Consider the following 56,696-nt stretch of genomic DNA (forward strand, 5'->3'; position numbering starts at 1 on the left):
CCAGCTCGTAACCCACCTCGGTGGACACGGCAGCGCCCTGGTCGTCCGGCGCGGACAGCTTGCCGCCCCCGGTCGTCTCCACCTCACGCGAGTCCCACATCACACCCGCCGGGATCGACACGGCAGGCTCGGGCTGCAGCTCCCCGTAGAACCCGATCGACCCGTCCTTCTCCAGGCGCGGGACCAGGCCATCGAGGTCGGACAGCGTGAACACGTACTCCACCGGGCCCGCACTCTCGTCCGGCGCCTCGGCGAGGACGATCGACTCCTTCACCCGCCCAGGCAGCACCTCGTACGACAGATCCGCACCACCCAGCGCCGCCACGCCCTCGTGCGTCACCGTGTCACCGTCGACCCGAGGCGAGGACAGCTCCTCCTTCGCGGCGTCGGGCAGCCCCACCGTCACACCACGCCCCGCGGCGTCCTCCACCCGGACCACCCGGTCCCGGCCCTGGCCGAAGTACGACCGCGCGGTGTTCGCGACGCTCGCATGCGACCAGCCCGCGGACGCAGCGGCCTTGCCCGACTTCGCGGACAGGCCCTTTGCCCCCGCAGCGGCCACGGCCTTGCCCGTCGCCGCGACCCTCGTGTCGATCTCCACCAGACCATCCCGCGCGGACTCGTAGAACAACGGCTCACCGGCCACCTCGACCTGCCGCTGACCGTCGTCCAGCAGAAACGTCCTGGTGTTCGCCGTCCGCTTGCTCTTCAGCTCCCGCACCCGCTCGCCCGGCTCGGCCGGCGTGGCCGCTTCCGGTCCTACCGGGTGCTCCTCAGGCGCCAGCTCCGCATCCGCCGCGATCGGATCCGCCTCGGGCGCATCGTCGCCACCGAACAGGTCCGTGAACCAGTTGCCGCCCTCCTCAGGCTCAGCAGGCGGGGCTGCCGCCGCCGCGGCAGCGGCCCGGTCCGCCTCCGACAGCCCGTCCTTGCTCACCGCCAGGGCGGGCCCGGCGGGCACGAGATAGACACCCACCAGTGACGCCGCAGTGACGACGACGGTCGCCGCCCGCGACCACCACCGCGCACCCGACACGGGCAGCATCGTCGACATCGCGACCGGGCCGGTCGTCGTCCTGCGAGCCATCGGAATCCCCCTGAGCCAGCGCCCTGCCCCGTTCAGGCAAAGGTCAACAAATCGTCCGAAGCCAACCAGCCGTCGACCAGCGGGGGAAGAGTCAAAAATCCTGCGGGTGAACTTATGGGGTGAAAAAACAGGCAGTACCTATCGGACTTTTTGACGTTCGCCCAACCTCATGCCTAGGTTGGAAGGGCATGCCAGGCCGATCACGCACAGGGGAAGGATTTGCCGCCCATGGCGAGCAAGGGAGCGACAACGGGGAACCTGCTCGCAGTGCTGGCACTCCACGAACAGGGCTCGTACGGCGCAGCGGCCAACGCCATCGAACGCGACTCCGGCACCGTCAGGTACCACCTCATGGCCACCCGCGCGGTCTACGGAGACGATCTCCTGGTCTACGACAAGGGCAGGTGGCAGACCACGACCATCGGGCTCCGGGTCCTGGAGATCGCCCGCCGGGCACGCGCCCTCCACGCGGACTTCCGGGGAGTCGACACGACCGAACCCGTCGGCGGTGCTACCGAAGGCGCCGCTTGAGCCGGCGGATGGACCCGCCCCGTCGCGCCCGGCCCGCCACCCCCCGCTCACCCCCGCAACCGCTCCGCCAGCCCCGTCGCCCGCCGCGCCCGCCGCTCGACCGCCGCACGCACCGCCTCCGGTGTGCCGACGACCCGCACGCGCCGCCGCGCACGCGTGACCGCCGTGTAGAACAGCTCGCGCGTCAGCAGCGGTGAGGTCTCGTCCGGCAGCAGGACCGTCACCGTCTCGGCCTGGCTCCCCTGGCTCTTGTGCACCGTCATGGCGTGCAGCGTCTCGACGTCGCCGAGCCGGGAGACGGCGAACGACGCACCATCGCCCAGGTGGGCCCGCAGCCTCTCGCCCTCGGCGACCACGACGCCGGTGTCACCGTTGAACAGTCCCAGACCGCAGTCGTTGGCCGTGATCAGCACGGGCCGTCCCGGGTACCACTCCGTACCGGCCGCAGCGCCGAGGTAGGCCCCGGAGGCCTCGCCGAGCCAGCGCTCGACCTGCCGGTTCCAGTGCGCCACACCCCACGGACCCGCGCGGTGGGCACACAGCAGCCGGTGCCGCTCGGCCGCGGCGAGCGCCCCCGCCGCGTCGCCCGCCAGCGCCAGGGCGCGCACGTCGAGGGCGTGCCGCGTCAACTCGTCCTGGAGGTCGGCGAGCCCGGCTTCGTCGTCGGGGTGCACGAGCTCCACGACGCCGTCGCCCGCCGTCAGGACCGCGAGCGCCGCTTCGGGGTCGCCGCCCTGGATAGCCGCGGCGAGCCGCGTGATCGCGGCGCTCTCGGACCGGTGGTCGGTGACGAGGGCCGCGACGACGTCGCCGTCGCGCTCGCCGAGCCCGGTGACGAGGTCGGCGAGAACGGCGCCGGCCTCGACGGAGGCGAGCTGGTCGGGGTCGCCAACGAGCACGAGCCGAGCGTCGGGGCGTACGGCCTCCAGCAGCCGGGCCATGAGGGTGAGCGAGACCATGGACGTCTCGTCGACGACGACGACGTCGTGCGGCAGGCGGTTGGCCCGGTCGTGCCGGAACCGGGTGCTCGACCCGGGCCGCCACCCCAGCAGCCGGTGCAGCGTGCCTGCCTGGAGCCCGGCGAGCCGGCGCCTGTCGTCGGCGGTGAACTCCGGCCGCCCGGCCCCCGGGCGAGCCGCGAGCGCATCGGCCACCGCCTCCTGCAGGCGTGCGGCCGCCTTGCCGGTGGGTGCCGCGAGCGCGATGTGCAGTCGCCGGCCGCCGGTGTGCTCGGACTGTTCGGCCAGGAGTGCGAGCAGGCCGGCCACCGTGGTCGTCTTGCCGCGTCCGGGGCCGCCGGTGAGCACCGTGGTCGGGCGGCGTGCGGTGGACAGCGCCGCTGCGCGCTGCTCGGCGTAGGCGTCGCCGGGGAACAGCCGGGCGGCGCTGTCCTCGAGCAGGGCGTCGGAGACAGGCGGAGCCGGCGCTGCCAGCCGCGCGACGAGGTCGTCGCGCACCTGCTGCTCCTCGCGCCAGTACCGGTCGAGGTAGAGCAGGCCGAGGTCGACCCGCACGACCGACCGCTCGGCGAGCGGGCTGGCCGCGACGCGGGCGAGCCAGCCCTCGGCCGCGGGCCAGGGCAGCGGGACGTCGACGTTCCCGGCCCCGCCTTCAGCGCCGTCACCGCCGGGCCCCACAGCCCCGCCGCCGCCGAACGAGCCCAGGTCCACGCAGACCGACCCCTGCCGCACGGCGCGCACCGCGAGCGCCAGGGCGAGCCGCACGGCGTCGTCGTCCTCGCCGACGACGTCGGCCGTGCGGCGCGCGACGTGGACGTCGGCGGCCGTGAGGACCCCGGCCTGGTTGAAGGTGCGGAGCAGCCCGGACGCACCCAGCGCGAGGCGGGCGTCGTGCGGGTCGTCGCTGGTCCAGCGCTCGATCGGCGGGGTCATGCGGCGTCCTCGCCCGCGGCGCCGTCGAGCAGGTCGGACAGCGCGACGAGGAGCGGCGCCGGCGTCCGCCACGAGAACACGCCGGCGGGGCTGCCGTCGGCGTCGGGGGTGTCCGGCCCTGCCATGCCGCGCACGAACAGGTAGAGCGCCCCGCCGAGGTGGGTCTCGGGGTCGTAGCCCCGAAGCCGCCAGCGCAGGTAGCGGTGCAGCACCGCGCCGTACAGGAGGGCCTGCAGCGGGTAGTGCGAGTGCAGCATGGCCTCGGCCATCCGGGGCAGGGAGTAGTCGGCCACGGCGGGGCCGAGGAAGTTCGTCTTGTAGTCGACGACGAGGAACCGGCCGGTCGGCAGCCGCAGGACGGCGTCGATCGAGCCGGTGAGGTAGCCCCGCAGCGGCTGGTCGCCCAGGGCGGGCTGCCCGAGGCTGTCGGCGTAGGCGGCGAGCGGGTCGTCGGCGGGCAGGTGGGCGCGTAGCAGCGGGGCCAGGTCCCCCAGCCTCGCCTGGGCCCGGCCGAGGCGGCCGGGCCGGGCGGCTCGGCCGAGGTCCCCGCCGCTCAGCGGCAGCTCGAAGGTCAGCTCGCGCAGCCGGTCCGGCAGGCCGATCTCGCCGAGCGTGAGGCCGCCGGCCAGCGGTCCGAGCGGCGTGCGGTGCAGCGGCACGAGCCCGTCGGCGAGCGCCGCGGGGTCCGCCGGCACGGGCCACCAGCGCAGCTGTTCGGTGACGTGCTCCAGCAGCTCGGCGCGGAGGTCGGGGGCGTGCGGGTCGGCGTCCTCCAGCACGGCGTGCACCAGCGACCCGAAGGCGGCGCCTCTGGGCAGGTCGGCCATCGGCGACGTCGCGGCGTCGGGCGCGACGGGCTCGTCGACCTCGTCGACCGCCTCGGCCGGCTCGTCGTCCTTCCCAGCGGCCTCGGGCTCGCTGCCCACGGACGGCGCGTCGGCGGCGGGCTGGATGAGCGCGCTGTAGGACGTCCGCCGCCATGCGGTGTCGACGGCGCGATCGAACGTGCGGGCCTCGAACGGCACGTGGCGGCCCGCCGGTACGGGGGCGGACGCCGTCGCCGGCACCGCGAGCTCGGCCGCGGGGCCGCCCAGCTCCTCGAGCAGCCCCAGCACCCGCGTGACGTAGGCGTCGTCCTTGACCGGCTGCGTCCCCGGCACCTCCCGCGTGCCGGGAACGCGGCCGAGCACGAGGCGGTGCAGGCCGCTGGTCGGGGTGCTCGACGTCGGCGCCCACCACGCCACGACCTGCGACTGCGCGCGGGTCAGGGCCACGTAGAGCTTGCGCAGCTCCTCGCCGTCCTCCTCGGCGCGGTGCCTGGCGCCGTGGGCTGCCCAGTGCGCGCCGGAGCCGGCGACGTCGATCGTCCGCGCGCCGCGTTCGTCGTGGTACAGCGCGATCTCGACCGGGCGCGCGTAGTTGTCGTAGCCGAACGGCAGGTACACCACGGGGTACTGCAGCCCCTTGCTGCCGTGCACCGTGACGATCTGCACGGCCGCAGCGTCGGAGTCCAGGCGGCGGGGCCGCTCGGCGGTGCCGGTGCGCCGCCGCTCGTCCCGGAACCAGGCCACCAGGGCGGTCAGCCCGAGCGACTCGGTGACGCTCAGCTCGTGCAGCAGCTGCCCCAGGTGGCGGACGTCGGTCAGCAGGCGCTCCCCCTCTGCCTGGGCGAGCAGCCGGCCGCTCAGGCCGCGCTCCTCCGCGGCCTCCAGGAGCGCGGCGACGCCCCGATGGCGCGCAAGGAGCGCCCAGCCGTGCAGGGTGTCGGCGTCGCGAGCCGTCAGGTCCTCACCGCCGGCGTCGAGCTCGACGGCGGTGCGGCCGAGGAAGCACGTCAGGGCCGCGGCGCGCACCAGGCCGGAGCGGTGGGGTGACTCAAGCGCCTCCAGGAGGGTCAGCCACTCGTCGGCCGCGGGCGTCTCGAACACGTCGCCGCCGGACATCACGGCCGCGACGCCGCGCTCGGCGAGCGTGTCCTGCACGAGCCGGCCGTGCGCCCGCGCCGAGACGAGGACGGCGACGTCGCCGGCCACCAGGGGGCGCCCGTCCCACGTAGCACCCGAGGCGAGGAGCTCCGCGACGTCGGCCGCGAGGTCCGCCGCGACGTGCTGCCGCGCCGCGCCGACCTGGATCATGCCGCCCTTGACCTTGGGCAGCCCGTCGCGCCGCACCTGCCGCAGCCGGAACGGCGCGGGGTGCGGCGCGCCGGCCAGCCTGCTGCCCGCGCGCTCGGCCGTCACCGGGTGCACCACGATCTCGTCGTGGCCGAGCGCCGCGTCGCCCAGCAGCACGCCGAGCGTGTCGACCAGCGGGGCGTCCGAGCGCCAGTTGGTGCCGAGCGTCGCGCGCGTGGTGGCGCCCCGGGCGGCGTCGAGGTACGCGACGACGTCTCCGCCGCGGAACGCGTAGATCGCCTGCTTGGGGTCGCCGACCAGCACCATGGCCTGGGCCCGCCCCGCGCCGAAGGCCCGCTCCAGCACCTGCCACTGCACGGGGTCCGTGTCCTGGAACTCGTCGACCAGCACGACCTTCCAGCGTTCCCGCATGCGCGCGCCGACGGCGGCGCCACTGTCGGCGGACGCCGGGTCGAGAGCGTCGGCGAGCCGCCCGAGCAGGTCGTCGTAGGACAGGATGCCGAGACGTCGCTTGCGTCGCTCCAGCTCCGTGCGCACCTCGTGCGCGAAGGAGACACGGGCCGAGCCGACGACGTCGGCCGGGTCGGCGTCGGCGAGCGCGGCGCGCGGGTCCTCGACGGCGGCGACCGCGACCCTGAGCGCGCAGGCCCGGTCGAACGGCGGCGGTTCGGTGGCGTTGCCGTACCGGCGCAGGTACAGGTCGTCGACCACCTCGACAGTGAGATCGGCCAGGGACTCGACCAGCTCGGCGCCCGGCTCGGTGTCCCCCGCGACGCCCAGCGAGCGCAGCACGAGCTGACAGAACTGGTGGATCGTCGCGATGGTGGCGTGGTCGAACGCGGCCAGCGCGTCGGCCAGCCGCCGGTGCCGGGCGACCCGCTCGGCGTCGTCGACGTCGAGCAGCGCCGCGACGACGGCGTCCACCGGGCCGGTGTCACGGCCCGCCAGGGCGGCGGCGAACGTGCGCTCGGCCCCGAGCAGGGCGCCGCGGACGCGGTCGCGCAGCTCCTGGGTCGCGGCGCGGCCGAAGGTCACCACGAGCATCTGGTCGAGCGGTACCACGCCCTCCGCGACGTACCGGGTCACGAGCGCGCCGATCGCGAACGTCTTCCCGGTGCCCGCGCTCGCCTCCAGGAGCGCCGTGCCCCGCGGAAGCGGCCCGGCAGGATCGAAGACACCGTCGAAGACGTCCATCAGTCGTTGAACCTCTCGTTCTCCAGGAGCGGGCTCCACACGCGCATCGCGAGCGCGCCGAAGCGGGTCGTCTCGCCCGCCTGCTCCTCGCCCGGCCGCGGCTCCTCGCCGGTCGCGGGCAGTGGGGCGCCCGGCCCGTGGACGCGCGCGTGCTCGGGTTCGGTTCCCTCGCCGTCGAACCGCCCGTCGGACCACTTCTGCCCGGCCCGGAACCGCGCGTCGGCGGGGTCGGAGCCGGTCCTGCGCGCGTCGGCGTAGGCCAGCGACGCCTTGACCGGCAGCGGCAAGGGCTCGGTCAGCCCGCGGTCGCGCAGCGCGACCAGGTCGCGCAGCAGGTCGACCGCCGTATGGTCGAGCGGCCCCAGCCGCGAGCCCTGCCAGGTCTTCGGCGACCGCGGGTTCGCGGGCCTGCCGAGCGCGTAGGCTACCCAGGGGCGGTCGTCGTCCGACGCCGCGAGCGCCAGCAGCCGGACCCAGGACTGCAGGCGGTGCTTGCCGCCGAGCCGGCTGAACTGCACGGCGACCGCGCGGTCGCCGTGCACCCCTGGCACCGTGCCGCGCAGGCTGCGGCCGTCGCCCAGGTCGACGTCGACGTCCACGCCGCGTGCGGGGCTGGCGCGCAGTCCCGTGGCGGCCTCGGCGAGCGGGCCCACGGAGTCCGCGATCCCGCGCAGGAGGCGCCAGCCCAGGCGTCCGGGCGGCAGCTGCCCGCGGCGCCACTCCTTCTGGACTGCGTCGGCGGGCGAGGTGCCGTCCAGCACGTCCCGCAGCACCCGTTCCCCCACGGCCCAGCGGCCCAGCCCGTCGAGCTCGACGGGCAGCCCGTCGTCGAGCGGCTCCTCCTCCCAGGGCCGGCCGACGTCGAGGCGCTGGGTGAGGAAGCCGCGCGCCGGTGAACGGTAGAACGCGAGCAGGTCCTCGAGGGCGACGACACCGTCCCCCGGGGTCACGGGCTCCGGGAGCGGCGCGGTCAGGAACGGGCCCACCGGCGTCCGGCTGCCGGCCGCTGCGCGGGCTCCGGCCAGGGCGGCGTGGTCGAACGTGAAGGCCGAGCCGGGCACGAGGGCGCCGGGCTCGACGGTGCGCCGGTCGAAGGGCTGGAGCGGGTGCCGGACCGTCACGGCCCGGGACACCGGGCGCTCGTCGGGCGTGCGCGCCGTCTCGTCGAGCGCGTCGAGCAGCTCGCCGAGCGGTACGGCGGGGGGCCGTTCCTGGCCCGAGTACTCGTCGGCGCCGCTGTAGGTCACCACGAGGGTCTCGGTGGCGGCGAGGATCGCGTCGAGGAACAGCTGCCGGTCCTCGCTGCGCGGGTCGCGCTCGCCGGTCCTCGGCTCGCGCGCCAGCACGTCGTCGCCGTCGGTGCTGCCGACGCGCGGGAACACGCCGTCGTCGAGCCCGAGCAGGGCGACGACGCGGTGCGGCACCGACCGCATGGGCACGAGCGTCGCGACCGTCAGGGTGCCGGTGCGGAAGTTCGCGCGGGTCGGGCGGCCCGCCACGCGGTCGGCGAGCAGCGCCCGCACGTCCGACAGCCGCAGGGTCACGGCCGCGTCGAGCGCGTCGCCACGCACCCTGGCGAGCTCACGCCGCACCTGCGCGAGCTGCCACGCGTCGGTCGCCGACACGGCGGTGAGCGCCGCGACGCCGTCCTCGAGCACGGTCAGCCAGTGCTCGAGCGGATGCCCGCCGACGAGCGCGTCGGTGACGTCACGCAGCCGCTCCACGAGCTCGGTCAGGCGGCCGACCAGCTCGACCTGCCCGCTGCCGACGTCGTCGAGCGGCAGCGTGCGTTCGAGCCAGGCACCCGTGTCGTCCGACATCGCGACGCCCGCCAGGAGGCGGTCGACGCCCGCCTGCCAGGTGCCGGCGCCGTAGTCGGCGAGGCCGAAGTCGGCGCGGTGCTCGGCGTCGAACCCCCACCGCACGCCGGTCTCGCGGCCCCAGTGCGCGAGCTGTTCGAGGTCGTCGTCGCGGAACCCGAAGCGGCGGCGCACGGGCTCGGCGTGGGCGAGGTCCACGACGTCGGCGACCCCCGCCCGTCCGCCCGCGAGGTCCAGGAGGCGCGCCACGACGGCGAGCAGCGGGTTGGTCCGGTCCAGCGCCCGGTCGGCGAGACGCACGCGCAGGCGGTGCGCGGGGTGGCCGTGCGGCCCGACGACGTCGGCCAGCCCGAACGCCGCGGTGACCAGGGGCGCGTACGTCTCGATGTCCGGGCACATGACGAGCACGTCGCGCGGTTCGAGCGTCGGGTCGTCGGCGAGCAGGCCGACGAGCACGTCGCGCAGCACCTCGACCTGCCGGACCGGGCCGTGGCAGGCGTGCACCTGGACCGAGCGGTCGGCGGGACCCAGGACGCGGGCGCTTGCCTCCCCGACGGCGTCGGCCCGCAGGTCGTGCTGCAGCATCCCGAGGAGGGTGGACGGCGGTTCGTGGGCGTCGCCGGCGCCCTCGCCGCGGGTGACCGGCTCGTCCCGGAGGTCGATCGCGGACAGCGTGCGCTGGAGCTCGCGCGTGTCGCGGCCGAGCGTGGCCAGGAGCCGGTGCCCGACGCGTTCGTGGGACCGGTCGGCGGCGCGGTCGACGGGCCCGCCCAGATCCGTGAGCGCCGACCAGAGCGCTGCCGAGGGGTGGGGCAGCCACAGGTGCACGTCGCGGTGCGCGCCGAGCGCGCCGACCAGCTCGACCTCGCTCGCGGCCAGGCGCGTGTGGCCGAACAACGACAGGCGCCCCGGCAGGTCGAAGGCACCCGGCTCGGCGCGCAGCCGCTCGACGACGGCGGCCTGGCGGACGTGGGGCGGTGCGGCGTCGACCCGCTCGGCCAGGGCGCGCCACAGCGGCGGCTGCCACGCGAGATCGGCAGGTACCGGGCGCCCGCACCCGTCGGTGTCGCGGCCCGCGGCCCAGTCGGCGACCAGCGACGGGCGCTGGGTCGCATACCCGGAGAACAGACGCGCCAGCCGTCGGGCGACGGCCAGCCGTCTGCCCCGGCGCAGGTCACCCTCCTCCCCGGGCAGGCCGTGGCCGAGGTGCTGGGCGAGCAGCGCGGCCCACGGCTCGTCGAGGCACGCGTCGATCGACGTCAGCAGCGGCCAGGTCAGCGCCTGGGGTGCCCACGGGTCGTCGTCACGGGTGCCCGTCACCTCGGCGAACAGGGACCCGGGCGAGCGCAGGTCCACGCCGGCGCACACTCCGTCGTCGCGCCCGGGGGCCGCGCCGAGCCGGTGGCTGAGCCGCTGCGCGAGCCAGCGCTCGACGCCGCGCGCCGGGACGACGACGACCTCGGTCGCGAACGGGTCCTCCGGGGGCGTGGCCAGCAGGTCCCCCAGCCCCTGTACGAGCAGGTCCGTGCGCGACGCACGGTGGAGGACGACTGGCATGGCGCCAACGTATCGCGCACGGTTGCCGACCACGCGGTGATCGCGCGCGCTCCTCGCCAGCTCGTCGCTCCCGCCGCCCCGATCACCCCGCGACGTCGTCGGGCAGCACGCCGGTCTCGCGCAGCGCGCGCCGCAGGTCCAGCGCCGGGTAGTCCCGCAGGATCAGCAGCCGCACCGTGTACTGGGGGAAGACGCCGGCGGCCGCCGCGCCGTCGCGGAACCACAGCACGTCCCGGTCGTCGTCGCGGCCGTAGTCCGACTGGACCGTCCCGCGCTCGATCGCGGCGCCGTGCTCGACGCGGCGGACCGACCAGAGCGGCTCCTGCGCGCCGTGCACCCAGACCTCGACCCGGTCGGGCAGCACGGCGAGGACCACCTGCAGCTCGCTCGCCCACGCTCGCCGCCAGCTTCGCGGCAGCACTCCGCGTTCGTCGGCCAGCGCGGACATGCCGTGGCCGGCGTAGCCGGGTACGAACACCGCCCCGGGACTGCGCCGGGCGGCCGCACGGATCGTCCGCAGGCGGCGCCACCGGGTGCGGCTCGCCGGACCGAGCATGTAGACCAGCCCCACGCCTGCCCACCAGAGCACGAGGACGCCGACGACCCCGGCGAGGGCGACGAGGAAGTTCAGCGGTGTGCGCTCGACACCCGAACCCAGCAGGACGATCACCGCGAGCGCCCCGAAGAGGAGAGTCCCTCCGATCAGTCCTTCGTACTCGTGCCACAGCTCCCTCAGCCGCCTGCGGCCGTGCCGGTCCGCCGCCATGGTCAGGTCCTCCCGGGCCCCGTGCGTTCGCGTCCAGCCGCGAGCGTGCCACGAGCCCTCCGGGTGGGGTCCCGCTGCGTACGGTCCCGGCTGTCGAGTGCGGTCCCGCCGGCTGCCTCCGGTACGTCACCGGCAGCTACTGCTCACCTTCCCGCTGTTCGCGCAGCAGGTCACGTGCCTGGTCGCCGCCCCGTTCCTGCTCGAGCCCGTGCAGGGTCCGCCGCAGCTTCTCCTCCGGTTGGCGCGGTGGCAGGAGCGGGACGTCGGGATCCACGACGGCCTCCACGACGACGGGCCGGTCCGCGGACAGCGCCTCGGTCCACGCCTGACGAACCTGTCCCGGCTCCTCGACGCGCAGACCCTTCAGCCCGAGCAGCTCCGCGTACGCGGCGTACGGGAACGGTGGCACGGTCTGCGACGTCGGGAACCGCGGGTCGCCCTCCATCTCGCGCTGCTCCCAGCTGACCTCGGCCAGGTCACCGTTGTTCAGGACCAGGACGACGAACCGGGGGTCCGGCCAGCGCCTCCAGCGGTCGGCGACCGTGATGAGCTCGGACAGACCGTTCATCTGCATCGCGCCGTCTCCCGCCAGCACCACGACCGGGCGGTCGGGGTGGAGCAGCTTCGCGGCGATCCCGTAGGGCATCGCGGAGCCCATCGAGGCGAGGGTGCTCGACAGGTGCGCCGGCGCACCGGACGGCAGCCGGAGGAAGCGCGCGTACCAGTACGTCACCGACCCGACGTCCACGGCTACCTGCACGTCGGGCGGGAGGTGCGCGGACAGCTCGCTGACCACGAGCTGCGGGTTGAGCCGGGCCGGCCGCTGCGCGACCCGCTGCCCCGCCAGCTCGCGCCAGGCGGTGACGGAGCTCTCGACCTCGGGTCGCCAGCCGGGCTGTGCGGGCAGCAGCGGCACGAGGGCGTTGAGCGTGCTCGCCGCGTCACCCACGAGGGCCACCTCGACGGGGAACTTCGTGCCGATGTTGCGCGCCGCCACGTCGACCTGCACGGCTCTGGCCTGCCCGGGCGCGGGGTAGAACTCGGTCCATGGATCGTTGCTGCCGACGATGAGCAGGGTGTCGCACCCCGCCATGAGGTCCGCCGACGCCGTCGTGCCGAGATGCCCCATGACGCCGCAGTGGTAAGGGAGCGACTCGTCGAGCAGGGGCTTGCCCAGCAGCGACGTCGTGATGCCCGCGCCGAGGCGCTCGGCGATCTCGCGGAGCGGCCCCTCGGCACCCGCGGCCCCCTGACCGGCCAGGATCGCGACCCGCCGGCCGGCCCCGAGGAGATCCGCCGCCGACTCGAGCCGGGCCACGTCGGGAATCGTCCGGGGCTGCGCGTAGGCCGTCGAGGACACCACGAACCCGTGCTCCTGTCCTGGCTCGGGGGCCTCGGCCTGCTGGACGTCGTGCGGGACGATCACGCAGACCGGGCTCGACGTGGCCAGAGCGGTGCGGAACGCGTTGTCCAGGACGTGCGGCAGCTGTTGGGGCGACGACGCCACCTGCACGTACTGCGCACAGACGTCCTTGAAGAGCGTGTGCAGGTCGACCTCCTGCTGGTAGCCGGACCCGAGTGCGCTGCTCACCACCTGCCCGACGATCGCCACCACGGGCCGCCGGTCCAGCTTCGCGTCGTAGAGCCCGTTGAGCAGGTGGACGGCGCCGGGGCCTTGCGTCGCCAGACATACTCCCACCCCTCCCCCGTACTTGGCGTGGCCGGTCGCCATGAACGCCGCCATCTCCTCGTGGCGAGCGGTGACCAGCTCGATGCGGTCCTGCTGCCGGCGCAAGGCCGCCAGGATCGGGTCGACGCCGTCGCCCGCGTAGCCGAAGATCCGCCTGACGTCCCAATCGACCAGCCGGCTGACGATGCCGTCGGCCACCAGAGTGGAGCTCATCTGACTCTCCTGAACGCTCATCCGCCCTCGGACGGCCGGCACCTACCCCGGCGTTGGCTCCACCGGACGCGCCGTCCTCCTCATGGTGGCCGCGACGTGCGAAGGTCGCCACGCGGTGGAGCCGGCCGGCACCAGCACGACCTGGCGATCGGCTCGGGCGACCGTGGCCGGCCGGTGCGCGATGAGCAGGACGGCGCGGTCGCGGGAGCGGTTCAGCAGGTCCAGGACCGCGGTGTCGGCCTCGTGGTCCAGGGAGGCGGTCGCCTCGTCGAGGACGAGGACCCGGGGCTCGCGCAGGAGTGCCCGCGCGATCGCGACGCGGGCCCGCTGCCCGCCGGACAAGCCGGTGCCGTGCTCTCCGACGGGCGTGTCCAGCCCGAGCGGCAGGCCGACGTCCGGGGCATCGAGTCCCCCCGCGCGGGCGGCGCGCAGCACGGCTTCCGCCGGGGCGTCCGGCCAGCCGAGGACGATGTTGGTCCGGATCGTCCCGTGCAGGAGCGGGGACGACTGCGGGACGACGGCGATGAGCTCGCGCAGCCGGTCCTCCGGCAGCGCACGGAGGTCGACGCCGTCGAGGCGGATGCTGCCGCCGTCCGGGTCCCAGAGCCGCAGCACGAGCCCCGCGGCCGTCGTCTTGCCGGCGCCCGACGGGCCGGTGAGGGCGACGATCTCGCCAGGGCGCACGTGCAGGTCGAACCGGTCGAGCACCGGCCGGGAGCGTGCATAGGCGAAGTCCACGCGGTCGAAGACGAGACCTGCCTCGCCGTGGCGCGCGGCGGCCGAGCGCGTGGCAGCCGAGCGCGTGGCAGCCGGCCCGACGGCGGGCGGCTGGTCCAGCGCGCGGAGGATCCGGGCGGCGGACTCGCGCAGGGTTCCGGCACTGCGCAGCAGCTCGGCGATCTGGGCAGCCGGGCCGAGGCCGGCTACCGCGACGGTGACCGCGAGCGGGACGGCCGCGGCCTCGATCGCGGCGGCATCCTGGAGGGCCACTGCCATCGCCCCGACCGCGGCGAGGGCGAACATGGCGTCGGCGATACCCCGCTCCGCACCCAGCCGGGCCGCCTCACGCTGCTCGATCCGGGCGTGGGCGCGAGTACCGTCGGTGATGCGCCCGAGCTGGGCGTCCAGCGCGTCGGCACCTGTCAGCTCACGTATGCCCCGGATGGTGTCGAGCAGCTCCGCTTGGACCTGCGCCGCCCCGTCCGCGAGCGCTTCGGCATTGCGGCGGGCGGCCCGGGCGGTCACGAGGGGCACGACCACGCCGACGACGAGCAACGGCACCCAGACGAGCAGGAGCAACGGGCTGATCATCATCGAGACGACCGTGCTGACCGACAGGATCAGTGCCGCGCTGAGCGTCTGCGCCACGGTGTGGGCGTAGAGCCATTCGAGCGTCTCGATGTCGCCCATGACGGTGTTCACCAGCTCGCCGGTGCGGTGGTGCTGCCGCCGGGACGGCAGGGCCCGCCGCAGCGCCGCGAACACCCGGCCGCGCAGGATGCCGATGAGCCCGTACGCGAGGCCGTGCGAGACCCACGACTCGCGCCAGGCCGCCACGGCCGCCAGGACCGAGACAGCGGCGAGCGCGGCCGTGACCGCGCCACGGGAGACCGGGATGCCCGCCGCCACCTGCCCGACCGCCAGGGCCAGCCCGAGGGCGATGGTCAGCACGGCCGCCTGGGTGACGACGCTCCACAGCACGGTCTCGGCGAAGAGGCGCCGGCGGGCGGCGATGATCGGCAGGAGCCGCAGGACTGGCGTCATCGTGGGGCTCCTGCGGGTTGGGCGGGGACGACCGGGGGTCCCTCCCCGGTCGACGCGACACGTCCGTTCTCGAAGCGGATCCATCGGGTGCATCGTTCCGCCGCGCTGAGGCGGTGCGCGATGACGATGGTCGTGCGCTCGGGTGCGTCGGCGAAGACGCCCTCGACGACGCGGCGCTCGGTGTCCGCGTCCAGCGCCGACGTGACCTCGTCCAGCACGAGCACCGGGGCCCGGGCGAGCAGCGCGCGGGCGATCGCGATCCGCTGCCGCTGCCCGCCCGAGAGCTGCTGACCGTTCTCGGCGAGCACGGTGTCGTAGCCGTCGGGCAGCGCGCTGATCATCTCGTGGGCGTCGGCGGCGTGCGCCGCTGCCTCGATCTCCGCGTCCCCGGCGTCGGGACGGTAGAGCCGGAGGTTCTCGCGGACGCTCCACGCGAACAGCACCGGGTCCTGTGGCACCACGACGACGCTCTGCCGGAGCGCGCGGTGCGTATAGCCGCGCAGGTCGGTCCCGTCGATGCTGACCGTGCCCCGGTCCGGGTCGGCGCCGCGCTCGAGCAGCCGGGCGACCGTGCTCTTGCCCGCGCCGGACGGCCCGAGGATCGCTACCGTGTCCCCCGGCTCGATCCGCAGGTCGATGCCGCTCACGCCGGTCTCCGCGCCGGGGTACCGGTAGGCGACCTGAGAGAGCTCGACCGACGCCCCGCGGGGTGCGGGAGCGGTGCGCGAGCCCTCTCCGCTCACCGCGGGCTCGGCGGACAGGAGCCGGTCGAGCCCGTCCACGGCGGTCAGCCCGAGATAGCCGGCGTGCCAGTGCTGGCCGAGCTCCGCGACGGGCCGGAAGCACTCCCGGGCGAGCATCAGCACGAGCACCGCCGTCGTCGCCGTCGCGCTGCCGGTGACGACCGCGGCGAGGGCGGCGAGCACCGCGGCGACCACGCCGAGGTGTATCGCGAGTGAGCTCAGCGCGCTCTCGACGAGCGACACCCGGAGCTGGGACATGGTTCGTGCGCGCAGGTCCTCCGCACGGACGTCGAGGTCGGCACCGATCCGGCCCGCGGCACCGAAGCTGCGCAGCAGCGGTATCGACTGCAGCGCCTCGACGTAGTCACCGGACAGCCGGGTGAAGGCCTCCCAGCGGCCCCGCCCGTTGCGCAGCAGCCGCGCGTCCCACAGCCGGGGCGCGAGCACGGCGACGACGGCGGCGACGGCCAGCGCGGCGCCCGCCGGGGGCGCGAGCGCCGCCACGAGCACGACGATCGTGGCCGGGACCAGGAGCACGACGACGAGCTGCGGCAGGTAACGCGTGTAGTACGGGTCCAGCCCGTCGACCCCGCCGATGACGGTCGCCGCGGTCCGTCCGGCGCGGCGCTCGGACTCGGGAGCCGCGGCGATCTTGTCCAGCAGACGGCTCCGAAGGCGGATCCGCACCGCCACCCCGATCCGGGTGGTCAGCGGCTCGCGCGCCCAGATCACCGCCGCGCGGACCAGCGCGACGACGGCGAGCGCGGTCAGCGGCGCACCCACCTCCCCGTCGCCCCGGACCAGCGACGCGACGACCAGGCCGGCGAGGACGGCGAACGCCACGTGCAAGGCGGACAGGACCAGGCCGACGGCGGCGAGCGCGAGGATCGGCCCCGGCACGGTACCGGCGAGCTGCAGGAGCCGGCGATGGATCACCGCTCAGAGCTCCTCGGGGTAGAGCGCCTCCGCGATCTGGCGGACCGCCGCGACGTTGCCAAGCGTGCCGGGGAACACGTCGGCGGCGGAGACGGCGATCAGCCGGTCCTCCCGTACGGCGGGCATGTCGGGGAACGTGCTGGTGAGGTACTCGCGGGCCGCCGCCTCGTGCTCGGCGTCGGACACGGAGAAGACGAGCGCGTCGGGCGCCTCGGCGGCCAGGGACTCCGGGGTGATCTCGGCGGCGAAGAAGTCGGCGAAGGCGGGCTGCTCGGGCGTGTAGACGTTGTCCGAACCGGCCAGCCGCAGGATGTCGTACTCGACGCCCGCGCCGATCGCGGAGAGGGACGTCCCGTCGACATACACCTGGGCGACGCGCAGCCCGTCCACGTCGGCGACGGCGGCGGAGACCTCGTCGAGCTCGGCCTGGCTCTCGGCGATCAGGTCGGCGGCGGTGTCCTCGACGCCGAAGATCGCGCCCAGGTCCTCCAGGTCGGTGAAGAGGTCGGTGACCTCGCCCGTCATCCGGCGGTCCGCGCATCCCCCGGTGGCGACGTAGACGGCGGCGCCCGCGTCCTGGAGCTGCTCGATGCTCGCGAAGCCCTGCTCGGCGGTGAACTCGTAGGTGGTCGGCGAGTAGACGAAGTCGGGCTGCACCGCGAGGAGGTCCTCCCGGCTGGGCGGTGCTTCGCCGCCGATCACCGGGACGTCCGCCGCGAGCGAGGCGACGTCGTCGGGCAGCGCCTGCGTGGTCGCCTGGGCCTGGCCCGCCAGGCCGTCGGCCAGGCCGAGGCGCAGCAGCAGCTCCGTCTGGGACGGGTGCATGCCGACCACCGCTCCCGGAACGCCGTCGACCACGACGTCCCGGCCGCAGTTGTCCACGCTGACCGGATCCCCGCCGGCCGCCTGTCCCGATGCCGGGGCGACACCGGACCCGCAGGCGGACAGGAGCAGGGTGGCCGCGGCAAGCGTGGCGACGGAGCCGGTGGCGGGCGTACGACGGTGGCGTCGGGTCATGACGAGATCTCGCTTTCGGTGTGCACGGGTGCGGGAACCGGAGCGGCCCCCGGCGGGTGGGAGCCGGACTGCGGCTGCCGGAAGGCCAGGACGCGGCCGTGAGCGTCCTCGAGGACGCGCGCCTCCACGCCGAAGACGGCGTGGACCAGCTCAGGGGTGAAGGTCACGGACGGTGGTCCGTCGGCGGCGACGGCTCCGGCGTCGAGCACCACGACGCGGTCGCAGTACTGCGCCGCGAGGTTGAGGTCGTGCAGCGCGGCGATCACCGTGCGGCCGAGGCTGCGGACCGTGCTCATCAGCTCGAGCTGGTGGTTGATGTCGAGGTGGTTGCTCGGTTCGTCGAGCACGAGGACCGGGCTCTGCTGCGTCAGTGCCCGCGCGAGCATGACGCGCTGGCGCTGGCCGCCGGAGAGAGTGCCCACCATGCGTCCCGCCAGGTCGTCGATCCCGGCACGCCGCATGGCGTCGTCCGCGACGCGCAGGTCCTCGGCCGTGTCCCGCCCGAAGGAGGCGTGATGGGGTGCCCGGCCCAGGAGCACCACCTCGTGCACGCTGAGGTCGAAGTCGGTGTTGGGGTCCTGCAGCATGACCGCGACCTGCCGGGCGTGCTGTCGCCCGGAGAGCGTGCGCACGTCGGTGCCGTCGACCCGCACCGCGCCGCGGCTCGGCCGGACGGTGCGGTAGAGGGTACGCAGCAGCGAGGACTTGCCGCTGCCGTTGGGGCCGACCAAGCCCACCACGGTGCCCGGCTCGACGGTCAGCGAGGCGCCGTGCACCACCTCGGTCCCGCCGAGGACCACGGAGACGTCGTCGAACTCGACCCTCATCGTCCGAACCCCGCCCGGTCGGCGCCGCCCCGGCGCATCAGCCAGAGGAAGAACGGCGCCCCGACGAACGCCGTCAGGATGCCGAGCGGGATCTCGGTCGGCATCGCCACGGTGCGCGCCAGCAGGTCCGCGGTCATCAGGAACACCGCGCCCGCCAGCACGGTGACCGGCAGCATCCGCCGGTGGTCGGCGCCCACGACGATGCGGGCGACGTGCGGGATCACGAGCCCGACGAAGCCGATGCCGCCGGCGACCGAGACGACGGTGCCGGTCAGCAGCGAGGCCACGACGAGGAGCAGCCCGCGCAGCCGGGTGGCGTCCACGCCCAGCGCGGTCGCGGACTCGTCGCCCGTCATCAGTGCGTTGAGCGAGCGCGACGTGCCGGCGGCGACGAGGCACGCGACCACGAGGGCGATCGCCGGGCCGATCAGGCTCGGCATGGTCGCCGCCGACACGCTGCCCAGCAGGAAGAACATGATGCTGACGACGTTCTGGGCGTCCGTCGAGATCGTCAGGTAGCTCGTCACCGCGCTGAACAGCGTGCCGAGGGCCACGCCGGCGAGGATCATCCGGGTCGGCGACAGCTCGCCGCCCTTCCGCGCAAGGGCCGCCACGCACGCGCACGCCGCCAGCGCCCCGACGAACGCGGCCACGTTCAGCGAGAGTCCGCCGAGCACGCCCGTGCCGAACACGATCACCAGCACGGCGCCCACGCTCGCGCCCGAGGACACCCCGAGGATGTAGGGCTCGGCCAGCGGGTTGCGCACCGTCACCTGGATCAGCGCGCCCGCGAGCGCCAGACCCGCTCCGGCCAGCCCCGCGAGCAGCGTCCGCGGCAGCCGGAACTGCCACACGGCCTGGTCCTGCAACGGCGTAAGGGTCCCGTCCGACATCCACGGCATGCCCGGCACCAGGTGCCCCGCCGTGATCTGCGCCGCCTCGGCGAGGGTCACCTCGACCGAGCCCACCGCACCGGAGACGACCACGAGGACGGCGATCCCGAGGGCCAGGATCGCGCAGGACAAGGCGGTCCGTCGCACGAGGTGGCGTCGGATCGAGAACGAGGAACCAGGAGGGCTGCTCGAGGTCGGCGCCACAGAGGCGTGCACGCGTGCGGTCACGCCGTGACAGTAGTGATAACCATTATCAATTTCAACTCGCCGACCGGTCCGGCATTGAGAACAGCTATCAGTGGTGGTTGACTGCGTCAGATGAGAACCGTTATCAGCAGTGGGTGGCGCGTGCCCCTGCGCGCGCCGAGCACCAAGGTGCGATGAACGAGCGGGCACCCCTCCGCGGACTCTCGCCCCGTTCGCTCGTCCACCGCGAGCTGGCGACGAGCGACCGGTTCCGCACCGTGAGCGAGATCCACCGCTCACTGGCGGGCCAGCGGCGTCGCCCCAGCCTCTCGACCGTGTACCGGACCCTGACCGCACTCGCGGGCTCAGGGCTCGCCGAGACGGTCCATCTCCCCGCGTCCGGCATCGCCTATCGCTTGCGACCCGGGCAGGGGCGCGGACCGTATCTCGTCTGCATGCGGTGCGGTGCGGCGACAGCTGTCCCGCTGGCCGACCTCGCACCCTGGTTCCGCACCGTCGCGGAGCAGCAGGGCTTCACCGGCGTCGAGGCGCGGGTCGAGCTCTGGGGCCGGTGCGGGAGCTGCCGCAACACGGTTAACGAGAATGGTTCTCATTCCTGATATCGTCTGCGCCGCGGCCGAGGCCGCTCCATGCACCGTTCCCGAAAGGAGCAAGCTCCGCCCTCGCGACAGCCGGCGGAGCTCAGACACCATGCCACTCAGCGCACGTACCCGCCCCCGATCGAGGAGCCTGGTCGCCCTCGGCCTCGTGCTGCCGCTCATCGCGACCACCGCGTGCTCACCCGGCACGCCGGAGGGCGGCGTCGACGTCCTCACGTCGTTCTATCCGTTGCAGTACGTCGCCGAGCAGGTCGGCGGCGAGCACGTGAACGTCACGAACCTCACGCCCGCCGCCGCCGACCCGCACAGTGTCGAGCTCTCGCCGGCCCGGGTTCGGGAGATGGGTCAGGCCGACCTCGTCGTATACCTCTCCGGTTTGCAGCCGGCGACGGACGACGCGGTGGAGGCGAACCCGCCCGAGCGCCTGCTCGACACCGCCGAGGCGGCGGGACTGGAGGCCGGGCCCAACGGTGCCGGGGCAGAGACGTCGGACTCCGGCGCGCTCGACCCCCATTTCTGGCAGGACCCCTCTCGGCTCTCGGACGTCGCACAGGACGTCGCCGCCGAGCTCTCGGACACCGATCCCGATCACGCGGCCGACTACGCCGCCAACGCCGAAGCCCTGGTCGCCGAGCTGGGTGCCCTGGACGGGGACTATCGCGAGGCTCTCGCGCAGTGCGCGGGGGCAACCCTCGTCGTGTCGCACGAGGCGTTCGGGTACCTGGCCGAGCGGTACGACCTCGTCCAGGTCGGCATCTCGGGTATCGACCCCGAGGCCGAACCGTCGCCCGCCCGGTTGCGGGCCGTGCGCTCCGTGGTCCAGGCCGACGACGTGCAGACCATCTTCTTCGAGGTGATCACGAGCCCTGAGGTCGCCCAGGCCCTCGCGGAGGACATCGGCATCGACTCCGCCAAGCTGGACCCGATCGAGGGTCAAGCCGATCCCGAGGCCGACTACATGGACGTCATGCGCGAGAACCTGGCGGCCCTCGAGGACGGGCTCGTGTGCGCCGGGTCGGGAGCCGGAGGGACAGATGGATCCCGCTGAGTTCTGGGCGACCGGCGACTACGCCGTCGTCGGCGACCTGTGGGCACAGCCCGGCCGCGATCTGGCGACCTCGTTCCCCGTCGAGGGCCGGGACGTGGTCGACCTGGCCACCGGCACCGGCGTCACCGCCATCGCCGCAGCTCTTGGCGGGGCGCGGTCGGACCGAGGCGCGCCGCCTGACCCGGCCCGGCGGCCAGATCGTCTTCACGAGCTGGTCCACCACCGGTCTGTTCGGGCAGATCCGGCAGACGCTGGCGCCCTTCTTCCCCGCGGCCCCCGAGCCGTGGCACGAGACCGCGCACGGCATCCGTGCCGTAGCGGGCCAGTACGCGCGGGTCAGTGAGGAATCGTTCGTCATGACCGTCGGATCGCCCGAGCAGTTCGTCGCCCAGCTCGAACAGCACAGCGCACCCATCGTGCTCGGTGCCGCGAGCCTCGGACCCCGGTGGCCGCAAGCGCGCGAACGGCTCGTGGTGACGGTGCGCGAGGCGGGCGAGCACCGCGACGGCGGCTTCCAGGTCCCCGTGGGCTACCTGCGCACCACGCTCAGCACGACCGCCGGTGCGGGAGCCCTGCCGAGCGCCCAGCGCGCCGGGACAGCTCGGCGAAGGCGTGACGCAGGTCGGGCGGACCGATGACCTCGATCTCCGTGTCGAACCGGGCCAGCGTGGCGGCCATCGCGGCCCAGGACCACGACCCGGTCACCAGCCGGGTCCGAGTGGGACCGAGCTCTTCGACGAGCCCGTCACCGGCGAACGGGGCCACCCGCGCGGCGGGCAGCTCAAGGATCACCTCTCCACGGCACGGCCATTCGTCCGCGCCCTCTGCCCCTTTGACCACTGACCCTTTGAAGCGGGCGGACAGGAACGTGGCGACATCGCCACCCGGCACCTCGCGAGGCGCGAAACGCGGCCCGTTCGGGACGCGGAGCGTCATCCGGTCGGCACGGTAGATCCGCCAGTCCCCACGGTCCGGTGACCACCCGACGACGTACCAGCGCCCTTGGCGGACCACGAGGTGGTGCGGCTGTACCCGCCGAGCCGGCTGCGGGCCGGCATCATCCGACGGCCCCGGCGACCGGTAGTCGAACCGCAACTCCTCGCCCGACCGGACGGCAGTGCTCAGTGCGACCAGGACGTCGGTGTCGACCTGGGGACCGATCCCGCGCCCGGCCGATTCGACCGCGGTGACCGCCAGGGCGTCGACCCGCCGCCGCAGGCGCGAGGGCAGGACCTGCCGGACGGTGGCCAGCGCCCGCGCGGCAGAGTCCTCGATGCCTGCTCCCGTCACGATCGCTATGCGCAACGCCACGGCGAGCGCGATCGCTTGTTCGTCGTCGAACAGCAAGGGCGGCAGCTCGCTGCCCGCCTCGAGCCGGTAACCGCCGTCGGGACCCCTGACCGCCTGGACCGGATAGCCGAGCTCGCGCAGGCGGTCGACGTCGCGGCGCACGGTGCGCTCGCTGACCCCGAGCCGGTGGGCGAGCTGCTCCCCCGGCCAGTCGCGGCGGGCCTGCAGCAACGACAGCAGGGAGAGCAGGCGACCGGAGGTCGCCGTCGAGGACGCGATCGGCATGTCCTCCACCCTGCCACGAGTACCGGACGTTCCCTGACCGGAACTGGTGACAGATTCGTCTCGTCGCCGGGGCTCTCCCGCGATGACTTCCACCTGTGAGGACTGGACCACCATGTCGATCAATGCTGTTGCCCACCTGAACTTCCACGGTCAGGCCCGTGCGGCCCTCGAGTTCTACCACTCCGTGTTCGGCGGACAGATCGCCGTCACCACCTACGGCGACTTCGGGATGCCGGCCGAGCTGCCCGGCGCCACCAAGGTGGTGTTCGGCCAGGTCGTCGCCGACAACGGCTTCCGGCTCATGGCCTACGACGTCCCCGGCCAGGACGTCCCCGTCGCCCAGGGCGCGCCGACCACCCGCCGGGAGAACGGCGTCACCCGCACCGAGGAGCCGTTCTTCCTCTCGGTCCGCGGCGAGAGCGGCGAGGAGGTCGGCGCGCTGTGGGAACGGCTGGCCGAGGGCGCGACCGTCATCGAGGCCTATGCCCCGGCCCAGTGGGCGCCCGCCTTCGGGATGCTGACCGACCGCTTCGGCATCACCTGGATCCTCGACGTCGCGGCGGAGTACACCCAGGCCTGACCCAGGGCCTTGCGAACTCGGGGTGCGGCCCGGCCGGGCCGCACCCCGTCCCTCCGCCCTGGTGGCCTGCTCCAGACCAGCACGGCGACGGCGTGCTGCGAGTCGGTCAGGTCCCGGCGACGGCGGGGCGCTCCCGGGGCCGCAGCACCGCGGTGGTGGGCCGGTCCGGGGCGGCGGCCTCGACCAGCAGGTCGATGGTGTCCTCCAGCGCGTCAAGCACCTCCGGAAGAGCCGCGGCGACGTCGGCCGGGTCGGCGTCGGGACGGTCGTAGGCCGACCGGATCAGGTGCTCGGCGGCGTCCAGGACGATCTCGCGCCGGTCGAGGTCCTTGACCGCGACGATCGCGGAACCGGACATCACGGTCTTGAACGCGGTGACGATCTCGGTCGTTGGCCGGTCTCGGACCAGGCTGTGCGCCTGCATGATCGAGATGATGCGGTGCAGTGCGAGCCCCGGGAAGTTTTCCGCGTCGGCTGCCGCGTCGGGCTCGCCGGGTTTCTGTGGGGCCAGGCCGGGGATCTCCAGGACGGCGGCGATCTCGCGGCGCACGACGTGTCCAACGCTCAGGTACGTGATACCGGTCCGCAGCTCGTCGGAGAGACGGGCCAGGAGTGTGGCGGTCTCGAGCTGCACCACGGCGCCGTACAGCCTGGCCTTGGTCGGCCAGTACAGGAAGACCGTCCCCTTGCCGACGCCGGCGCGGGCGGCCACGGCGTCCACCGTCGCGTGCTCCGCCCCCTCCAGCAGGAACTGCTCCCGGGCGGCGGCCAAGATCGCTTGCGCGCGGTCCTGCACCGGACGTGCCATCGTCACTCCTCCTCTCGGGCGAGCATCATCCTAGTCCGGAGTTCTTGACCTGCGTTGGATTCCCAGTCAATAATGGGCTCCACAACACCCCGGACGAGAGGGATCGACATGAGCAAGCCGCGCGCACTGGTAGTCGGGATGGGTATCGGGGGGCTGGCCACGGCCCTGCGCCTGCACGACATCGGCTGGGAGTCCGTGCTGGTGGAACGAGCGCCCGAGCGCCGCGGCGCCGGCTACTTCGTGGCGATGTTCGGCGCCGGGAAAGGACCTGCCGGCCGGCTCGGCGTGCTGGACACCATCGGCAACCGGACGGACCCGGCGTCGATCACCTACGACGTGGAGCGTGACGGCCGACGCCGGCCGGGCATGGGGTACGGCGACGTGCCCGGCGCGCCGCGGCTCGTCCTGCGCGGCGACATCGAGGGTGCCCTGTTCGACGCCGTCGAGCCGCTGGCAGAGATGCGGTTCGGCACCACTCCCGTGGCCATCGAGGAGAGCGCCGACGGCGTCGACGTCACGCTGCGCACCACCACCGGCGACGCCACGACGGGCGGGCACAGCACCGAGACCACCGAGCGATTCGGCCTCGTGGTGGGTGCCGACGGCCTGCGCTCCACCGTGCGCCGTCTGGCCTTCGGCCCGGACGCCGACTACATGCGGCCGTTCCACCACATCCTCGGCGTCTCGGTCCTCCAGGAACCGGTGCCCGGCTTCAAGCCGACCGACGGCATAGTGCTCGCCGAGCCCGGCCGGTCGGCGTGGGTGTTCCCGTTCACCGACCACAAGCCCACCGTCCTGCTCAGCTACCGCACCGACGACGAGGACGCGCAGTTCCGCCGCTCGCCGGCGGAATCGATGCGCCGAGCCTTCGGACCGGAGCTCACCGGGCCCGTGCTGGGCAACCTCCTGGACCAGTTCGAGGCCGCCGACGACAAGCTGTTCGACTCCGTGCACCAGGTCGTGATGCCCCGTTGGCACACCGACCGCGTCGTGCTGCTCGGCGACTCCGCCTGGTGCGTGACGCTGTACTCCGGCATGGGCGCCTCCAGCGCGATGGCCGGCGCCGACCTGCTCGGCACGGTGCTGCAGCGCAACCCGGGCAACCCCGCCCGCGCCCTGCGCGAGTGGGAGATGCGGCTGCGCCCGTTCATCGCGACCCACCAGGCGAGCGGCCGCCGCGACCTCGTGATGTTCATCCCGCAGACCCGCCGCGACAAGCAGACCCGGACCTTCACCCAGACGCTCCTGGGCAACCCCACCGGCAAGCGCCTCATGCAGCGGATCCTGGCCCCCCAGTTCCACGAGAAGTCGATCGACTTCGCCGCGGCCTGACCTGCCACCCGCGCATCGCCGACCTACCGACTCGCCCCCGGCGGAAGATCGCGTCCGATCAGCCGCACGATGGCCACCTCGGTCGCCTCGGCCATGTCGACGGAGCCCGGCTCCAGCAGCCACTGCAGCTGCAGACCGTCCATGGTCGCGACGATCACCCGGGAGGTGGTCCCGCTGTCGACGTCGGCCGCCACCTCCCCCGACGACCGCGCGTCGTCCAGCGCCTCGGCCACGAGGGCCAGCAGCCCCTGGTAGCGGTCGCGGAACCAGCCCTGCGCCGGGTGCTCAGCGGTCACGCTCTCGGCAGCGAGCACGGTGTAGAGCCGCACGATGCCCTCGCGTTCGGCATTGCGCCGCGTGGTCTCGACCAGGTGGCGCAGGAACGCGAGGCCGCGGGGGCGCTCGCTGCCGAGCTCCTCGATGTCCGTCGAGTCGCGCAGGTCCAGCACTCCGGTGAGCAGGCCCGCCTTGGACGAGAAGTAGTGCAGGACACCGGCCTGGGTCAGCCCGACCCGGTCCGCGATCTGCGCCAGCGACGCGCTCTGGTAGCCGCGTTCCGCGAACGTCTCCATCGCGATGCGCAGGATCTCGGCCCGACGCTCCGCGGGAGGACGCCGCACCCTGGCTCCCCCGGCTTCTCGTGTCATCCGGGCGAGTCTACGGACCCGGCGGCCCGCTTACCCGCCCCTGGGGCAGGGACATGTGGATACCCCTACCTACCGAGCACTCGGTAGGTACGGGTATGCTCGCCGCAAAATCCCACCCACCGAGGGAGTCGCAATGACGCGCACAACTCGCACCGGGTCCGTCCGGCTGTCGCTCGCCGCGCTGAGCGTCCTCGCCGTCGGCGCCGCCGGGATCGGTCCGGCCGCAGGACCTGCCGTCGCCGCGCCCACCAGCGCGCACGTCTGGGTCACGACCGCCGACGGCAGCCGCAAGCTGGCCGACGGCGGAGACGTGCCCTTCGACACCGGCCCGCAGCCCGTCGACATCCGAGTGGACCCGGGCCAGGTGGCCCAGCGCTTCACCGGTGCCGGCGCCGCCGTCACCGAGGCGTCCGCGGCACTGATCAACGACCTGCCCTCCGCCACCCGCGACAGCCTGCTGCAGTCGCTGTTCTCCCGCTCCGGAGACGGCATCGGCCTCAGCTACCTGCGTCAGCCGCTGGGCAGCACCGACTTCAACTCCGGCGGCTTCTACACCTACGAGGACACCGAGGGGCAGTTCAGCATCGCCCGTGACCAGCAGGAGATCCTGCCCGTCCTGCGGCAAGCCCTGGACGTCAACCCCGGTATCCGCTTCATGGGCAGCCCCTGGTCCCCGCCCGCCTGGATGAAGACCGGCGGCTCGCTGAACGGCGGCAGCCTGCGCGCCGACAGCTACGACGAGTACGCCGACTACCTGGTCCGGGCGATCCAGGCCTACGCGCAGCAGGGCGTCACGCTCAGCGACCTCACGGTCCAGAACGAGCCGCTCTTCGCCACGAGCTATCCCTCCATGAGCATGACCGCCGCCGAGCAGGCGGAGTTCTTCCGGGTGCTCGACGGCGCGCTGACCCGCGCCGGCCTGGGCACGCAGATCTTCGCCTACGACCACAACTGGGACCGGCCGGACTACCCGCTGGAGGTATTCGACGGCACCCAGGGCATCGCCCGCGTCGTCGGCGCCGCGTTCCACTGCTACGGCGGCTCGCCCGAAGCACAGGCCCAGGTCGTGGCGGCAGGCAAACGCGTCTACTTCACCGAGTGCTCGGGCACCGACAGCGACAACGCGGCGAACACCTTCGGCGACACCCTGGTCTGGCACGCGGAGAACCTCGTGGTGCGGAACATGCGCAACGGCGGCGAGACCGTCATCAACTGGAACCTCGCGCTCGACCAGAACGGCGGACCGCACCAGGGCCACTGCGGTACCCGCTGCAACGGCGTGGTCGAGATCGCCGGCGATGCGGTCACCCGCAACGCGGAGTTCTACGTGCTGGGCCACCTCAGCAAGTTCGTCGACCCCGGCGCCCGCCGCATCGGCTCGACCAGCGAGCAGTCCGGCGGGCTCCAGAACGTCGTCTTCCAGAACCCGGACGGCACCCGGGTCGCGTTCGTCGTGAACGCCTCGTCGGGCAGCCGCACGTTCTCGATCACGGACGAGGGCCGCTCCCTCTCCCACACCCTGCCCGGCCGGGCCGTCGCCACCTACACCTGGGATCCCCGGTCGACCACGATCCCGGCCGACCCGGACCCCTCCGCCTGGTACCAGGTGACGTCGTCAGCGAGCGGCAAGTGCCTCGACGCCGCCGGCTGGGGAACTGCCGACGGCACCGGCCTGCAGCAGTGGACCTGCGGCGACGCCGCCCAGGCCAACCAGCGCTGGCGGTTCACGCCCACCACCGATGGCTACTACCAGGTCCTCAACCAGCACGCCGGCAAGGTCTGGGACGTCGACGGCGGCCCCGGTGCCGTCGCCGACGGGACCCCCGTCCATCTCTGGTCCTACGTCGGCGGCGCCAACCAGCAATGGCGGCCCACGACAGCCGGCGGCGGCCTGACCTTCACAGCGAGGCACAGCGGGTCATGCCTGACGCTCGGCTCGGCGACCGGCACCGACGGGACCCGGTTCACCCAGCAACCCTGCACCGGCGCGGCCACGCAGTCGTTCCGACTCGTCCGGTCCGGCTGACCCGACCGACCCGTCGCGTCAGACGCTCAGGACGCTCGGGTGCCAGCGGCGTCCGGCGGTTCGGGGGCCGGCTCCGAACCGCGGCGCGCTGCTGCTTCCGTGGCATCGGCGCTTGAGTCCTGCGGCTCGACGGCGGCCGGCGTGCGCTGTGCGAACCACCGTGCGTGGCAGATCTCGGAGGGAGGAATCATGTCAGGACCACACCCTTGCCGCCGATCGTGCTCGACTCCATGTCACGGTGCGCCTGCACGATGTCGTCAAGCTGATACACGCGGCCGACCGGCACCACGGTGCGCCCGGCGGCGACCTCATCGAGGAAGTCTTGCAGTGCGGCGGGAGCGAGATCGGCGCTCTCACCGGAGTAGGCCGTGAGCCGGACGCCGTTGGGCAGCCAGTCCATCGGATAGAACTCGGGGACCGTCCACCGGTCGGCGAGCATCCCGGTGAAGCAGGCCACGCCACCGGTGCGCACCGCGCGGAGGGTGTCCCGCAGCACGTTGGTACCCACCAGCTCGACGGCGCCGTCCACTCCGCCCGGGACCAGCTCCCGGACCGCAGGGGCGATCTCACCGTCGTCGATCACCACGTGGTCCACCCCGCTGGACTCGAGCAGCTCGCGCCGGCTCTCTGAGCGAGTGGTGGAGATGACTGTCATGCCCCGGGCCCTGCCCAGGGCGGCCAGCGCGAGGCCGACGGACGATGTTCCGCCCCTGATCAGGAGCGACTGCCCGTCCCGGACTTCCAGACCCACGCGGAGGGAGCCGGCGGCGGTCTGCAGCATCTCCGGCACGGCGCCCAGGACCTCCCACGGGAGGCTGCTCCGGAACGGGATCACCTGGGCCGAAGGCACCGTGACGAGCTCGGCGTAGCCGCCGTCGAACTCGCGGCCCATCCCGCCCATCATCGTCGCGACCTGGGTACCGACGGCAAGCCGTCCGGTCGGGTCCAGGTCGACCACGCCCACCGCCTCGATGCCGGGGACACGGGGGAACGAACCGCTGTACGCCAGGCCCTGCCGGAAGTGCAGCTCCGAACGGTTCAGGCCGAACGCCGCGACCTTGATGCGCACCCAGCCGGGCGCGGGCACCGGGACAGGGACACGTCGCACCCGCAGCACCTCGGGGCCTCCCGCGTGGTCGACGACGACCGCCCGCATCGTCGCGCTCATGCCTCCGCCTCCGGAGACGTCTCCGCGGCGAGCCGCGCACGCAGGACGGCGAGACCGTCGGTCAGGGCCGCGACGTCGACCCCGGGCAGGTCGAGATGGTCGCCCAGCGCACGCGTGGCGACCTCGGCGGCGAACGCGAGCGCATCGGCACCAGCCGGTGTCAGGACCACCAGTGCGGACCGGCGATCCTGCGGGTTCGGCTCCCGCCGGACCAGACCCGCGCGCGCGATCCGGTCCACGAGCTTGCTCGCCGCCCCCACCGTGATCGACAGGTCGACCGAGACCTCGTGGACCCGGCAGCGGCCGGTGTGCCGGTCCACCACCCGGAGCGCTTCGAGCTTCGCCAGGGACACCGCGCCCGCCGCGGCGAGGCGATCGTCGACCATTGCCCAGAGTTCGGTCTCGTACCGCACCAGTACGTCGAAGAAGTTCTGCATACCTGGATCAACCGCCTTCCCAGGAACTATATTCCCAGGAATACAGATGGAGTCCGCCGGCAACGGGCCCTCATGCGATCCGCTTGAGGTCGTCGATGATGACGGCATGCTGCGGGGCGCGCCCGTCAGCGATCCGTTTGGCCTCGTCGACGACCGTGGCCGCCAGCCGCCGAAGCTCCGTCCCGAGCGAGCCTGCGATATGCGGGGTGAGAAACACGTTCGGCAGGTCGTAGAGGCGATCCCCGGGCAACGGGATCCAGGGATCGGTCACATCGAGGACCGCATAGACGTCGCCCGTGACCAGACGGTCGGTCAGCGCCTGCTGGTCGACCAGCGATCCCCTGGCCGTGTTGATCAGGGTGGCCCCCGGTTTCATCATCCGGATCAGCCTGTTGTCCATCAGGTGCTGCGTCTCCGGGAGCGCGGGTGCGTGCAGCGAGACGACGTCGCTGGTGGCGACCAGCTCGTCGAGCCCTAGCGGCGTGACGCCCAGCAGGGCGGCCTCCGACGGCGAGAGGTAGGGATCGGCGACCACCACCTCGAGGTCGAACGGGCGCAGCAGCTCGATGACGCGCCGGCCGATGGTGGACGCCCCGACGAGACCGATCCGCTTGCCGTAGTTGCCGATCGTGCGGTCGAGGTCTGCCGCCGCATCGAAGCGGTGCGTCCGCCCGAGGAGGCGGGACAGGTCGATGGCTCGTTTGTTGGCGAGCAGGATGGTGGCCAGCGTGTACTCGGCGACGGGCAGCGCGTTCGCGGCGACGGCGGAGGTGACGATGATCCCGCGATCCCACACCGCATCGCTGAGGTGGTGCTTCACCGATCCACCAGCGTGGACGATCGCCTTCAGGCGCGGGGAAGCGTCCAGCACGGCTGCGCTCACGGGCGGGCAGCCCCAGCTCGTGATGAGGATCTCCGTGCGGCCCAGCACCGCGCGTGCCTCCGGGCCGTCGAAGTCGGTGAGCGGCGCTGACCGCACCAGGGCAATCTCGGGCTCGAGCTCGCCGTGCTCGTCTGCTGGGAACAGCTGCGCCGCGACGTCCGTACTCATGGCCAGTGCTGCCTTGGCCGGCCGGCTCACTTGACCGCGCCTTCGGTCATGCCGGCACGCCAGTACCGCTGGAGAAGCACGAAGGCGATGATCAACGGGATGATCGAGAGCAGGGAACCGGTGATGACCAGCGGTGCGAACTCCGGATACCCGCGGGCGTAGCCCTGCCAGAGCGACATGCCGAGGGACACGGGAAAGAGTCGCTCCGAGGTGAGCATCACCAGAGGCAGCATGTAGTTGTTCCAGACGGCGACGAACTGGAACAAGGCAATGGTGATGAAGCCGGGCGAGATCATCGGCAGGGCGAGGGAGAAGAAGGAGCGTATCGGACCGGCCCCGTCGACCCGTGCAGCTTCGAGGGTCTCGTCCGGGATGTAGGCCTGGCTGTAGATCCGGGCAAGGTAGACGCTGAACGGGTTGCACAGGGCGGGGAGCAGGATCGCCCACATCGTGTTGGTCAGCCCCAGGGGCGAGAAGAGCATGTAGAGCGGCAGAACCGTCGCCGTGTTGGGTACGAGGACACCGACGAGCACGAATCCGAAGAGCTTGTTCCGTCCACGGAACCGGAACTTGTCGAAGGCATATCCCGCAGCGACGGAGACGAGTCCGCCGACCACCGCGCCGACGGTCGCGTAGAGGATGCTGTTGCCCATCCACACGAAGAAGACCCCGTCGCTCTGAGCGGCGATGTCCGCGATGTTCTCGAAGAGGGAGACGTCGGTGAGGCTGAAGACGTTGGAGCTGTACAGCTGCTCGGCGGACTTCGTCGAGGCGAACAACAACCACGTCACCGGCAGGATCATGTAGAGCGTGGCGAGAAGCAGGACGAGGGTGACGGCGGTCCGGCTGGTGAAGGACGATTCGGGCCGTCGGCTCCGGCGTCTCGACCGGACGGCGGCCGGCTGCGGTGCCGAGCGGAAGGGTCGCCGTTCCTCTTGCTCAGCCTGCGCAGGTGCCAGCGGGGTCATGCGCGACCTCCCTTCGTGTTGATGCGCGTGATGAAGTAGGACACGACGCCGGCGACAACCGCGATGATGATGGACGCGGCGGCCGCTTGATTGAGGTCGAGCCGGTTGAACGCCGCGTCGTACGCCCACATGTTGGGAACGTAGGTCGGTGTCACCGCTCTGGAAGCCGTGGCGAGGATGGCTGGTTCGGTGAAGAGCTGCAGCGCGCCGATGCTGGTGAAGAGCAGGGCGACGCCGATGGCAGGCGCGATGAGCGGCAGCTTGATCGACAGAGCGGTCCTGAACGGTCCCGCGCCGTCGACACGGGCGGCTTCGATCACCTCTCGCGGGAGCGCCTGGAGCGCCGTGAAGATGACGATGACGTTGAATCCCGTCCACTCCCACACGGCGATGTTCACCATGGCCGGCAGAACCAGCTCGGCGGAGAAGAAGTTCACCGATATGCCGCCGGACTCCAGGGCCCGCACCAGCGGGCTGACTCCGGGCGTGTAGAGATAGACCCAGATCAGCGCCGCGATGACGCCGGGCACGGCGTGCGGCAGGAAGAGCAGGAGCTGGAACGCGCGCTTGAAGAGCGCGGCCGCCGTGTCGAGGAGGAGCGACAGGACGAGCGCGCCGCCGATCATGGTGGGCAGGTAGAGCAGGGCGTAGATCGCCACCCGAGCAAAGCCTGCGAGGAAGCTCTCCGAGGACAGCACCGCCACGAAGTTCTCGATGCCGACGAACACGACCTCCGGCGAGCTGCCAAAGCCCAGCCCGGACTTCTTGGTCGCGAAGAGGCTGAGGCCCAGGGAGTAGATGACCGGCCCGATCATCGTGAGCAGGAACAGGGCGAAGAACGGTGCGAGGAAGAGGGCGGCGGTCCTGCCGCCTCCGCCGAGATCGCGATGCCGGGCACGGGATCGCACCCGCGCGGCTGGCTTCATGAGGGTCATCGTCGCTCGCCCTGTTCCTGGTCAGTGGTGGTGTTGATGTGCGGTGGACCGTGCTACTCGACCGACAGTCCCGATTGCTCGAGCCCGTCGACCGTGCGCTCCTGGACGGCCGCGAAGTCCTCGATGAGAGCTCCGTCCGGGCCGACGTCCGTGAGCACCTCCTGCATCGCGGAGGACGTGATGCCGAAGTTCGGCCCCCACTGCCAGTCGTTGGACGTACCGTCCGCAGCGTCGTCGAACACGGCCCAGATGTCGTTGGCGAAGAAATCGGAGGTGGTGTACGCCTCTTGCGCCACCTCCGTCAGAGCGGAAGCGGCCAGATACGCCGAGCCGGAGTCGCCGCGGGCTTCGATCGCGAGCGGGTCGGTGGTGAGGAACTCGATGAACTTCGCCGCTGCCGCGGGGTTCTCGCTCGTCTTGGGCACCGCATAGGTGGACCCGCCGTACAACGGGGCGATGTCCTCGCCCCAGCTCGGCAGCTCCGCGGCGATCCACTTGCCCTCCTGGCCCGCGTCCTTCACCCGGCTGTAGATCGCGTTCGCTGACCAGCTGGCGCCGACGACGCCTGCGGCACGCCCCTCGACCATGTCGGCGGTCCATTCGTCGGTGAAGGACGGAACCGCTTTGACCGTTCCCGCGTCGAGCATCCGCTGCCAGAGCGCCGATACCTCTTCGCTCGGTGCGTCGCCGATGCCGACCTTCCAGCTGTCCTCGCCCGCGGCGAACCACTGTGACCCGTTCTGCCAGGCCAGACCGGCGAACCAGCTCGATTCGTTGGCGTTGAAGGAGGCCAGGTAGCTACCCGTCTCGTCAAGGACCGCGTCACCCGCCGCCTCGAACTCCTCCCAGGTGGTGGGTACCTCCACGCCGGCGGCATTGAGAAGATCCTGCCGGTACCAGACCATCATGGGCGGGGCGTCGTACGGCAGCGCCCAGGTGTTGCCACCGAGCTGGACGAGGCTCTTGCTGACCTCGTTGAACTCGCTCAGGGTCTCCTCGGAGACATAGTCATCGAGCGGAGCCAGGCGGTCCGACGTGACGAACTCCGGCAGCGCGAAGTACTCGATCGTGGCGACGTCCGGTGCGTTGTCGGCGCCGATGGCGGTCGAGAGCTTCGCGTAGCCGTCCGGGCCGGACGGGATCGACTCGAAGACGACCTCGATGTCGTCCTGGCTGTCGTTGAACGCCTGGGCGACACGGTCCATGTTCGACAGGGCTGACCAGAACACGACCTCGCCGGTTGCCGCGGTCGGCTCCACCGAAGGTGCGGCGGCATTGCTGCCGCAGGCGGCCGTCGTAGCGGCTACGGCCGCCACCGTCGCGAGACCGATGGCTGATCTGGTGGGCGATCGCATGTCCTACTCCTCTTCATCTTTGAACAAGGGTTCGACTCTGGGAGCCGAGTAGTTCGAGTATTGCTGAGGATGTCCATTTCGACCGCAGAATGAACAAACTTGCACATACGGGCTCAGCCGTCCCGGCTGGACTCTCGCTCGTTGAGCACCGGAAGAAGCTCTACCCGTGCAAGGACCTCCGGTGCCGAACCGCGCGCGGACGCCAGGATCTGGTCGATGCACGTCCGCGCCGCGAGGTACCCGACCTGGAACTTCGGGGGCGCTACGGCGGTGAGCGGGACGGAGGCGAGTGAGGCGACCTCGTCGTCGTACGCGACCAGAGCGAGGTCGTCGGGTACGGCGATCCCACGGTCTCCGGCCAGCTCGAGGAGGGAGATGGCCACCTCGTCCGGAAGGACGATCAGGGCGTCCACCGCACGGTCGCGGCAGGCGTCCAAGAGCTCGTCGAGACGCTGACGCAGCGTGCCGATGGGAGTCTCGCTCGGTGGCAGCTCGAACTCGATCGGTGTGCGCTTCGAGTCGCCGGCCGCCAGCGCGTGCCGATAGCCCTCTTGGACGAGGGGTGCGGTGGGACTCTCCCGCCGGGCCAGCGCGATGCGCTGATGGCCTTGGGCCATGAGGTGCGCCACCGCGAGCGCGGCACCGTGCGCATGGTTGCTTCGGACGGCCCCGAGCGTGGCGTACGACGCCGTTGAGTCGACCGCGCGTTCTACGACGACCACCGGGACGTTCACCTCGCGCAGGGCCTCGAACGTCGCGGGGTCCGAGTGGAAGGACCGGCTGGGTGTCGCAAGGATCCCGTCGACCTTGTTCGTCACGAGCCGTGCGATCTGCTCCCGCTCGAAGTCCGGTGAGTACTCGGAGATGCCGAGGACGAGCCGGGCACCCGCCTCCGCGACTGCCGCCTTCGCGCCCCGGATGATCTCCGGGAAGTAATAGTTGGCGGACGGTACGACCATGCCGAGCGTCGCGAGGGGTGTGAGCCTCCGGGCGGTCGCTGACGCGCCATGGCGGCGCGGTTTCACCGCGCCGCCATGCACACGCTCGACCAGGCCCTGCTCCTCCAGGAGCGCGAGGTCACGCCGGATGGTCATCCCCGAGGCGCCTATCCGCCTGGAGAACTCCGCGACGTTCAACCCTCCCTTGAGGTCGATCTCGTGCAGGATCTGCGAGTGCCGCTGGGATCGGAGCATGTTCGCAATCGTGCATTATCTGAGCACCTATGTGCAATGTGCATTGATGTTTCACCGCACGGTGACCAGTACGACGTCGCTGGAGGCGGTGCCCGCGTAGTTCTCCCACTCCACGCGAAAGCTGTACACCCCGGGGGCCAGTCCCTCGACATCATGAGTGGCCCTCTGGGCACGGGGCGTGTCCGCCTTGATGGCGCCTTCCGCGATGAGGCCGTCGTCCTGGTAGAAGCGATAGCGAGTTCCGTTCGTGCCCCACCACAGGCTTCCAGTCAGGGTGAAGGAGCCGTCCCGGTCGTGGTTGTCATGGCTGAGCGCCGGTCGAGCCGGCTCTGCCTGGGTGACCGTGACCGTCAGCGGGCCGATCGAGGTGGTGCCACGGGAGTTCACCAGCTCGCCCGTGTAGGTGTAGGTGCCGTTGACACGCCCGGTGACGGGAATGGTCGCCGTCTGCGCGCGCGGAGTGTTCGGGTCGAGGCCGACGGAACCGATGAGGACCCCGTTCTCGAAGAGCCGGAGCCGGCTCGCGTTCTCGCCCCACCACATGTTCATGGTGACGTCGTAGCTGCCGTCCCGCAGTCCGGTGTCCCAGCCGTTGTCGGACGAGAGCACACCCACGGCAGGCGGAGCGGTCGCACTGTCGACGAGACGCTGCGGCAGCCCTGTCCCTGTCGACTCGTCGAGCGCGTCGAAGTCCACCACCCGGTCGTCGACGACCAGGTGCCCGTCGACGACCTCTGCGTCGAGGGCTCCGCCGTCCGAGGTAGCGAGCACCACGCGGAACTCCGCTTCCGTCCCCACCCGCGTGAGGCGCAAGGTTCCGTCGATGGCCTCCGCCGTCAGGCCCTGGCGGCCAAGGACGAAACCGGACAGCACAGCCCCGCGAGGGCTGGTGAGGGTGAAATAGGGCTCGTTCTCCGCCGCGTCGTCGAAGATCGAGATCGTCACCCCTGACTCGGGCCTGATCTGCCAGTCCCAGTTGTGCGACGTGTCGTCCGCGAACGTGTCCTTGATGGCCACGATCGCGTCGGCTTCTCCGCCGGGGGCCAGATCGACCACTTCTTCTCGCACTGCCGTGTCCACCTGGAAGTTGCCGGCCCCGTCCAGCCGCACGTAGCCGCCCCCCTGACCGGGGAACGCCCGCGCCTCGAGGGTCTTTCCGGCGCCGGTCGCGGTCTCGTACTGGTTCCGGTAGGGCTCCAGCTTTCCGTCCACCAACGGCTTGCTCCAGGCCAGCGGATCGGTCCACCGCTTGCCGCCGAGCGTCGCCCAGGTCGTGTCGTGACTCATCCACGTCAGCGAGAAGGTCTCCGCGCTCGACCAGCCTCGGTGCTGCTCGTTGCGGCCGGCCGTGCCGATCAGCGTGTCGTTCCTGTCGCGGTACTCCGACCGAAAGGCATAGAAGCCGTGTTCTTCGTCGAGCAGTGCCCTGTGGGCATCGGGCGCCGTCAGATCTGCGGCGTCGCCGCTGGCGTGCTCCGGGTAGAAGAGCACGGTCCACAAGGCGTGGACACCGTCGAGATCCTGATCATCCGAGAGGACACCCTGCACACGGTCGTACGTGTGCTTCAGCCCGGGCACGGCTCCCTCTGGCGCGATCGGGAACATCAGGGGGAACGAGCCGTCGACCTGACCGTTCGGGCCCGAGACCCCGAACTGGAGCGCGTCACAGCGGCTGCGCGTCGAGACGGCATGGAGCGCAAGGTTCCAGAACTTCGGCCGGCTGAACTCCGCGTCCAGCGTCCGCACCCCGCTGTCCTGCGTGGCGTAGATCGAGGGGAACATGTAGAGCTCGGTGTAGTGCAGGTAGTCCCAGCCCTCTTGGGTGAAGCCGGTGTCGGTATAGGCCTGCTCCAGATGGCGGTTGGTCTCGTCCAGCAGGAAGGAAATCCGGGCGTCGTGGTTGCCGAAGTCCGCGTCACCACGAGCCGCGAGGAGCAGCGCGAGCTCGGTCGAGCGCACCACCCCTACCCAGTTGCTGGTCTTCTCCGTGTCGTCGAGGGCGTCATGGTGGTAGGTCGAGAGCAAGTCGATCGAGCGCGTCATGATGTCCCGGACACGCGCGCGCTGGGCCTCGCTCCAGCCGTTGAACGCCCAGTCGTACGTGGGTGCCAGCAGGAGATTCGCACGAGCCAGCTCAAGGCCCATGTTGACCGGTCGAGCCGCCACGAACCCTTCTGCTGAGATCAGCGCGTCGTATGCCTGCTGGGCGTAGTCCTGGTCGCCGGTGATCGCGTAGACGAACGCCGCTTCGCGTGCTCGATACAGGCCGGCGCTGCCGTTGCCGGGGTACCCGGAATCAGGTCCGGCGATGCGCGCGAGCATCGCCTCCCAGGCCGCGGCAGTGGTCGCGTCCCCCCGCCGCAGCTGCTCGTTCACCCGATCGACGGTGCCCGGGTCGAGAAAGGTGCGTGGGTGACCTGCGCCGCCGACCCGCGCCGTCGCGAGCACCTCGTCAGCGGAGCGAAGGGTGATCTCCTCCCCCGGTTCTCCGGCCACGTCCAGACCCCCGTCATAACCGTCGACGGGCCGCGGCTCTCTGTCCCCGACCTGGACCGTCAGGTCGCTGCCGGCCTCGTCGGCCGCTACCGCCCAGGAGGCATGGGACACGCCCTCCTGCGCCTCGATACCCGTGAGGACCGTCGTCTCCGGTCGATCGTCGAACGTCGCCGGGGTCGTCGCGGTGGCCGTGGGGCTGGTCGCGACGACGGCGCCCGCGTCGTCGAGCGCGTGGACCTGATACGTGTACGTGACGGCGGGAGACACCGTGTCGTCGGCCGTCGTGGTCGCCATCGCCGACCTCACCAGGCTGGACGCGTCCCCCGCCGGCGGGCTCTCACCCTGGGCACGGTGCACGGCGTAACGTGCGACGTCCTCGACGGCAAATCTCCACTCGAGCTCGACGGTTCCTCGCTTCGTCGAGGAAGCGGTCAGCGAACCGGTCTTCGTGTTCTCCTCGATGCTGAGCCCCGTGAACCGGACGGTTCCCGTCGAACGGTCGAGCATCGGCTCGATGGACAGCCGGGTAGTGCCTTGCGGCAGCACGACGTCCGTCGAGTACTCGCGCCAGCCGAACGTTCCCCTGAGGTACGGGCCCTTCGCGACCGGGACCGTGACCCGCCCGCTCGCGTCATAGGCCTGGACGCGGATCATGGTGAAGCCGTCCGACAGCCCCTCCCCCTTGGCGAGCCCACGTACCGTGAGCCTGCGCGGCGTGGCATCGTCCACCGCGACACGCTGAGTGAGGGCATATCGCGCAGTGCTGCCCGAGGTCGACGTGATCGCTACCGCGGGCGAGCCTCCGGGACCATCAGCGCCTACCTCGACCGATGCGGAGCCCGCAGGGTTCCACACGTTCCAGGAAGCCGGGCGTCCCGCGGCGTCGACCAACCCGAAATCCGGGTTCAGGAGCTCCGGGGGCCCGGCAGCCAGGGCCGGACCGGCGGGCACCGTGGCCAAGGACGCCGTGGTGGCGACCGCGAGGGCAAGAACGAGAGTGTTCTTGAGAAGACGGGAAGGTGCTCTGCGCACAGCCTGCATGGGAAGCCTCAGTTCGGTCGGGTCGGTGCGCCGACACCGACGGACGCGTCATTGCGTCCCCCGGATCGTACGCACGGGCCAGCCAGGGTCGACGCGAGATGCACAGAACTGAACACCAAGCGGTGCGGGCGCGCGCACCGGTCCCACCAGGCTCTGGAAACACGCAGAGCAATGTGTTTTTATGGTTCCAGGTGGGCCGACAGTGCCAGCCAGCCAGGAGGGAGATCCGGACATGAACGCACACCGTCCCCGCACCGTCGTCGTCGGCGCCGGCATCGCAGGTCTGAGCACCGCACTGCGCCTGAACCAGGCCGGCTGGGAGGTCCTGGTGATCGAGCGGAGCCCGTCGCGCCGCTCGGGCGGGTACGCGGTGACCTTCGCGGGCGCGGGCTACGACGCCGCCGGGCGGATGGGCATCCTGCCCGAGCTGACCACGCGGCACATCATCCCCGACCGGATGGACTACGTCCGACCGGACGGCCGCACCCGGTTCTCCGTACCGGGCCCCACGGTCCGGGCGATGGTGGGCGACCGCGCGCTGAACGTCCTGCGGGGCGACATCGAGGACGTGCTGTACCAAGCGGTGACCGACCAGGCGTCCGGCCAGGGATCCAGCCCGGTGCAGATCCGGTTCGGCACCACCGTCGTCGGGGTCGAGCAGGATCCGGACGGCGTGGACGTCACCCTGGACGACGGCACGATCTACCGGGCCGACCTGCTGGTCGGCGCGGACGGCCTGCACTCCGCGACCCGGCGCCTGGTGTTCGGACCGGAGGACGACCTGCGCCTGGACCTGAACCACATGGCCGGCGTGTTCTTCCTCGACACGCTGCCCGACGGCGTCGAGCCGGGTGTGACCGCGTCGCTCACCGACACGGGCCGGACGCTGGCGGTGGTCAGCCTGGGGGCGGACCGCGCGGTGGCGTTCTTCGGCTACCGCACCGAGCGACCCATGGACGAGCTCGCCGACGGGCCGCAGGTCGCCCTGCCGCGCGCCTACGGCGACATGGGCTGGGTGGCACCGGACGTACTCGCGCAGCTGGCCGGTGCCGAGTCGGTGTACTTCGACACGATCAGCCAGATGGTGCTGGACCGATGGAGCCGGGGCCGGGTGGTCCTGCTCGGCGACGCCGCATGGTGCGTCACCCTTTTCGCCGGGTATGGCTCCTCGCTGGCCGTCGCCGGGGCCGATGCCCTGGGCGCAGCGCTGGAGCGCCACCCGGATGACCTCCCCGCCGCGCTGCACGAGTGGGAGGCCGAGATCCGCCCCGAGGCCGAGCGCAAGCAGAAGCTCGGCCGCCAGATCAAGGGCCTCTACGCGCCCGCCGACCCGTTTCGGCTCTGGCTGCGCGACCTACCGCTGCGACTCGCCTCCTACCGCCCCGTCTCCGCCCTGCTCCAGCGCCGACTCCAGCTCACCTCGTGAACGGCCTCGTCGAACACGTCCCCGTGCCATGGCCTGAAACCGGAGGAGGCCGTGGTGGAACGGTCCAGAGCCAGAGCTCCGGGCCGACGGGAGAAGCCCGCCTCGAGAATGTGATCAGGCACGCTTCAGCACCCTGAACCGTGCCTGATCACATTCTCGAGGCGGACCGGAGCCGAGCCGAGAGCCGGCGGCTAGTCGTGCACCAGCTCGCGGAGGGCGGCGTCGGAGGCCGCCTGGGCAGCACGGTCATAGGTGGAGCTGAACGCCAGGATCTCCTCGGCCCCTGTGGCCTTGACCAGCCGGTCGAGGTGGCTCCGCACCGTGGCAGGAGAACCGACGGCGCCCTGCGCGAGATGCGTCTCGACGCGGTCGCGCAGCTGACTTGTCCAGCGCTGGGCGCGGATCGCCGGGACCGGCTCGAGCGGGCCGAACTCACCCGTCTGCCGCGATCGTGCCATCGCCCACGCCTCCGGCAGAGCCAGGTCGCGCGCCGCGTCGTCCGTATCCGCCACGAGGACGTCGAGCGAGACCAGCACCGCAGGCGCCGATGCGCGCGGTGAGGGCCGGAACTCGTTCCGGTACGCCGCGAGCGCGTCCGGCAGCGCAGGGCTGCCAAGCACCGGCCCGCCGATGACCACCGGCAGCCCCAGCCTGGCGGCTACCGCGAGGCCGCGCCCGGTAGCGAGCACGTAGATCGGGATCGTGCGCGCTGCGACGGGCCTGGCGGTGATCTCTGCGGCACCGTCGAGATGGTCGCGTAGCTCCTCGATGTCCTCGGGGAAAGTGTCCGGGGCGTCCGATCCATGTCGCAGCGCCCTGCGTACGGGTGCCGTGAAGCCGAGAGTGCGCCCGAGCCCGAGATCCACCCGGTCCGGATAGAGGGCATCGAGCATCAGGAACTGCTCGGCGACGACCAGTGGTTGGTGATGAGGCAGCATCACACCACCGGACCCGATCCTGATGGTGGCGGTGTGGGCGCCGAGCGCACCGAGCAGGACCGGCGGCGACGCCGACGCGATCCCCGGCACGGCGTGATGCTCGGCGACCCAGAAGCGCTGGTAGCCGAGTCGCTCGGCCGACACCGCACGCTCGATCGTGTGGGCCAGCGCGGCGCTCTCGGGGTACCCCACCCGAGTGCGGGAACGGTCCAGCAGGGAGAGCTTCACACGATGCTGCAACCGCGCGGGCTCCCGGTCGCTTCCCGACTCATCGCACCCCTCGTGCCGTCAGCGCGTCGCCGAGCGCGTCCGCATGCTTGAGCGCGACGACCAGGAACGGGATCGCGAAGAGCCGCAGGCTCCGCCCTCCGCCCCGGGCACGCTGCGCCTCGCGGACCTCGCGCTCGAGCCGCGCGAGCACGGGCAGGGTGCTCAGGGTCACCGCGACCGTGAGCGCCGCACGCTGCGGGTCGACGCGCAGCCACGCCAGCGGCCGCATCGCCCGCTCCAGCACGTCGAGCAGCTCGCTGACCGGTGTGGTCAGCGTGAGCAGCCCGCTGATCACCACTGCGGCGCACACCCGGGCGGTGTTCGCCACCGCGTTCTCCGGGCCGGTGAACACGAGCTGCCCGGCGAGGGTCACCAGCAGGATCCAGCGAACGGCGACGACCTGCCGGAAGAGGTCGCGCATCCCGGCCCCCGGGACCGCATAGCAGCCCACGCAGGCGCCGACGGCGACCGCAGCGCACCACCAGCTGGCCGGGAGCAGGCTCACCCCGAGGACGATCACCAGGAGCACCAGCGACTTCGGCCCAGCCGGCAGACGATGCCAGGGGCCGTCGCCGGGCCGGTAGAGGGTCAGCATCCGAGCCCGACCTCGTACTGGGCGACGATCTCGTCCGGCGCGCCGACGGCGGCGATCGCGCCGTCCTGCACCAGGACCGCCTTCTCGCAGCGTCGCGCAAGGGCAAGATCGTGCGTCACCAGGAGCAGCCGGTGCCGCCCCTCCTCGAAGAGGTGGTCGGCGACCCGACGGGCGTTGCGCGCGTCCAGGTAGGCGGTCGGCTCGTCGGCGATCACCAGGTCGGGACGACGGACGAAGGCACCGCACAGGGCGAGCAGCTGCTTCTGCCCGCCGGACAGGTCGTGCGACGCGCGACCGGCCAGCTCGGTGAGGCCGAACCGGCGCATGGCCTCGTCGACCCGCCGGGTCTTCTCGTCGCGCGGCAGCTTGTCGGACCGCAACGAGAACGCCACGTCCTCCGCCACGGTCGGCATGACGATCTGGGTGTCCGGGTTGCTGAACACGACGGCGACCCGACGTCGCAACCTGGTCGCGTCACGGGCCGGGTCCAGACCGAGCACGCGGATCGTGCCGCCCGTGGCGTGGGTGAGCCCCCCGACCAGCCGCGCGAGCGTGGACTTGCCTGACCCGTTGTCACCGATGACGGCGATCGTGCGTTCGTCCAACGAGCACGAGACCCGGCGCAGCACCTCCGTGTCCCCGAGGCGCACGTCGACGTCGTCCAGCTCGAGGTAGCTCACCGCAGCACCTCGACGACGGCCGCGACACCCATCCCGCCGCCGACCGAGGCCCCGGCGACCCCCAGGGTTCCAGCGGGCGCCCCCGCGCGGACGAGGCGGCTGAACAGCCGCACGATGCCGACCGCGCCGCTGGCTCCCCAGGGATGGCCGAGCGCGAGCGCCCCGCCGTCGGCGCAGACCCGCGGATCGTCGTCCTCGAGACCGATCCGGCCGAGTACCGCCAGCGACTGTGCCGCGAACGCCTCGACGATCTCGATCGCGGCGACCTCGCCGATCTCGACCCCGGCGGAGGCGAGCGCCGCGAGCACCGCCGGGGCCGCGCCGATTCCTGGCAGGGCCGGGTCGCAGCCGACGACGGCGTGCCCGCGGACCACGAGGCCGGCAGCCCGGCCGCTCAGCCGGTGCGGGACGACGGCGACCGCGGCGGCGCCGTCGCTGATCCGGGTCGATGTCCCTGCGGTGACGGTGCCGCCCCGGAACAGCGGGCGCAGACGCGCCAGCAGGGGTTCGGCGACGCCGATGGAGTCGTCGGCAACGGCGCCCCGGAGCGGAACGAGCTCGGCGTCGAACCGTCCGGCGGCGCGGGCCGCTCCTGCCCGCCGGTGGCTGCGTGCCGCGTGCGCGTCCTGCCGTTCTCGGGTGATCGCGTCGGTCCGGGCCAGGTCCTCGGCCGCCTGGAGCATGTCCGGGTCGGGCCAGCCCGCCGGCGTGAACGGCGCCCGGTCGTACGGCACGCCGTCGGCGGACCTGGTCGGGGCCGTCGACGCGCTCTCGACGCCGCCCGCGATGCGCGGGCGGTCGTCTCCCGCGCGGACCGCCGATACCGCGTCGAGGACCGCGGCCAGTCCGCTGCCGCACTGCCGGTCCACGGTGACGCCCGGCACGGTGACGCCGAGCCCCGCGGCGAGCGCGGAGACGCGGGCGGGGTTGCCCCCGGGCCCCATGCAGTTCCCGAGCACGACGTCGGCGACGGCGAGCGTCGACCCGGTGGCGGACTCCGCGTCGGCGAGGGCGGCCCGGATGACCGGTCCGGCGAGCTCTTCGGTCCTGAGCTCGGCGAAGACGCGGCTGCGGGTGCCGATCGGGGTACGGCGCGCGGCGACGATGACCGGCTCGTCAGGCAAGTCGGGTCACCTCCCCGGCGACGACCCGGCGCCGGATCTCTGCTCGGGCCGGCTTTCCGGACGCGGTTCGGGGCAGCCGCCCCGCGAACCACACGCGGGGCCGGTGGGCGGGAGCGAACCGTGTCGCGGCCAGCGAGCGAAGGCGGTGCGCGCTGGGCGCCGATGCGTCCGCGTCCACCTCGACCATCGCGGCGACGAGCGCGCCGATCCCGCCGGTGGGGATGCCGAAGACCACTGCGTCGGCGACTCCGGGAAACATCCGGAGGCCCGTCTCGACCTCACCGGGGATCACGGTGGCCGAGGCGGTGAGGATGGCGTCGTCCCCGCGACCCCGCAGGGTCAGCACCCCGTCGTCGACGGTCGCTACGTCACCGACCGACCTCCAGGCCGCATCGGTGCGCAACGGGCCCGGCCGGCCGAGGTAACCGAGGGCGGTGAACGGCGAGCGGACCCACAGCTCGCCGTCCCGCACGTCGATCTCCACCCCGGGGAACGCCCGCAGACCACGCCCCTCGTCGAGCGCGACGAACGAGAGCTCCGCCGCCCCGTAGTACGAGACGACGCGGACGCCGCGGGACTCCGCGTCCGCGCGCAGCCGCGCGTCGAGGTGGGATCCACCGACGAGCGCGGTCCGCAGGCGCGGGAGTGCTCCGGAGTCGAGCATGGTCCGCAGCGCGTGCGGCGTGCCGTGGAACATGGTCGCCTCGGCGGCTCCCCGCCCGTCGGGGAAGACCGGTCGTGGTCCGCCGGCGAGCGCGTGGGCGAGGGAGAACAGCGTCAGCGAGGACGCCGGCGGGGCCGGCAGCATGATCAGCTGCTCCGGCGTCGTCGTCCGGTCCGTCGCTGCCCGGCCGGTCGCTGTCCAGCCCGTCGCTGTCCGGTCCGTGAGCAGCTCGGAGACCGTGGCGAAGGACCGCTCCCACGAAGCAGCGGTGCGCAGGACGACGCGCGGCGCGCCGCTCGTCCCCGAGGTCAGCGCGGCCCAGGCAGCGCCGTCCGGGACCGTGGCGACGTCGGCGAGCTCACGCACCGCGGACCACTGCGCCGCGGGCCACCGGTCGTCGCCGACGAGCGGGACGTCCCCGTGGGCGCGCACGGCTCGGATGCGGTCGACGAGCTCGTCGGGCGAACCACGCAGCACCACGATCCGTGCGGTCACCGCGTCACGTCCGATCCCGAGGCGTCCTGCGCCCTCGGCGAGAGCCACGTACGCCGGAACGCGCGCGGGTACGCACGCAGGAGAGTCGTGACGGTCAGGGTCGCGAGCGTCGCTTTCACCAGGTCCCCTGGGAGGAACACGAGGCTGGTGAGGACGGTCTGCTCCAGGGACAGGCGCGTGATCACGCTCTGCACGGGGATGCCGAACGCATACACGACGACGATGCCGCCGACGACCGTCGCGAGCGCCGTCCGCCAGATGGCCGGTTTCCGGGCGGCGGAGTGCACGATCAGGCCCGTCACGAACGCCCCGGCGACCCAGCCGACCAGGTAGCCGGCGGACGGTCCGACGAACACGCTGACGCCGCCACGCCCTCCGGCGAGCAGCGGCAGACCGACCGCGACGAGGGCGAGCAGCACGATCACGACGAGCGCACCCAGGCGCGGCCCGAGGATCGCGCCGGCGAGCATGACACCGAACGTCTGCGCGGTGATCGGAACGGCGCCGAGGACGCTGAAGCTTCCCGGTAGACCGAGCGCCGCAACTATCGCGACAAAGACAGCCACGCGCGCCATGTCCGTGGCGTCGAGCGCCCGACGCCGCGCACCGTGTTCGATGGGCACCTGTTTGACCTCCTACCTGAACACCGTTCACCTGAACAGTGTTCGGGTCACTATAGTGGCAGCATGCCAGCCCCGGGAACCTCGCTTCGACGCAGTCGCGACGACGTTTCCGACATGGCCCTGCACCTCCTGGACGAGCAGGGCCTGCCCTATCTGACGATGCGGCACCTGGCGACCGCCCTCGGCGTCCAGCCGAGCGCCCTGTACTGGCACTTCCCGAACAAGCAGACGCTTCTCGCCTCGGTCAGCGAGCGAATCCTCGCGCCGATGGTCGAGGTGCCGCTCGACGGCATGCCCATGCACGAAGCCGTGCGCACGGTGGGCGCGCGCATGCGCGAGTGCCTGCTCGCCCACCGGGATGCGTCCGAGCTGGTGTCGAGCTCGCTCGCCCTCGGACTCGTGAGCCCACCCGTGCGGGCGAAGCTCCTGGACGTCGCTCGCCTGCACGGTGTTCCCGCCCCGCTGGCCGAGGTGGCCGCGGAGGCGGTCATGCACTTCGTCGTCGGCTTCACCTTCCACGAGCAGCAACGTCTGGCCGCTGGTCAGCTCGGGCTGCTGGAGGAGCCGGCCACCTCGAGCGTCAGAGATGCGCGTGCGGACTCCCCCGGCGGCGACGACTTCGCCGAGGCGCTGACGATGATCGCGCACGGCCTCGACGTCTCGATCGCCCAGCACAGGGCGCGGCAGCGCTGAGCTGGAGAATGAGAAGGTCCGCTTCCAGAATGCAGCTGGGCACGGTTCCGGCGGGCGAACCGTGCCCAGCTGCATTCTGGAAGCGGACCCTGTCCGGCAGCGGCAGCGGCAGGGACAGCGGCTACGGCGGAACGGCTGGACCCCCGCCTGCTGCTCAGTCGGGGACACTGGACGACAGCAATGTCTGCCGAGATGAGGAGTCTTAGGTGCCCCAGGGAACTGTCCGATGGTTCGACGCCGACCGAGGGTTCGGCTTCATCGACCTCGGGAACGAGGCCGAGGACCTGTTCGTGCATGCGTCCGAGATCGTCGGCGACGACGGACCGAAGCTGCTCCGCGAGGGGCAGGCCGTCGAGTTCGAGGTGGTCGAGGGTGACCGTGGCCCGCAGGCGCGCCGCGTCCGTGTCACGGGCGACCGGGCCGCCGACGCGCCCGTGGGCGTGCTCGGCACCGTCACCTGGTACGAGCCGGCCAAGGGATACGGCTTCGTCACGCCCGACGGCGGTCGCGGCGAAGTCTTCGTGCATAGCTCGGCCATCGTCGGGGGCGGTGTGATCTCGGAGGGGCAGCGGGTGGCGTTCCTCGTCGTCGACGGCGAGAAGGGGCCGCAGGCGGACCACCTGCTCCCGCTCGGGGCGGAGGCCGGCCGGCATGCCGTGTCCTCAGACGGCGCGGACGGCACGGTGTCCTGGTACGACGACACCAAGGGCTTCGGGTTCGTCGCTCCCGACTCGGGTGGCGAGGACGTCTTCGTCCACGTCAGTGCGCTGGGCTCGGGGTTGACCGAGCTCTCCGAGGGTGTGCGCGTGACCTACGACGTCGTCGACGGCGACAAGGGGCCCAACGCTCGTAACGTGCAGCTCGTGCGCGGCTCCAGGAGCCCGCGCGCGGCAGCGGACCGCGGTCGGTCGAGCCGTCCCTCGGCATCCGGCGGGCCTGTGCGCGGAGGTGAGGGCACCGTCGCACGCTACGACGCGGACCGCGGATTCGGCTTCATCACCCCCGATGCCGGGGGCGCGGACCTGTTCGTGCACGTGTCGGTCCTGCGGGGCACCGAGTTCCTGGAAGAAGGCGATCGGGTCCGCTTCAAGGTGCGTCAGAGCGACCGGGGACCGCAGGCCGACGGTGTCGAACTGGTGTGAGCCAATGAGGCAACGGGCCCGAGACCCGTGCGGAAGGCGGTGGGAGAATGCCTCCGATCACTGAGATCCACAGGCTGTTGCTCGCCGACCGCGAGCGCACAGCCGATCTGATCTCCTCTCTTTCCGGCAACATTGCCTCGATGGTGGAGGCGTCGCAGCTCACCGCGTCCGACGACGAGCACGACCCCGAAGGGTCGACGATCGCCTTCGAGCGCGCACAGGCGAGCACGCTGCTCGCTTCGGCCAGGAGCCACCTGGCCGACGTGGACGCGGCGCTCGCGAGGATCACCGCCGGCGACTACGGCTACTGCGAACGCTGCGGACAACCAGTCGCACGCGACCGGCTGCTGGCCCGGCCCACGGCCCGCACTTGCATCAGCTGCGCCGCCGCCGGCCACCGGTGACGAATGCCTGGGCGCACGGCGCACGGGCCTGGACGCTGCTGGGGGCCGGGGTGCGCCTCGACGAGCGCGCCCCGACCCCCGGCTGAGGTCCTTCCCGATCAGTGCTGGACGCTCACCGTCTCCAGCGCGCCCTTGTACTCCTTGAGGTCGGCCGGCGTCGCGCCCGCGTCGAGGCGCGCGGCCTCGACGGCGAGCAGCAGGTCGCCGACCGTGCCGCCCCCGGCGAGCGGGTCCTCCAGGGAGACCGAGCCCGCCGCGACGTTGAGCCACACACCGAGCAGCTGCCGGTCGACGACGTCGACCCACTCGTCGTGGTTGCGCGCCCACAGCACCTGCACGGCGTCGTCCACCGTGGTCAGGTCGACCACCTCGTCGAACACGTCGCTCTGCGCGCGCGTGCTGATGAGGAAGCACAACAGCTCGTCGGTCGTGTAGTCCGGGTTCTTGACCTGGCGATACTCCGACGACCAGTAACCTGCGCCGCGAGCCACGGGCTCCGGCGTCGGCTCACCGCCGCTCGGTGTGCCGTAGATCTCGAGCTCATAGAGGGAGAAGCCCCACTGCGTCGCGCGCTCGGTCGCGTAGAGGCGCACGTACTCGCCCGTGGCCGAGACCTCCAGCTCGTCGAAGAAGCCGTCACCGTCGGTGACCGTGTGCACCGTGGTCCAGGTCTCGCCGTCCGGTGAGGTCTGGATCTCGTACCCCGACGCGAACGCGGTCTCCCAGTCGATCACGACGCGGCTGAGGTCGTAGCTCGCGCCGAGGTCCACCGCGATCCACTCCGGCTCGCTCCACCCGCTGCCCCACCGCGTGCCCGCGTTGCCGTCCACCGCCATCTCGCCGGTGCGGGCGGGGTCGTCGATGCTCGACGTCGTCACCGGCCGGCCCAGCGCCAGCGACTCGCCCTCGTCGGTGCACTCGTCGGCGCCCTCCTCGGCCAGGTAGCAGCGCAGGTACTGGTAGGACTCCGCCGAGGTCTCGAACGACGGCGCCCAGTCCCACTCGTACGTGTAGTACTCCACGTACGGCTCGGCCGCGGCGATGATGGCCGGAAGGTCCATGTCACCGCTGCCGAGGGCGACCTGTCTCATGTCGCCGTCGGCGTCGACGTTCACGGCGTCCTTGACGTGGAGGAGCTCGATGCGGTCCCCGTACTGCTCGATCCACGCCGGGACGTCGATGCCGGCGTCCGCGGCCCAGCCGACGTCGAGCTCGAACGTGACGTAGCGCGGGTCGGTGTTCTCCTCGATGACCTGCCAGGCGCTGACCATCTCGCCCGTCTCCGGGTGGGGGTACCGCGTGGTGAACTCGCTCTGGTGGTTGTGCAGCACGATCTTGTTCGCGCCGTTCTCGTGCGCGTACTGGCCGAGCTTGTTGACGTACGCCGCGGTCGCGAGCGCTTCCTCGTAGGTGCCGTAGTTCCCCGCCATGCCGCCGGTGCCGATGTAGTCCTGGCCCAGTGCGACGGCGTAGTCGACGGTCTCGGGCCACGTGTCCCAGCTCGTGCTGCCGTGGCTCGAGGAAACCTCGAGGCCGTGCCTGTCGAGGATCGCCTGGTACTCGTCGACCGGCATCGAGTAGGGCTGGTCGTACGGCTCGACGTTGGTGAAGCCGGCGTCGGCCACCTCGCCGAGCACGCGGTCGATCGTCTCGGGGGCGGGTGTCCCGGAACCGAGCTCACCGACGTGCGTGTACAGCTGGATGGAGATCTTGGAGTCGGGGAGCCCGTCACCCTCTCCGCATGCTCCGGCCGCTGTGCTGGTCGGTGCGGGTGCTGCGACGGTGGAGGGGGCTGCGACGGCCGGAGGCACGGCGAGCACGCCCGCGAGGAGAGCGCCGCCCGTCAGTGCCGCGCTGAGGCGCCGCGCGCGAGGCGAGTGTAGTGAGATCTGCATGGCTGCTCCGATTGACGACTTTGTCGATTTATAGCGAAGATCATGCGACTTCTGCCGCGATACGGACAAAAGTAGGATGGGGGTCGACCGATACCGTGTCAAGGGTCTGTCATCTGCACTGGCCCGTACGCTGGCACGCGTGATCGACAGAGCTGGTGGCAAGGCACAGCTGCGCCGCACGTACCTGAGCCTCGGCGTGGGTGAGCTGGCTGCGGTGGCCGTCTTCGTCGTCGTGCAGCCGATGGTGGCCAACCGGCTCGGCGACGGCGGCGGGCGGGCACTGTGGTGGGCAATGACGCCGTTGCTGGTCATCCTGCTGCAGGGCAGCGCATACTGGCTGGCCGCACGCTCCTGGCTGCCGGGTGCGAAACGCACCGGGATGCCGCGCGGCCTCGCACTGGTCTATCGCGCACTCCGCCTGCTGAACCCGCTTCTGCTCGCCGCATGTCTCGCCGGGATGCTGCTGACTGGCCCGAGGGCGGGCGCCCTGGTGCTGTGTCTGCTCGTCTGGACGTTCGGGGTCCTCGAATACGTGAACTACTTCGTGACGCGGCTGTCCTATCCGGTGGCGCGGTGGTTCGCCCTGGTCGGACGATGGCGCACGCCCGCCCTCGTCCGGGACGTCGCCCGGGCCCTGTGATCTGTGCGCGGCGGTCCGACCGCCGCACAGGCAACGCTTCATCCCGACGACGGACCGCTGCGAGCGCGGCGTCGCTCCCACAGTGCCAGCGCCGTCGCGACGGAGACGTTGAGCGACTCCACCTCCGGCACCATCGGGATGGCGAGCTTGTGGGTGGCTACCTCGTTCAGCCGGCGAGACGCACCTGTTCGCTCGCTGCCCATCACCAGTGCGACCCGGCCGGGGATATGGCTGATGTCTTCCAGGTGCTCGGTGCCGTCAGCGGCGAGGGTGACGAGGGGAATCTCCTGCTCCCTGAGGTGCCGCTGAAGCTCAGCCGGTTTGCTGAGGACGACAGGAAGAGTGAACACGAGGCCGCGGCTGGCACGGATGAGCCTGCGGTCGAGGACGCTGTTCATCCCGCTGTCGAGCAGGACGATCCCGGCGGCGCCGAGCGCGCGGGCGGTTCGGGTGATCGCGCCGATGTTTCCCGCAAGACGAACTCCGTCGAGCACGACGACGTCCCCGGACCGGTCGACGAGGTCCCCGAGCGTCGCGCGACGAGGATCGCGAGCGATGGCGAAGACTCGCGCGTGCCTCTCCACGCCGAAGAGGTCCTTGCTCACCGCGTCGGGGAGCCGGTAGACCGGAATGCCTGCGCGTCGCGCGGCTGCGGCCGCGTCGTCGGCTCGCGCCGTGTCGCTGAGGAAGAGGCTGTCCAGCCGCACACCCGCTCGAACAGCCTGGAGGATGTTCTCCTCGTCATCGATCAGGAAGAGGTTGCGGCCCTGGTTCCTGGAGCGCAGGACATCGGTCACGCGACGAGCGAGCGGGTGTTCCCGGCGGTCGATCAGGGCATCGCCCTCGCCACGTGGGGTGCTGCCTCGTTCGGTCTGGTCGGTCGATGTCGTGCTCACCCGTTCAGCGTTCCCCCTGACGCAACGTAAGGGTCAAGCCAATTGCGGCGGTGGCTACTCCTCAGGATGAGGTCGTAAACACACGCCGACGGCCGCCGTGCCCGCGCCGGCGAGCCCGGACACGGGCCGCGACGGTCCGCGTCGATCAGTCAGTTCGGGACATTCCCGAGAACGACCGGGGACTTCGGGTGGACACCGCGGTCCTGGTCGCTACCGGCCATCCAGACGAGGAGACCCGATGACCAGCCCGATGCTTGAGGGGCTGGCTCGCGGGGTTTCAGACGCTCACGGTGAGTGCTCGATGACATGCCCCAGCAGCCTCCTGGTCGCCTGCACCTGGTCGGCGCCCACCTCGTCGTCCAACCAGGCGTCGAACGCGTTGACGACCGCCTCGCCCGCGGCGACCGCCGCCCACCCTCGCTCGGTGAGCCGGACGAGCTTGGCCCGTCCGTCGCTCGGGTCCGGGAGCCGCTCGAGGTAACCGCGGTCGAGCAGGTACGTGAGCTGCTCTCCCATCGCCTGCTTCGTCAGGTGTGCCCGCCGCGCCAGGTCGCTCGGCCGCGTCCCGGCGGGGTCGATGACCATGAACAGCGGTGTGTGGTGCGAGCGCAGGTCGGCGAAGCCAGCAGCGGCGAGCTCGCGGTCGAGCTTGGCCGTCAGCCGTTGCGCAGCCGCGCTGAGCAGACTCCCGAGTGGAAGGGGACGCTCCCGCAGCGGGTTAGTCAGGTGCTTGACCAATTCTCCTCAGGCCTCCTAGAGTCCGGATAGTCAGGCACCGTACCAAATTGAGGGGCTCTCATGGAAGCGATGGACAGGCCCCGCTGGATCGGCGGCCTCATCTGGGTCGGGGCGGGGCAGCGGCGACACTGCTCTGGGTGCTCGCGCACGACGGCACGCTCGGGCCGGTGACGACGACGCTCGTCGTCGTCTACGTGGCCGTGGCGGTGTCATCGATCATCACGCCTGGCCGCCCGGTCGCCTGGTGGGCCGCGCGCGCCGGCAGCGCCCTGTTGGGGCTGGACTTCCTGGCGGCCGTGGGCGACCGGTTCGGCCTCTTCGGCGAGCCCGGCACAGGCGGGGCCTCGTGGGGAAGCTGGGGGCGTTTCGTCGACTACACCGAGTCCCTGACACCGTGGTGGCCGTGGCCCCAGGTGCCGGCGGTCACTGCGACGGTCGCCGAGGTGACCCTCGGCGGCCTGCTGCTGGCGGGCATCTGGTGGCGCTGGGTCGGCAAGGCCGCCGCTGGACTGCTGTTCGTCTACCTGGTCACGATGGCGCTCGAGCTCGGCTGGGCCGAGGTCCTGACCTTCGGCGTCCCGGTGCTGCTCGGTGGCGCCCTGCTCGGCTCCGCCCGGGGTGCGGCTCGCAGGTGGCCCTGGTGGAGTGCCGCTCGACCCGACTAACCTGCCGTCATGGAGAGCGACCGCGGTTTTCCGGCATACCGGGCAGGGTCTGCGATTCGACGGCTCTACCCGACCTGGTTGATCGGTGGTGCCATCTTCGGGGCCATCCTGATCGTCAACGTCATCACGCTGGTGCGATACGGACAGGCGTCGGCGCTCTGGATGCCATTGAGCCTGGCCGTGGTCGCTGCGCTGCTCTTCGGCTACCTCGCCAACGAGCGCAGCGCGACGGTCACGACCCCTGACCACATCGAGACGCGGACCCTCTTCAAGACCCGCCGGACCGCTTGGCACGACGTCCAGGAGTTCGAGATCAAGGGCAGTCCCAAGCTCGGTCAGCGTGTCTTCGTCCACACCGCCACCGACGGTGTCCTCCGACTACCGCATCTGGACACGGCCAACGTGGAGTCTCTCGAGGCCGAGGTGTCCGCCTTGAGGAACCTCTGGGAACAGATGACCGCCTCGCCTACCTAGGCACACAGGGTGAAGCGTCGGCACGAGTAGAACGCCACTCCCGCCGAGGTAGTCGACCTAGAACGGGCAGAGCAGTACGTTTCGCACATGAGCAGTGACAGCGACGCGCCTCCGACCGAGGGCGGCGAGAAGACCGAGCGGATGGACCGCCTCCGGGCTCTGTTGACGAAGCCCATCAAGATTCCCGAGTCAGCGTCGAGCGACAACGAGGACGCCGACTACGCCGCACCCGTGGCAGCCGCCGCGGCACCCAAGGGGGCCAAGACGCCGATGACACCCCAGGGAACGACGCCCAAGGGCGCCAAGACCCCGGTCGAGACGCCGCCGGCGGTCAAGGCGGCAGCAGAGGCGCTCGACCGTCTCAGCGACGAGGAGAAGGAGGCGGTCGTCGACGGTGCCGGGCAGGCGGGCAGACCGAGCCGGTCCCGCCGCACGTGGGCCGACGCCTACCTCGCCAAGCCGGACAAGCCTCTGACCCCGGAAGAGGTGCGCGCCGAGCTCACCGTCGCCCTCAAGGAACAGGGCACCGAGCTGCGCGAGCTCGTCGCCGCGCAGGGCGCCGCACAGGAGAAGACACGGGAGCAGGCGCTCACGCAGGCCATCGAGCAGGTGCGGGAGCAGGCCTCGACAGAGCTCGCCACCTCGGCAGAGCAGACCGCGGGCGCCGCGCGCCGGGAGGCGGAGCGGCTGCAGGGGCTGATCGACGAGCTCAGCTCGACCACCGGCACGCTGCGCACCGACCTCGACGCAGCCCGCGCCGTCGCGGTGGCGGCCCAGGCTGCCGCCGACTCCGCCTCGACGGCGGCGTCAGCGGCACGGGAGGCCGCGGACGCCGCCACCAGGAAGGCGGCGACCGCCACCACGTTCGCCTGGGTCGGCATCGCGCTCGCCCTGGTGGCCGCGGTGGTCGCCGTCGTCGTGTAGCCCGATGTCGGACGGGCTCAGCGCGGATCGTCGAGGTCGGCACCGGCGCGCAGCACGAAGCGCCGGTGCCTCGGCCTGCCGTGGCGATGGCCTCCGTAGTACGTGGGCGACTCCCCGACCGGCGCGTACGTGACCCGGGGGCCGGCGAACAGCGCGTCGAGCAGCGTCGCCAACGCAGCGTCGACGGGCGACCTCAGCGCCTGCGCGCCGGCCCCGCCGGACTCCTGACCTTCCGTTGATTCGTACATGTGTTCGATCTTACCCGTCGCCCGCACTGGAGTCCACCGAATGCGCTGGCCACTTCTCCGTCGCCCCGGTTACGGTCGGCGGATGATTCTCAGCCATGACACGACGGGTGACACGACAGGCTCGGGCCCTGCCGTCCTGCTCCTGCACGCCGGCGTGGCCGACTCCCGGATGTGGGCCGCGCAGCGGGCGCCGCTCGCCCGGTCGCACCGCGTGATCCGGTGCGACCTGCGGGGCTACGGCGACACGCCCCTGACCAGCGAGCCGTTCGACAACGCGGGCGACGTGAAGGCTCTGCTCAGCTCCCTGGGCGAGCGGCCGGTCGCGATCGTCGGGGCGTCGTCGGGCGGGAACGTGGCGCTCCAGGTCGCTTCCGAGTGGCCGGACCTCGTGTCCCACCTGGTCCTGGTGAACTCCGCCCTCGCCCTGCCTGCCACGCGCTCCCTGCAGCGGTTCGCCCGGCGCGAGGACGCGCTGCTCGACGCCGGTGACATCGACGGCGCGACCGAGCTCAACGTCGCCACGTGGCTCGGGCCCGACGCCGACGACGACGCCCGCGAGCTGCTGCGCACGATGCAGCGCCACGCGTTCCAGGTCCAGCTCGGCGCCGGGGAGGACATCCACCAGAACGCCGGACCCGACATCGACCTGGAGGCGATCACCGCCCACACCCTGATCGTCTCCGGCGGCCAGGACCTCGACCACTTCCGCGCTGTCGCGAACCACCTCGCCGGGCACGTCCCGGGCGCCAAGCACACCCAGCTCGGCTGGGCCGGCCACCTGCCGAACCTGGAACGCCCCGACGAGATCACGACGCTCGTCACGGACTTCCTGGCCGAGTTCCCGCGCTAGGGCGGCGGCCTCAGCCCTCGGCGCTGGTCAGGTACCCGCGCGTGACACGGTCCTGGACCCGGTGGGCGATCAGCGGCAGGATCCGGGAGCCCCAGAAGTCGTGCCGGGCCACGGCGTGGATCTCGAAGGCGACCCGGTCCCCCTCGCGGACCACCCGGAACGACTCGACCCCGGTCTCCGGGTGGTGGGGCAGCGTCGCGTAGGTGAAGCCCGCCAGGTCGGGCTCGCGGACGGCGTCGACCACCCGGCACGGCGCGGCGAACCAGAACGGGCCGGCACGGACCGCCTGCACCACGGTCACGCCCGCCGCCGCGGGCCCGGTCGGTGCGATGGTCAGCCCGGCACCCCGGTGGATACGCCAGCCGAACAGCGCGTCGGCGGTCGCGGCGACGGACGCGTCCGGGCCGAGCACCACCCGCTCCCGCAGCACGCGGGCCCGCGCGGGCGGCGCGTCCAGCCAGCCGGGGTCGGCCGTCGGGCGCTCGGCGACCGAACGTTCCAGGATGCGCGCGAGGTCGGGCCGGGTCAGCTGCACCGCCGCAGCCTATCGGCCGGGCACGGCCGCGGTGTGCGACCCCTACGCACGGCACGCGACACGCCGGCGATCCCGTGCCGAGCGTCGGGGTCGCGCCCGGAGGCCCAGGGTCCGCTTGAGTGCGGGCCATCTGTTGGCAGGGCGGCTCCGACCCGACAGAAAGCCCGCACTCAACACGACGGGACGGGAGCGATGAGTTGGCGGCGGCCGACAGGTCGGACAGTCATGACCGAGACTCTGCTCGACGTATCGGGCGCACGGCTGTGCGCCGAGACCTTCGGCGACCCGGCCGACCCGGCGATCCTCCTGATCGGCGGGATCGCGAGCGCCATGGACTGGTGGCACGACGACTTCTGCCGGGCGCTGGCCGACGGCGACTCGCCTCGCGGCCCCGGCCGTTTCGTCGTCCGCTACGACCACCGCGACACCGGGCGGTCCCGGACCGACCCGCCGGGGGCGCCGTCGTACAGCGGGGACGACCTGGCGGGCGACCCGGTGCGGCTGCTCGACGCGCTGGGAGTGGGGCGCGCGCACCTGGTCGGGGTGTCGATGGGCGGTGGGATCGCGCAGCAGGCGGCGATCGAGCACCCGGACCGTGTGGCGTCGCTGACGCTGATGTCGACGAGCCCGCTCACGGGCGGCGACCCGGGCCCGGCCGACGAACCGGGCGGTCCCGGCCTGCCCGGTCCCTCCCCGGAGGCCCGTGCCCTCTTCGACGACCCGCCGCCGGACCCCGACTGGGGCGACCCGGACGCCGTCATCCGGCATCTTGTCGAGGGCGAGCGGGCGTTCGCCGGGCCGGGCTACGACGCGGCGGCCTCGCTCGCGACGGCGCGCCGCGTCGCGGAGCGGTCCATCGACCCGGCAGCGGCCGCCAACCACTTCCTGGTCGAGAGCAGTCCGCTGCGCGGCACGCTCGCCGACGTCGTCGCGCCGACCCTGGTGCTGCACGGCGAGGACGACCCGCTGTTCCCGCCGGAGCACGGCGCGGCGCTCGCCGCAGCGGTCCGGGGCGCGCGGCTGGTGCTGCTGTCCGGGGTGGGGCACCAGTACCCGCCGCGGATCGCGTGGGGAGTGGTGGTGCCGGAGATCCTCGCGCTCACCGCGCCGGGCGGTGCTCCTCGAACCTGACGGGGAGCGTCTGCGGCACGGACGACCAGAGCGTTCCCGTGGCACGCAGCTCCTCGGGCGGGACGGTCAGCGCGACGCCGCCGAGGCGGCGCAGCGCGGCGCCGACCGCCACCTG

At 72.1% G+C, this 56,696-nt stretch carries 51 protein-coding genes (2 of these 51 cut by a window edge); 17 read left to right on the forward strand and 34 right to left on the reverse strand.

The genetic code is table 11. The features are described from left to right. Positions 1–1,087, reverse strand: the start of a protein-coding gene (locus AB0F40_RS06065; protein ID WP_357465216.1) for a DNRLRE domain-containing protein. The gene continues 8,060 nt to the left of window position 1, outside the view; only the first 1,087 of its 9,147 coding nucleotides appear in the window; it begins with the start codon at positions 1,085–1,087; its stop codon lies off the left edge, out of view. Between the two features lie 228 nt (positions 1,088–1,315). Here AB0F40_RS06065 and AB0F40_RS06070 point away from each other — a divergent pair, with 228 nt between their 5' ends. Continuing rightward, on the forward strand, positions 1,316–1,618 hold the full coding sequence (locus AB0F40_RS06070) for a hypothetical protein (RefSeq protein ID WP_357465218.1): 303 nt from the start codon (positions 1,316–1,318) through the stop codon (positions 1,616–1,618). Between the two features lie 47 nt (positions 1,619–1,665). Here the strand turns inward: AB0F40_RS06070 and recD are convergent, their stop codons facing one another. The 10 genes from recD to AB0F40_RS06120 all read right to left on the reverse strand — a co-directional run bounded on the left by recD (position 1,666) and on the right by AB0F40_RS06120 (position 19,293). Next, the gene (gene recD / locus AB0F40_RS06075) at positions 1,666–3,510 is read right to left on the reverse strand and encodes an exodeoxyribonuclease V subunit alpha (RefSeq protein WP_357465220.1); all 1,845 of its coding nucleotides are present in this window, start codon (positions 3,508–3,510) and stop codon (positions 1,666–1,668) included. After that, positions 3,507–6,839 (reverse strand): UvrD-helicase domain-containing protein, encoded by a 3,333-nt coding sequence (locus AB0F40_RS06080; protein WP_357465222.1) that lies wholly within the window; start codon positions 6,837–6,839, stop codon positions 3,507–3,509. The genes recD and AB0F40_RS06080 overlap by 4 nt, the downstream gene beginning before the upstream one ends. Further along, complete coding sequence (gene recC, locus AB0F40_RS06085; RefSeq protein ID WP_357465224.1) at positions 6,839–10,216, reverse strand: exodeoxyribonuclease V subunit gamma; 3,378 nt, start codon at positions 10,214–10,216, stop codon at positions 6,839–6,841. The genes AB0F40_RS06080 and recC overlap by 1 nt, the downstream gene beginning before the upstream one ends. Positions 10,217–10,298: 82 nt before the next feature. Next, the gene (locus AB0F40_RS06090; protein ID WP_357465226.1) at positions 10,299–10,982 is read right to left on the reverse strand and encodes a hypothetical protein; all 684 of its coding nucleotides are present in this window, start codon (positions 10,980–10,982) and stop codon (positions 10,299–10,301) included. Between the two features lie 136 nt (positions 10,983–11,118). Then, positions 11,119–12,885, reverse strand: coding sequence for a thiamine pyrophosphate-requiring protein (locus AB0F40_RS06095; RefSeq protein ID WP_357465228.1), 1,767 nt, complete (start codon positions 12,883–12,885; stop codon positions 11,119–11,121). A 42-nt stretch (positions 12,886–12,927) separates the two neighbouring features. Beyond that, the gene (locus tag AB0F40_RS06100; protein ID WP_357465230.1) at positions 12,928–14,649 is read right to left on the reverse strand and encodes an ABC transporter ATP-binding protein; all 1,722 of its coding nucleotides are present in this window, start codon (positions 14,647–14,649) and stop codon (positions 12,928–12,930) included. Next, positions 14,646–16,328 carry an ATP-binding cassette domain-containing protein gene (locus AB0F40_RS06105; protein WP_357465232.1) on the reverse strand — a complete coding sequence of 561 codons (1,683 nt, stop codon included), beginning with the start codon at positions 16,326–16,328 and terminating at the stop codon, positions 14,646–14,648. The genes AB0F40_RS06100 and AB0F40_RS06105 overlap by 4 nt, the downstream gene beginning before the upstream one ends. A 3-nt stretch (positions 16,329–16,331) precedes the next feature. After that, on the reverse strand, positions 16,332–17,345 hold the full coding sequence (locus AB0F40_RS06110) for an ABC transporter substrate-binding protein (protein ID WP_357465234.1): 1,014 nt from the start codon (positions 17,343–17,345) through the stop codon (positions 16,332–16,334). After that, complete coding sequence (locus AB0F40_RS06115) at positions 17,342–18,172, reverse strand: ABC transporter ATP-binding protein (RefSeq protein ID WP_357465236.1); 831 nt, start codon at positions 18,170–18,172, stop codon at positions 17,342–17,344. The genes AB0F40_RS06110 and AB0F40_RS06115 overlap by 4 nt, the downstream gene beginning before the upstream one ends. Next, positions 18,169–19,293: an iron ABC transporter permease gene (locus AB0F40_RS06120; RefSeq protein ID WP_357465238.1), complete on the reverse strand. Its 1,125-nt coding sequence runs from the start codon at positions 19,291–19,293 to the stop codon at positions 18,169–18,171. The genes AB0F40_RS06115 and AB0F40_RS06120 overlap by 4 nt, the downstream gene beginning before the upstream one ends. Positions 19,294–19,445: 152 nt before the next feature. On the opposite strand from AB0F40_RS06120, the gene AB0F40_RS06125 reads away from it, so the two are divergent. The 3 genes from AB0F40_RS06125 to AB0F40_RS06135 all read left to right on the forward strand — a co-directional run bounded on the left by AB0F40_RS06125 (position 19,446) and on the right by AB0F40_RS06135 (position 21,557). Further along, positions 19,446–19,871, forward strand: a complete 426-nt coding sequence (locus tag AB0F40_RS06125) for a transcriptional repressor (protein ID WP_357465239.1) — start codon at positions 19,446–19,448, stop codon at positions 19,869–19,871. A 91-nt stretch (positions 19,872–19,962) separates the two neighbouring features. Beyond that, entirely contained in the window at positions 19,963–20,919 is a 957-nt protein-coding gene (locus tag AB0F40_RS06130; protein ID WP_357465240.1) for a metal ABC transporter substrate-binding protein, read from the forward strand. A 143-nt stretch (positions 20,920–21,062) separates the two neighbouring features. Further along, positions 21,063–21,557 carry a hypothetical protein gene (locus tag AB0F40_RS06135; RefSeq protein ID WP_357465241.1) on the forward strand — a complete coding sequence of 165 codons (495 nt, stop codon included), beginning with the start codon at positions 21,063–21,065 and terminating at the stop codon, positions 21,555–21,557. Here the strand turns inward: AB0F40_RS06135 and AB0F40_RS06140 are convergent. Next, positions 21,466–22,494: a WYL domain-containing protein gene (locus tag AB0F40_RS06140; protein WP_357465242.1), complete on the reverse strand. Its 1,029-nt coding sequence runs from the start codon at positions 22,492–22,494 to the stop codon at positions 21,466–21,468. The genes AB0F40_RS06135 and AB0F40_RS06140 overlap by 92 nt on opposite strands. Before the next feature lie 112 nt (positions 22,495–22,606). Here AB0F40_RS06140 and AB0F40_RS06145 point away from each other — a divergent pair, with 112 nt between their 5' ends. Further along, on the forward strand, positions 22,607–23,074 hold the full coding sequence (locus AB0F40_RS06145) for a VOC family protein (protein ID WP_357465291.1): 468 nt from the start codon (positions 22,607–22,609) through the stop codon (positions 23,072–23,074). A 106-nt stretch (positions 23,075–23,180) separates the two neighbouring features. Here the strand turns inward: AB0F40_RS06145 and AB0F40_RS06150 are convergent, their stop codons facing one another. Beyond that, positions 23,181–23,882 (reverse strand): helix-turn-helix domain-containing protein, encoded by a 702-nt coding sequence (locus tag AB0F40_RS06150; RefSeq protein ID WP_357465243.1) that lies wholly within the window; start codon positions 23,880–23,882, stop codon positions 23,181–23,183. 108 nt (positions 23,883–23,990) lie between these two features. Here AB0F40_RS06150 and AB0F40_RS06155 point away from each other — a divergent pair, with 108 nt between their 5' ends. Continuing rightward, a complete protein-coding gene (locus AB0F40_RS06155) occupies positions 23,991–25,214 on the forward strand; it encodes an FAD-dependent monooxygenase (RefSeq protein WP_357465244.1) in 1,224 nt (407 codons plus the stop codon). Between the two features lie 23 nt (positions 25,215–25,237). On the opposite strand, the gene AB0F40_RS06160 is transcribed toward AB0F40_RS06155, so the two are convergent. Further along, positions 25,238–25,861, reverse strand: a complete 624-nt coding sequence (locus AB0F40_RS06160; protein WP_357465245.1) for a TetR/AcrR family transcriptional regulator — start codon at positions 25,859–25,861, stop codon at positions 25,238–25,240. 133 nt (positions 25,862–25,994) lie between these two features. Here AB0F40_RS06160 and AB0F40_RS06165 point away from each other — a divergent pair, with 133 nt between their 5' ends. Beyond that, a complete protein-coding gene (locus AB0F40_RS06165; protein WP_357465246.1) occupies positions 25,995–27,887 on the forward strand; it encodes an RICIN domain-containing protein in 1,893 nt (630 codons plus the stop codon). Positions 27,888–28,074: 187 nt separating this feature from the next. On the opposite strand, the gene AB0F40_RS06170 is transcribed toward AB0F40_RS06165, so the two are convergent. The 8 genes from AB0F40_RS06170 to AB0F40_RS06205 all read right to left on the reverse strand — a co-directional run bounded on the left by AB0F40_RS06170 (position 28,075) and on the right by AB0F40_RS06205 (position 38,219). Beyond that, complete coding sequence (locus AB0F40_RS06170) at positions 28,075–29,055, reverse strand: zinc-binding dehydrogenase (RefSeq protein WP_357465247.1); 981 nt, start codon at positions 29,053–29,055, stop codon at positions 28,075–28,077. Further along, positions 29,052–29,492 carry a MarR family transcriptional regulator gene (locus AB0F40_RS06175; RefSeq protein WP_357465248.1) on the reverse strand — a complete coding sequence of 147 codons (441 nt, stop codon included), beginning with the start codon at positions 29,490–29,492 and terminating at the stop codon, positions 29,052–29,054. Before AB0F40_RS06175 ends, AB0F40_RS06170 begins: the two co-directional genes overlap by 4 nt. Before the next feature lie 70 nt (positions 29,493–29,562). Beyond that, on the reverse strand, positions 29,563–30,543 hold the full coding sequence (locus AB0F40_RS06180) for a hydroxyacid dehydrogenase (protein WP_357465249.1): 981 nt from the start codon (positions 30,541–30,543) through the stop codon (positions 29,563–29,565). A gap of 26 nt (positions 30,544–30,569) precedes the next feature. After that, positions 30,570–31,511, reverse strand: a complete 942-nt coding sequence (locus tag AB0F40_RS06185) for a carbohydrate ABC transporter permease (protein WP_357465250.1) — start codon at positions 31,509–31,511, stop codon at positions 30,570–30,572. Beyond that, entirely contained in the window at positions 31,508–32,437 is a 930-nt protein-coding gene (locus AB0F40_RS06190) for a sugar ABC transporter permease (RefSeq protein ID WP_357465251.1), read from the reverse strand. Before AB0F40_RS06190 ends, AB0F40_RS06185 begins: the two co-directional genes overlap by 4 nt. Positions 32,438–32,499: 62 nt before the next feature. Continuing rightward, the gene (locus AB0F40_RS06195; RefSeq protein ID WP_357465252.1) at positions 32,500–33,801 is read right to left on the reverse strand and encodes an extracellular solute-binding protein; all 1,302 of its coding nucleotides are present in this window, start codon (positions 33,799–33,801) and stop codon (positions 32,500–32,502) included. A 113-nt stretch (positions 33,802–33,914) separates the two neighbouring features. Then, on the reverse strand, positions 33,915–34,994 hold the full coding sequence (locus AB0F40_RS06200; protein WP_357465253.1) for a substrate-binding domain-containing protein: 1,080 nt from the start codon (positions 34,992–34,994) through the stop codon (positions 33,915–33,917). A 51-nt stretch (positions 34,995–35,045) separates the two neighbouring features. Next, entirely contained in the window at positions 35,046–38,219 is a 3,174-nt protein-coding gene (locus tag AB0F40_RS06205) for a hypothetical protein (RefSeq protein ID WP_357465254.1), read from the reverse strand. A gap of 544 nt (positions 38,220–38,763) precedes the next feature. Between AB0F40_RS06205 and AB0F40_RS06210 the strand changes: the two genes are divergently transcribed. Then, a complete protein-coding gene (locus AB0F40_RS06210; RefSeq protein WP_357465255.1) occupies positions 38,764–39,957 on the forward strand; it encodes an FAD-dependent oxidoreductase in 1,194 nt (397 codons plus the stop codon). A 191-nt stretch (positions 39,958–40,148) separates the two neighbouring features. On the opposite strand, the gene AB0F40_RS06215 is transcribed toward AB0F40_RS06210, so the two are convergent. The 6 genes from AB0F40_RS06215 to AB0F40_RS06240 are packed head-to-tail and all read right to left on the reverse strand — an operon-like array spanning position 40,149 to position 45,298. Then, a complete protein-coding gene (locus AB0F40_RS06215) occupies positions 40,149–41,123 on the reverse strand; it encodes an MsnO8 family LLM class oxidoreductase (RefSeq protein ID WP_357465256.1) in 975 nt (324 codons plus the stop codon). Between the two features lie 40 nt (positions 41,124–41,163). Continuing rightward, on the reverse strand, positions 41,164–41,760 hold the full coding sequence (locus AB0F40_RS06220) for an energy-coupling factor transporter transmembrane component T (protein ID WP_357465257.1): 597 nt from the start codon (positions 41,758–41,760) through the stop codon (positions 41,164–41,166). Further along, a complete protein-coding gene (locus tag AB0F40_RS06225; RefSeq protein ID WP_357465258.1) occupies positions 41,754–42,440 on the reverse strand; it encodes an energy-coupling factor ABC transporter ATP-binding protein in 687 nt (228 codons plus the stop codon). Before AB0F40_RS06225 ends, AB0F40_RS06220 begins: the two co-directional genes overlap by 7 nt. After that, complete coding sequence (locus tag AB0F40_RS06230; RefSeq protein WP_357465259.1) at positions 42,437–43,564, reverse strand: thiolase family protein; 1,128 nt, start codon at positions 43,562–43,564, stop codon at positions 42,437–42,439. The genes AB0F40_RS06225 and AB0F40_RS06230 overlap by 4 nt, the downstream gene beginning before the upstream one ends. Next, entirely contained in the window at positions 43,557–44,723 is a 1,167-nt protein-coding gene (locus tag AB0F40_RS06235) for a class I adenylate-forming enzyme family protein (protein ID WP_357465260.1), read from the reverse strand. Before AB0F40_RS06235 ends, AB0F40_RS06230 begins: the two co-directional genes overlap by 8 nt. Then, on the reverse strand, positions 44,720–45,298 hold the full coding sequence (locus AB0F40_RS06240) for a biotin transporter BioY (RefSeq protein WP_357465292.1): 579 nt from the start codon (positions 45,296–45,298) through the stop codon (positions 44,720–44,722). Before AB0F40_RS06240 ends, AB0F40_RS06235 begins: the two co-directional genes overlap by 4 nt. Before the next feature lie 162 nt (positions 45,299–45,460). On the opposite strand from AB0F40_RS06240, the gene AB0F40_RS06245 reads away from it, so the two are divergent. The 3 genes from AB0F40_RS06245 (at position 45,461) to AB0F40_RS06255 (ending at position 47,585) form a co-directional block, all read left to right on the forward strand. Next, a complete protein-coding gene (locus tag AB0F40_RS06245; RefSeq protein ID WP_357465261.1) occupies positions 45,461–46,039 on the forward strand; it encodes a TetR family transcriptional regulator in 579 nt (192 codons plus the stop codon). 206 nt (positions 46,040–46,245) lie between these two features. Then, positions 46,246–47,181 carry a cold shock domain-containing protein gene (locus AB0F40_RS06250; protein ID WP_357465262.1) on the forward strand — a complete coding sequence of 312 codons (936 nt, stop codon included), beginning with the start codon at positions 46,246–46,248 and terminating at the stop codon, positions 47,179–47,181. A 47-nt stretch (positions 47,182–47,228) separates the two neighbouring features. After that, positions 47,229–47,585, forward strand: a complete 357-nt coding sequence (locus AB0F40_RS06255) for a TraR/DksA family transcriptional regulator (protein ID WP_357465263.1) — start codon at positions 47,229–47,231, stop codon at positions 47,583–47,585. Positions 47,586–47,683: 98 nt separating this feature from the next. On the opposite strand, the gene AB0F40_RS06260 is transcribed toward AB0F40_RS06255, so the two are convergent. Then, entirely contained in the window at positions 47,684–49,480 is a 1,797-nt protein-coding gene (locus tag AB0F40_RS06260) for a discoidin domain-containing protein (RefSeq protein ID WP_357465264.1), read from the reverse strand. A gap of 139 nt (positions 49,481–49,619) precedes the next feature. Between AB0F40_RS06260 and AB0F40_RS06265 the strand changes: the two genes are divergently transcribed. Next, positions 49,620–50,120 (forward strand): hypothetical protein, encoded by a 501-nt coding sequence (locus tag AB0F40_RS06265; protein ID WP_357465265.1) that lies wholly within the window; start codon positions 49,620–49,622, stop codon positions 50,118–50,120. Positions 50,121–50,158: 38 nt separating this feature from the next. Here the strand turns inward: AB0F40_RS06265 and AB0F40_RS06270 are convergent, their stop codons facing one another. Beyond that, positions 50,159–51,016 (reverse strand): TrmH family RNA methyltransferase, encoded by an 858-nt coding sequence (locus tag AB0F40_RS06270; protein WP_357465266.1) that lies wholly within the window; start codon positions 51,014–51,016, stop codon positions 50,159–50,161. A gap of 285 nt (positions 51,017–51,301) precedes the next feature. Further along, positions 51,302–51,754: a MarR family transcriptional regulator gene (locus AB0F40_RS06275; RefSeq protein WP_357465267.1), complete on the reverse strand. Its 453-nt coding sequence runs from the start codon at positions 51,752–51,754 to the stop codon at positions 51,302–51,304. Positions 51,755–51,891: 137 nt separating this feature from the next. Between AB0F40_RS06275 and AB0F40_RS06280 the strand changes: the two genes are divergently transcribed. The 3 genes from AB0F40_RS06280 (at position 51,892) to AB0F40_RS06290 (ending at position 53,817) form a co-directional block, all read left to right on the forward strand. Further along, entirely contained in the window at positions 51,892–52,419 is a 528-nt protein-coding gene (locus AB0F40_RS06280) for a hypothetical protein (protein ID WP_357465268.1), read from the forward strand. A gap of 9 nt (positions 52,420–52,428) precedes the next feature. Then, positions 52,429–52,893 (forward strand): PH domain-containing protein, encoded by a 465-nt coding sequence (locus AB0F40_RS06285; RefSeq protein WP_357465269.1) that lies wholly within the window; start codon positions 52,429–52,431, stop codon positions 52,891–52,893. 87 nt (positions 52,894–52,980) lie between these two features. After that, positions 52,981–53,817: a hypothetical protein gene (locus tag AB0F40_RS06290; protein WP_357465270.1), complete on the forward strand. Its 837-nt coding sequence runs from the start codon at positions 52,981–52,983 to the stop codon at positions 53,815–53,817. A gap of 17 nt (positions 53,818–53,834) precedes the next feature. Here AB0F40_RS06290 and AB0F40_RS06295 read toward each other — a convergent pair whose 3' ends face one another. Beyond that, on the reverse strand, positions 53,835–54,065 hold the full coding sequence (locus tag AB0F40_RS06295; RefSeq protein WP_357465271.1) for a hypothetical protein: 231 nt from the start codon (positions 54,063–54,065) through the stop codon (positions 53,835–53,837). Between the two features lie 82 nt (positions 54,066–54,147). Between AB0F40_RS06295 and AB0F40_RS06300 the strand changes: the two genes are divergently transcribed. Then, positions 54,148–54,915, forward strand: a complete 768-nt coding sequence (locus tag AB0F40_RS06300; protein ID WP_357465272.1) for an alpha/beta fold hydrolase — start codon at positions 54,148–54,150, stop codon at positions 54,913–54,915. A 10-nt stretch (positions 54,916–54,925) separates the two neighbouring features. On the opposite strand, the gene AB0F40_RS06305 is transcribed toward AB0F40_RS06300, so the two are convergent. Continuing rightward, positions 54,926–55,450: a DUF1990 domain-containing protein gene (locus AB0F40_RS06305; RefSeq protein WP_357465273.1), complete on the reverse strand. Its 525-nt coding sequence runs from the start codon at positions 55,448–55,450 to the stop codon at positions 54,926–54,928. A gap of 225 nt (positions 55,451–55,675) precedes the next feature. Between AB0F40_RS06305 and AB0F40_RS06310 the strand changes: the two genes are divergently transcribed. Then, positions 55,676–56,581: an alpha/beta hydrolase gene (locus AB0F40_RS06310; RefSeq protein ID WP_357465274.1), complete on the forward strand. Its 906-nt coding sequence runs from the start codon at positions 55,676–55,678 to the stop codon at positions 56,579–56,581. Here AB0F40_RS06310 and AB0F40_RS06315 read toward each other — a convergent pair. Then, positions 56,550–56,696 carry the end of a hypothetical protein gene (locus AB0F40_RS06315; protein ID WP_357465275.1) on the reverse strand. It continues 1,101 nt past the right edge of the window, so 147 of the gene's 1,248 nt are visible here — the last part of the coding sequence; its start codon lies beyond the right edge, outside the window; it ends in the stop codon at positions 56,550–56,552. The two genes, AB0F40_RS06310 and AB0F40_RS06315, sit on opposite strands and share 32 nt — an antisense overlap.

It is taken from the genome of Promicromonospora sp. NPDC023987, from assembly GCF_040639055.1.
Lineage (GTDB): Bacteria > Actinomycetota > Actinomycetes > Actinomycetales > Cellulomonadaceae > Promicromonospora.

Excerpts from the sequence above, each read along its gene's own strand:
- AB0F40_RS06295 (WP_357465271.1), bottom strand. The coding sequence starts at position 54,065 with ATGTACGAATCAACGGAAGGTCAGGAGTCCGGCGGGGCCGGCGCGCAG.
- AB0F40_RS06300 (WP_357465272.1), top strand. The coding sequence starts at position 54,148 with ATGATTCTCAGCCATGACACGACGGGTGACACGACAGGCTCGGGCCCT.
- AB0F40_RS06125 (WP_357465239.1), top strand. The coding sequence starts at position 19,446 with ATGAACGAGCGGGCACCCCTCCGCGGACTCTCGCCCCGTTCGCTCGTC.
- AB0F40_RS06255 (WP_357465263.1), top strand. The coding sequence starts at position 47,229 with ATGCCTCCGATCACTGAGATCCACAGGCTGTTGCTCGCCGACCGCGAG.
- AB0F40_RS06220 (WP_357465257.1), bottom strand. The coding sequence starts at position 41,760 with ATGCTGACCCTCTACCGGCCCGGCGACGGCCCCTGGCATCGTCTGCCG.
- AB0F40_RS06130 (WP_357465240.1), top strand. The coding sequence starts at position 19,963 with ATGCCACTCAGCGCACGTACCCGCCCCCGATCGAGGAGCCTGGTCGCC.
- AB0F40_RS06200 (WP_357465253.1), bottom strand. The coding sequence starts at position 34,994 with ATGCTCCGATCCCAGCGGCACTCGCAGATCCTGCACGAGATCGACCTC.
- AB0F40_RS06110 (WP_357465234.1), bottom strand. The coding sequence starts at position 17,345 with ATGACCCGACGCCACCGTCGTACGCCCGCCACCGGCTCCGTCGCCACG.
- AB0F40_RS06095 (WP_357465228.1), bottom strand. The coding sequence starts at position 12,885 with ATGAGCTCCACTCTGGTGGCCGACGGCATCGTCAGCCGGCTGGTCGAT.
- AB0F40_RS06195 (WP_357465252.1), bottom strand. The coding sequence starts at position 33,801 with ATGCGATCGCCCACCAGATCAGCCATCGGTCTCGCGACGGTGGCGGCC.
- recD (WP_357465220.1), bottom strand. The coding sequence starts at position 3,510 with ATGACCCCGCCGATCGAGCGCTGGACCAGCGACGACCCGCACGACGCC.
- AB0F40_RS06175 (WP_357465248.1), bottom strand. The coding sequence starts at position 29,492 with ATGCAGAACTTCTTCGACGTACTGGTGCGGTACGAGACCGAACTCTGG.
- AB0F40_RS06115 (WP_357465236.1), bottom strand. The coding sequence starts at position 18,172 with ATGAGGGTCGAGTTCGACGACGTCTCCGTGGTCCTCGGCGGGACCGAG.
- AB0F40_RS06240 (WP_357465292.1), bottom strand. The coding sequence starts at position 45,298 with ATGGCGCGCGTGGCTGTCTTTGTCGCGATAGTTGCGGCGCTCGGTCTA.
- AB0F40_RS06210 (WP_357465255.1), top strand. The coding sequence starts at position 38,764 with ATGAACGCACACCGTCCCCGCACCGTCGTCGTCGGCGCCGGCATCGCA.
- AB0F40_RS06090 (WP_357465226.1), bottom strand. The coding sequence starts at position 10,982 with ATGGCGGCGGACCGGCACGGCCGCAGGCGGCTGAGGGAGCTGTGGCAC.
- AB0F40_RS06160 (WP_357465245.1), bottom strand. The coding sequence starts at position 25,861 with ATGACACGAGAAGCCGGGGGAGCCAGGGTGCGGCGTCCTCCCGCGGAG.
- AB0F40_RS06260 (WP_357465264.1), bottom strand. The coding sequence starts at position 49,480 with ATGCAGATCTCACTACACTCGCCTCGCGCGCGGCGCCTCAGCGCGGCA.
- AB0F40_RS06080 (WP_357465222.1), bottom strand. The coding sequence starts at position 6,839 with ATGGACGTCTTCGACGGTGTCTTCGATCCTGCCGGGCCGCTTCCGCGG.
- AB0F40_RS06145 (WP_357465291.1), top strand. The coding sequence starts at position 22,607 with ATGTCGATCAATGCTGTTGCCCACCTGAACTTCCACGGTCAGGCCCGT.
- AB0F40_RS06155 (WP_357465244.1), top strand. The coding sequence starts at position 23,991 with ATGAGCAAGCCGCGCGCACTGGTAGTCGGGATGGGTATCGGGGGGCTG.
- AB0F40_RS06165 (WP_357465246.1), top strand. The coding sequence starts at position 25,995 with ATGACGCGCACAACTCGCACCGGGTCCGTCCGGCTGTCGCTCGCCGCG.
- AB0F40_RS06185 (WP_357465250.1), bottom strand. The coding sequence starts at position 31,511 with ATGACCCCGCTGGCACCTGCGCAGGCTGAGCAAGAGGAACGGCGACCC.
- AB0F40_RS06245 (WP_357465261.1), top strand. The coding sequence starts at position 45,461 with ATGGCCCTGCACCTCCTGGACGAGCAGGGCCTGCCCTATCTGACGATG.
- recC (WP_357465224.1), bottom strand. The coding sequence starts at position 10,216 with ATGCCAGTCGTCCTCCACCGTGCGTCGCGCACGGACCTGCTCGTACAG.
- AB0F40_RS06285 (WP_357465269.1), top strand. The coding sequence starts at position 52,429 with ATGGAGAGCGACCGCGGTTTTCCGGCATACCGGGCAGGGTCTGCGATT.
- AB0F40_RS06150 (WP_357465243.1), bottom strand. The coding sequence starts at position 23,882 with ATGGCACGTCCGGTGCAGGACCGCGCGCAAGCGATCTTGGCCGCCGCC.
- AB0F40_RS06100 (WP_357465230.1), bottom strand. The coding sequence starts at position 14,649 with ATGACGCCAGTCCTGCGGCTCCTGCCGATCATCGCCGCCCGCCGGCGC.
- AB0F40_RS06190 (WP_357465251.1), bottom strand. The coding sequence starts at position 32,437 with ATGAAGCCAGCCGCGCGGGTGCGATCCCGTGCCCGGCATCGCGATCTC.
- AB0F40_RS06140 (WP_357465242.1), bottom strand. The coding sequence starts at position 22,494 with ATGCCGATCGCGTCCTCGACGGCGACCTCCGGTCGCCTGCTCTCCCTG.
- AB0F40_RS06310 (WP_357465274.1), top strand. The coding sequence starts at position 55,676 with ATGACCGAGACTCTGCTCGACGTATCGGGCGCACGGCTGTGCGCCGAG.
- AB0F40_RS06290 (WP_357465270.1), top strand. The coding sequence starts at position 52,981 with ATGAGCAGTGACAGCGACGCGCCTCCGACCGAGGGCGGCGAGAAGACC.
- AB0F40_RS06180 (WP_357465249.1), bottom strand. The coding sequence starts at position 30,543 with ATGAGTACGGACGTCGCGGCGCAGCTGTTCCCAGCAGACGAGCACGGC.
- AB0F40_RS06170 (WP_357465247.1), bottom strand. The coding sequence starts at position 29,055 with ATGAGCGCGACGATGCGGGCGGTCGTCGTCGACCACGCGGGAGGCCCC.
- AB0F40_RS06070 (WP_357465218.1), top strand. The coding sequence starts at position 1,316 with ATGGCGAGCAAGGGAGCGACAACGGGGAACCTGCTCGCAGTGCTGGCA.